We start from the raw sequence: 54,511 nt of genomic DNA, 5'->3' as shown, positions 1-54,511 counted from the left end.
ATGCCTTCGCGCTGAGGAGCCAGGAGAAGGCCGCCAAGGCCCAGGCGAATGGCCGCCTCGCAGCCGAAATCGTCCGCGTCGAGATTCCCCAGCGCAAGGGCGATCCCGTCGTCGTCGACAAGGATGAGCATCCCCGCGCGACGACGCTGGAGGCGCTTGGGAAACTCAAGCCGATCGTCCGCCCCGACGGCACCGTCACGGCCGGCAATGCCTCGGGCGTCAACGACGGCGCGGCGGCCATCATCATCGCCTCGGAGGAGGCAGCGAAACGCAATGGCCTGACGCCGCGCGCCCGGGTCCTCGGCGCCGCCGTTGCCGGCGTTCCGCCGCGGATCATGGGCATCGGCCCTGCGCCCGCGTCCAAGAAATTGATGAAGCGCCTCGGCCTCAAAATCACCGACTTCGATGTCGTCGAATTGAACGAGGCCTTCGCCGCCCAGGGGCTGGCCGTGCTCCGCCAGCTCGGACTTGCCGATGACGCACCTCACGTGAACCCGAACGGCGGCGCGATCGCGCTCGGCCACCCGCTCGGCATGTCGGGCGCGCGCCTGGCGCTGACCGCCACGGAGGAGCTTCAGCGCACCGGCGGTAAGCTCGCGCTTGCAACCATGTGCATCGGGGTCGGCCAGGGAATCGCACTGGCGCTCGAACGGGTGTAAGATGTTCGTCATGGGCGGGGTCGCGGAAAAGACGATCGACGAGGCGGCGATCATGGCCGTGCTCGAAGCCATTCCCGATCCCGAGATCCCGGTGCTGACCATCACCGATCTCGGTATCGTCCGCGGAATCCGCCACGACCCGCCGCGCGTGCTGGTCAGCCCGACCTACACCGGCTGCCCGGCGACCGTCGCGATCGAGAATATGATCCGCGAAGCGCTCGACAATGCCGGGTTCGAGGATGTGCACGTCGAGCGCGTGCTGTTCCCGCCATGGACCACCGACTGGATCAGCCCGCGCGGACGCGAGCGGCTCCATGCCTACGGCATCGCGCCGCCGAGTCCGTCCGCCACCGCCGAATGCCCGCTCTGTGGGTCAATTGAGACCGTCGAGATCAGCCGCTTCGGCGCGACGCCGTGCAAGGCGCAGTGGCGCTGCACTGCCTGCCTCGAGCCGTTCGAGCGCTTCAAGTGCCACTAGCTGCGGAGGATTGATGGCGCTCTCGCTCCGGCCCAATTGCGAATATTGCGACAAAGACCTCCCGCCCGACAGCACCGACGCCCGCATCTGCGCTTACGAGTGCACGTTCTGCGCGGATTGCGTCGACAACCATTTGAGCAACGTCTGCCCCAATTGCGGAGGCGGCTTCGTGCCTCGCCCGATCCGGCCGGCGAACGAATGGCGGCCGGGCGTCAGCGTGCGCTTGCAGCCGCCCTCCGACAAAAGGGTCAACCTCAGCTACTCGAAGGAAGAAGTGGCGGAATTCGCGGCGAAGCTGCGCGATACACCGCCCGAGCGCCGCTAGCCTACCATTCGGCGAAACTGCCGTCCGCGTTGCGGAAGATCGGGTTGCGCCAGCGGTGGCGGTCCTTGTCCGCCTCGCGCACCGCCGCCTCGTCGATGTCGACGCCGAGGCCCGGCCCGTCCGGCACCGGCAGATAGCCGTCGACCGGCGTCAGCGCTTCCTTGTTGGTGCAGAAGTTCAACAAATCGTGCCCGCCGGTGTTGTAGTGGATCCCCAGGCTGACCTCCTGGATCGCGTGGTTGGGCGTGCAGGCGGCGATCTGCAGGCAGGCGCCGAGCGCCAGTGGCCCCAGCGGACAGTGCGGCGCGACCGCAACGTCATAGGCCTCGGCCATCGCGGCGATCTTGCGCACCTCGAGGATTCCGCCGGCATGGCTCAAGTCGGGCTGGATGATGTCGACGCAGCCCTGCTCGAAGAACGGCTTGAACTCCCAGCGGCTGTAGAGCCGCTCGCCGAGCGCGATCGGGGTCGAGGTGTGCGCGGCGATCTCCGGCAGGCCGTCCATATTCTCCGACAGCAAAGGCTCCTCGATGAACATCAGGCCGAGTGGCTCCAGCACCTTGGCGAGCTGCTTTGCGAGCGGCCGGTGGACCCGGCCGTGGAAGTCGAGCCCGACGTCCATCCCCTGCGCCTGGGCCGCCTCGACCCGCTTCACCACCTCGTCGAACTGCTTGTTCGTGCCGATCCAGTTGAGTTCGGCGGTGGCATTCATCTTGACCGCGTTGAAGCCCTGCGCCTTGCGGCCCGCCGCGGCCTCGCCGATCTCGTGCGGCCGGTCGCCGCCGATCCACGCGTAGGAGCGGACCTTGTCGCGCACCTTGCCGCCGAGCATCTGCCACGCCGGGAGCCCGAGCGCGCGGCCCTTCAAATCCCACAGCGCCTGCTCGAGCCCGGCAAGCGCGGACATGATCACCGCTCCGCCGCGATAGAAGCCGCCGCGATAGCCGACTTGCCAGATGTCCTCGATGTTGAACGGGTCAGCGCCGATGAAGCGGTCGCGAAACGCTTCGAACACGCCCTCGACGGCCTCGGCCCAGCCTTCGAGGCTCGCCTCGCCCCACCCGACTGCGCCGTCGCCGTTCTCCACCCGCACGAACAGCCAGCGCGGCGGGACCAGGAATGTCTCGATGCGGGCGATTTTGCGCTGGTTCACGCTTGCTCCGCCTCGCTCGCCTGGGTGCCGCTGCCGCCCGGGGAGCGCCCGGCCGCGTCATCCTCCACCTCGGCCGGTTCGCCAATCTTCTTGATCGGCACCACGAGGCATACGCTTTGCGCCGGAAGGACGTTGCGCCAGTCGGCGATCAGCTGCTTGTAGGCCTTGCCGACGTTCCGGATCTTGCGGTCGAGGTCGAACAGCCCGAGCGGGTTGACGTTGCCGTTCTGCTCGCGAAGCGCGGTGTCCCAGTCGACCTGGTCGGTGAGGCTATACCAGGTGAAGCCGACGGTCGGGATTCCCACGTTGCGCAAGCGCAGGACGTTGGCCCATTCCTTCCACAGCCATTTGACGGCTTCATCGCCGTGCTGGCCTTCCCACAAATTGGTTTCGGTGTGCATCACCGGCAGGCGGTAGCGGTTGTAATATTGGCGCGTGATCTCGGCGTAGCCGAAGGTCTCGCCCGCGGCGACGGTGTGCCCATCGGCGAACACCCGGTGCTCGTTCAATTGGTAATAATCGTTGCCGAAGATGCAGTGCTGCTTGAGTCGATGGTTGAGGAACCACTCATATTCCTCGCGGTCCATGCCGTTATCGAGCAGATATTGGTACATCCCGCTGTCGACCCGCCGCCCGTAATTGAGGTCGAGCGAGAGAAAGCGCATCTGGTTCAGCACCTCGGCGCGGCCAATCGCGCCGGGCGAGTCGGCGTGGTAATATTCCGACGATTCCGACTGGATGAAGATCGCGTCGTGGCGCCGCTTGAGGATCTCGATCATCCCCATGACGTTGGCCTTCACGAGATGCTTGAGCGCGGTGACGAAGCTCGTGTCGTCCTTCTTCTGTTCGTTCCACCAGCCGTATTTGGCCGAGAAGACCGAGCAGATGAACATCTCGTTGATCGGCGTGTAAAGCTGCACCCACGGATAGCGTTCGGCGAAATCGCCGGCATAAGCGGCGAACAGCCGCGGGAAGTCCGGGTTCTGGAAATTGCCCAGCCAGTCGGGAACGCCGAAGTGGCACAGATCGACGATCGGCGTGATGTCGCGGCGCTTGAGGTCGGCGAAGGCGAGGTCGGTGAACTCCCAGTCATATTTGTTGGGGGCGAGGTACGTCTTGTGGATCGGCGGGCCGTAGCGGAGGTAGTTGATGCCGATTTCCTGGACGCAGTCGAAATCCTCGCGCCAGCGATCGTAATGGCCGCACACCGCCATCTGGTCGACGCGGGTCTTGCCATGGTTGATCGTGGGGTAGCTGTTCTCGATCCCCGTCGCGAACATGAAGTTGGCGATGGTTCAATCTCCTTGGGGCAAGCTGTCGCGCCCCACTAGCCTAGCGGGCTGAAAAGAAAACCTTGGAGCGAAGTCGCCTCGCCGCGGTTTTCGGCTATGGGCTGAAAAGCATGCGCTGGGCTGAAGGTTTCATCGCGGTCGACTGGGGTACGACCAATCGCCGCGCTTATCTGATTGACGGTTCGGGCAGCCGAGTCGACGAGTTCGAGGACGCGAAGGGCGTGCTCTCGGTTGCCGCGGGCGGCTTTCCCGCCGCCGTCGCCGAAATCCGCGCGAGGCTCGGCGACAAGCCGTTGCTCCTCGCCGGCATGATCGGCTCGAACCGCGGCTGGATGGAGGCGCCTTACGTGCCCTGTCCGGCCGGGCTCGACGATCTTGCCGGCAAGCTCGTCTGGGCCGGCGTGCGCGAGGCGATCGTCCCCGGGGTTTCCTTCCTCGGCCAGGGCCGCGCCGATGTGATGCGCGGCGAGGAAGTGCAGCTGCTCGGCGCCGTCGCGGCGGGCATCGTGGCCCGCGATGCCCTCGTCTGCCACCCGGGCACGCACAACAAGTGGGCGCTCCTCCGTGGCGGCGTCATCCATATTTTCGGTACGGTCATGACCGGCGAGCTGTTCAGCCTTCTAAAGGAGCACAGCATTCTCGCCGAGCTGCTCCAGAGACCGGTCGAGGTGAACGACGCGTTCAAGCGAGGCGTGCGCCGCGCGCTGGAGCGGGACATGCTTCCCGCCGACCTGTTCGAAGCTCGCGCCGAAGTGCTCCTCGGGCAGATGGAGAGAGACGACGCTCCCTCCTACGTCAGCGGGCTGCTCGTCGGGACCGACGTGCGGATCGGCCTGACCTGGCCGCTCGCCGCAAGAATCCCGGTCATGGGCCGAAAGGAGCTGACGCAGCTGTACGCCGCGGCGATCGGGGAGGCCGGCCGGGAGGCCATCGAGCTCGACGGGGAAGGCTGCTTCCTCGCCGGAATCAACGAAATCGCAAAGAGGATCTGACGTGAGCGCCACCGAACTGCTGCATCGCTATCTCGACCAATGCCCGCTGGTGGCAATCATCCGCGGCGTCACGCCGGATGAGGCCGAGGCCATCGGCGATGCCATCTTCGAGGGCGGCATCCGGATCATCGAAGTGCCGCTCAATTCGCCCGATCCGCTCACAAGTATCGAGAGGCTGGCCAAAAGGTTCGGCGAGCGCGTGCTGGTCGGCGCGGGCACGGTGCTCAGCGCCGACGACGTTGCCCGAGTCCGCGACCGTGGCGGACGGATCATCGTCTCACCCGACACCAATTCGGAGGTGATCTCGGCCGCGGCCGCCGCCGGGCTCGTCGCCAGCCCCGGCTATTTCACGCCGTCGGAAGCCTTCGCCGCGATCCGCGCCGGGGCGACGGCGCTCAAGCTGTTCCCCGCCGAGGGCGCCAGCCCCGCAATGCTCAAGGCGCAGCTCGCGGTCATCCCGCGCAATATCCCGATCCTCGCCGTCGGCGGGATCAAGCCGGACAATATGCGGCCGTGGCTGGATGCCGGGGCGTCCGGATGCGGCCTCGGCGGCGGCCTCTACCAGCCGGGCCAGTCGCCCGAGGAGACGCTCGCCAAGGCCCGCGCCTACGTGGACGGCCTCGGATGAAACCGATCCGCATTGCCATCCTTGGCTTCGGCAAGATCGCGGCGGATCAGCACGTTCCTGCAATCCAGGCCAATCCGCGTTTTGAGCTGGTCGCGACGTCGAGCCGGTCCGGCCACGGGGTGGCGCAGACGTTCATCGACTGGCGCGAGCTGATCCGCAGCGTCGACGGCCTCGAGGCCGTCGCCATCACCACCCCGCCGGAACCGCGCTTCGATATGGCTCGAGAGTGCATCCTCGCGGGCCTGCACTGCCTTCTGGAAAAGCCGCCGACGGCCGGCCTCGCGGCGATCGCGGAGCTCGACTGCCTCGCCCAGGCGCAGGGCGTCACTCTGTTCACCACCTGGCACGCGCAGCACAACGGCGGAGTCGACGGTGCCGCAAAGGCGCTCGCCGGCAAGCGCATCCGGTCGATGGGCATCCTGTGGCACGAGGATGTCCGCAAATGGCATCCGGGCCAGCAGTGGATCTGGGAGCCGGGCGGCTTCGGCGTGTTCGATCCGGGGATCAACGCACTGTCGATCGCGACAAAAATTTTCCCCGGCGGCCTGTTCGTCAAATCGGCGGACCTCGCCTTTCCGGAGAACGCGCAAACGCCGATCGCGGCCGAGATCGACTTCACCAGCCCCGAGGCCGACGGACCGCTCCACGCGAGCTTCGACTGGCGCCGCAGCGAGGGCGAGGAATGGACCATCGCCATCGAGACCGCCGACGGTCTTTCGGTCCGGCTCGAGGATGGCGGCGCGAAGCTGCTGATCGACGGTGCCGTCCAGCCGCGCGTGGGCCTCGCCGAATATCCGGACATCTACCGCGTCTTCGTCGATTTGCTCGACGAGCGCCGGAGCCTGGTCGACGTCGCGCCGTTCCGGCTGGTTGCCGACTGCCTGCTGATCGGCCGCCGTACGGCGGTCGAGCCGGTACGCGGCTGATGGAGCAACTTGCGCCCGCACGCATTTAGGTTCTGGGCCGCAGTCGAAACGACCACCCCGCGGCACGAGGAACCGACGTGGATGTGACAACGGACGAACTGACCAGGGCCGACGCGGCGTTCGCCGGAAATCGGCTGCTTTCCACTTTCGCGCAGGACGCACGGGCGCTGATCGAGCCCTTCGGCGAGCTGTTCGACCTCGACGTCGGCGAGACCGTCCTCAGGCGCGGTGAGCCGGTGCGCTGGAGCCTGTTCCCGGTCGGACCGACGATGGTAACGATGACCGCCGAGCTGGCCGGCGGGCGCTCGGCGGAGGTTGCATCGGTCGGCCGCGAGGGCGCGGTTGGCGGGATCGTCAGCTGCGGCCATGCCCCCGCATTCTCGCAGGCCCGGGTGCTCGTGCCCGGCCCCGCGTTTCGCGTGCCGATGACGGCGCTGGAAGATGCCAAGAGCCGCTCGCCCTTCATCTCCAACCTGTTCTGCCGCTTCTCGGACTATCTGCTCGCCCAAGTCATGCAATCGGCCGTGTGTAATTCATTCCACTCGATCCCGGAGCGGGCCGCGCGCTGGCTGCTTCACGCACAGGATCGCGCCGGCGACCGCATCGAGCTGACCCAGGAAGCCTTCGCCCGCCTGCTCGGCGTGCAACGGACGACGGTCAACGCGGTGGTCCGCGAGCTGTCCTCGGAGGGGCTGATCGCGACCGGCCGCGGGACCGTAAGCGTCGTCGACCGCGCCGGCCTCAAGCGCCGCGCGTGCGAATGCTACCAGCGGCTTCAGGACCATTTCGGAGCCGTGATCGGCGCCACCGGACGCGGCGGCTGAAACTCAATTATTGGTGATGTTCGACTTTGACTTGACCACGGCGGCAGCCGCAGCCTGCGTTGCGCCGCACAGGCCATCGGCGTTGGCCAGGGAGATCGCGGTCCAGCCGTCAGCCATTCGCTCGTTGCCCTTCATCGCCTTGACGTCATACTGAGGCTTGATTTTGCTCAGCTCCGGCGAGGCCGCGCCCCATTCCTTGACGATCTTGACCGGCGCATACTGCCGCTTGCCTGTCGCCATGCCGCTCGCCGAGTCGCGCGGCGAAATGACATAGGACGCATTCGTGACCTTGCCGACGGCGCAGACGAGCCTCAGCACGGCATCGTCGGCCGTCCCGTCGCCGTCGAGATCGCCCGCCTGAACCTTGAGGTAGAGCGGGCCGCTGGCCTCGCCCGCGACCCCGGTGATAGCCAGCGCGTGCCAATCGTCCATCGCCATGGTCTTGGCGTCGGGCGCGGCGGCCGCCGCAAGCAGCAGGAATGTCAGCATCGGATCTCCCCTTCCAAAGCAGGCGGGAGAATGCGCCTCTCCTGCCGTTCAGGCAAGCAAGCGCCAGCGCAGCGTCTCACCGGCGTGGAACGGGACGACGCCGTCGATCTCCTGCGGGACCTCGATCTCGGCGCGTTCGAGCGTGACCGTCTCTTCGTTGACCGGAAGATCGTAGAAATGCGCGCCGTTCATCGAGGCGAACGCCTCGAGCTTGTCGAGCGCGTCTTCCTCCTCGAACACCGTTGCGTAGCTTTCGAGCGCATACGGCGCGTTGAAGATGCCGGCGCAGCCGCACGCGCTCTCCTTGGCGGACCGCGCGTGGGGCGCGCTGTCGGTGCCGAGGAAGATGTTCGACCGGCCTGAAGTCGCTGCGCGGCGGACGGCGAGCCGGTGCTCCTCGCGCTTCGCCACCGGCAGGCAATAAGCGTGGGGGCGCAGACCGCCCGCGAACATCGCGTTTCGGTTGATCATCAGGTGCTGCGGCGTGACCGTCGCCGCGATCGCTCCCGTCGCGACGAAATCGACCGCGTCGGAAGTCGTGATGTGCTCGAGCACGATCTTGAGCTCCGGAAAGTCGTTCACGATGCGCACCAGCACGCGATCGATGAACACCGCCTCGCGGTCGAATACGTCGATGGCCGGGTCGGTCACCTCGCCATGGACGCACAGCACCATGCCGATCTTCTCCATCCGCGCGAGCGTCGGATAGATGTTGCGGATATCGGTGACGCCGTTCGCGCTGTTGGTCGTCGCTCCGGCAGGGTAGAGCTTGGCGGCCGTCCACACGCCCTCTGAATGCCCGCGGGCGACCTCATCGGGGTTGGTGTTGTCGGTCAGGTAACAGGTCATTAGCGGTATGAAGCGGGGGTCGGTCGCGACCAGAATGCGTTTGCGATAAGCGCGCGCAGCTTCGACTGACGTAATCGGGGGGTCGAGGTTGGGCATTACGATCGCCCGCGCGAATTGCCTGGCGGTATAGGGTGCCACGCGGATCAGCATCTCGCCGTCGCGCAAATGCACGTGCCAGTCGTCGGGCTTGCGGATGGTCAGCGTTTGCGATGCCACGCTCGGCTCCCTAGCTAAGGCGCATGGCTGGCACCACCCTGACCGACCGCGCCGTGGTCCGCGTCTCCGGCGAGGACGTGCGCGGCTTCCTCCAGGGCTTGATTACCAGCGACCTCAGTGATCCGCTGCCGGTCTGGGCCGGGCTGCTGACGGCCCAGGGGAAGTGCCAGTTCGACTTCTTCGTCTGGCCAAATGACCAAGGCTCGGGCGAAGACCTGCTGCTCGATTGCGAGGCCGAGGCCGTCGACGATCTGATCAAGCGCCTGACGATCTACCGGCTGCGCCGCCCTATCCGGATCGAACGCGATGCGTCACTTGCGGTGCACTGGTCGTCCGACGCAGAGGCTACGCGCGACCCACGCCTCGCCGCCCTTGGAAAGCGCTGGCTCGGTCCGGCCGACGACGCGGCATCCGGCTGGCTCGAACACCGCCTCCGCCTCGGCGTGTGCGAGGGCCGCGCCGAGCTCGGCGATGTCCTCTGGCTCGAATGCAACGCCGCCGAGCTGAACGGCGTCAGCTTCACCAAGGGCTGCTTCGTCGGCCAGGAGAATACCGCCCGCATGAACTGGCGGCAGAAGGTCAACCGCCGCCTGGTGGTGGTCGAGACCGACGTACCCGGCCCGCGCACCCGCATCCACTATCCCGCGCTCGGCCTCGCGGTCGAACACCGCCGCATCGACGACCTCGAGGGCGCGATCATCCCGGACTGGCTGAAAGAAGCGCTCGCTCAGCCGAGCACGGCGTAGGCGCGCACCGGGAAGGTCCCCATGCCCTTCACTTTCGGTGGCACCGCCGAGAAGTGGAACCCCTCATCCGGCACGCCGCCGAGCCCGGTCATGTGCTCGCAGATCGGAATGTTCGTGGCGAGCAGCTTGCTGTGAACCGGCCGCGCCCGCACCCGCGTGTCGTCGATATTGTTGCTGTCGATCCCGACCAGCGCAGCACCGTTCGCGACCAGCCAGTCGGCGGCATCGGCGGTGAGGAAGCTATGGTCGACCCCGTAGCGGTCGGTACGCCAGTGGCGGTCCCAGCCGGTGTGCACCAGCACGGCCTTCCCCCGCACGTCGAGGCCCGCGAACTGTGCCGCCTCCGTTCCCAGCTCCTTGTCCCACGGCCGGCGGACGACGATCGCGGGCAGGTTCGCGAGGGACTCCAGCGGCAGGTCCGCAAGGTCGATCCCGTCGGCATAGCGGTGGAACGGCGCATCGACATAGGTGCCGGTATTGGCGACCATGTCGATCCGCCCGATCTGGAAGCTCGACCCGTCGTCGTAGTTCGCGGCCGAGCTCTCGCGCGTCCAGAAATCGCAAATGTGCGGCCCGGGCAGGCCGGGATAGGTCGTCATGCCATGCTCGATCACATGGCTGAGGTCGACGATGCTCTTTTCCTGATGATCCGCCATGATGCGATCGCTCCGATCAGCAGCCATACGACATTCAACGCGGCCGAAGGCAAGGCCCGGTGCCACCAGCCGTTGAGCGCGAAACCTGCGGCGCCGAGCACGTTGATCGCCTGATAGAGCAACGATTTGCCGGTCAGCTTGCCCGTCGTGATGAGCAAATAGCCGAGCAGGATCAGCAACGCGCCGGCCCAGCCCGCGGCCTCTACGGCAATGTCGACCGGCGTCACGCCGCGGCCAGCTTCCTGAGCACGTACTGGAGGATGCCGCCCGCCTTGAAATATTCGAGCTCGTTGAAGGTATCGATCCGGCAGCGCGCGGTGAAGCTGAACTCCTCGCCGCTGTCGCGAGTCACCTTGACCTCGACATCCTGCCGCGGCTTGATCTCGGCGACGCCCTCGATCGTATATTTCTCCTCGCCGGTGAGGCGGAAACTCGCGGCATTCTCGCCGTCGCGGAACTGCAGCGGCAGCACGCCCATGCCGACCAGGTTGGAGCGGTGGATTCGCTCGAAGCTTTCGGCGATCACCGCGCGTACGTCGAGCAGCACGGTCCCCTTGGCCGCCCAGTCGCGCGAGCTTCCGGTGCCATATTCCTTGCCGGCGATGACCACGAGCGGCCGCCCGTCCTGCTTGTAGAGCATCGCCGCGTCATAGATCGGCATCACTTCGCCGGTCGGCGCGTAGCGGGTGAACCCGCCCTCGACATTGTCGAGCATGCGGTTGCGGATGCGGATGTTGGCGAAGGTGCCGCGCATCATCACTTCATGGTTGCCGCGGCGCGACCCGTAGCTGTTGAACTCGCCCCGGCTGACCTGATGCTCGAGCAAATAGCGCCCGGCCGGGCTGTCGGGCTTGATCGCGCCGGCCGGCGAAATGTGATCGGTGGTGATCGAATCGCCGAAGATCGCCAGCGGCCGCGCGCGCTCGATGTCGGTCGGCGCCGCCGCCTGCATGGTCATGCCGGTGAAGTAAGGCGGGTTCTGGATATAGGTCGATCCGGCAGGCCAGCCGTACGTCTCGCCGCCCTTGACCTCGATCTTCCGCCAGCGCTCGTCGCCGCGGTAGACGTCGGCATAGCGGCGGCGGAACATCTCCGAGTGGACATGGGCGTCGATCAGCACGCGGATCTCCTCGTTGGTCGGCCAGATGTCCCTGAGGAACACCGGCTCGCCGTTCGACCCGGTCCCGATCGGCTCGTTGATCATGTCCGACCGCACCGTGCCCTTCAGCGCGTAGGCGACCACCAGCGGCGGCGACGCCAGGTAATTGGCGCGGCAGTCGGGCGACACGCGGCCCTCGAAATTGCGGTTGCCGGATAGCACGCTGACGGCGACCAGATCGTTGTCGGCGATCGCCTTGCTGATCGGCTCGGCCAGCGGGCCTGAGTTGCCGATACAGGTCGTGCAGCCGTAGCCGACGAGGTCGAAGCCGAGCGCGTTGAGATCCTCGCTGAGCCCGCTCTCATTCAGATAATCGGTGACGACCTGGCTTCCCGGGGCGAGGCTGGTCTTGACCCACGGCTTGGCGGTCAGGCCCTTCTCGCGCGCCTTGCGGGCGACCAGGCCGGCGGCGATCAGCACCGACGGGTTGGAAGTGTTGGTGCAGCTGGTGATCGCCGCGATCGCGACATCGCCATTGCCGAAATCGAACGTCTCGCCCTCGACCGCGACGCGCGGCGCGTCGCCCTTCTGATAAGTGTCGTCGAGCTCCTGGGTGAACTGGTCGTCGACCTCGCTCAGCAGCACGCGGTCCTGCGGCCGCTTGGGGCCGGCGAGCGACGGCTCGATCGTCGCCATGTCGAGCTGCAGCGTGTCGGTGAACAACGGCTCGGGCGCCGCGGCGTCGCGCCACAGCCCCTGCGCCTGCGCATAGGCGCGGACGAGCGCAATCTCGGCCTCCTCGCGCCCGGTCAGCTGCAAATAGTCGATGGTCCGCTCGTCGATCGGGAAGAAGCCGCAGGTCGCGCCATATTCGGGCGCCATGTTGGCGATCGTCGCGCGGTCGGCGAGCGGCAGATTGTCCAGGCCCGGCCCGTAGAATTCGACGAAGCGGCCGACGACACCCTTCTGGCGAAGCATCTGGGTCACGGTCAGCACCAGGTCGGTCGCGGTGATCCCTTCCTTGAGCCGGCCGTCGAGCCGGAAGCCGACCACCTCGGGGATCAGCATGCTGACCGGCTGGCCGAGCATCGCCGCCTCGGCCTCGATCCCGCCGACGCCCCAGCCGAGCACGCCCAAACCGTTGACCATCGTCGTATGGCTGTCGGTGCCGACCAATGTGTCGGGATAGGCGACCATCTCGCCCGTCTGATCTTCGCCGCTCCACACGCAGCGCGCGATATGCTCGAGGTTGACCTGGTGGCAGATGCCGGTGCCCGGCGGCACGACCTGGAAATTGTCGAACGCCTGGCTGCCCCACTTGAGGAACTCGTAGCGCTCGCCATTGCGTTCATATTCGAACTCGACGTTCTTCTCGAACGCGCGGGGGTTGCCGAACTCGTCGACCATCACGCTGTGGTCGATCACGAGGTGAACCGGCACCAGCGGATTGATCTTCTGCGGGTCGCCGCCGAGCTGGACCATCGCGTCGCGCATCGCGGCGAGGTCGACGACGGCGGGCACGCCGGTGAAGTCCTGCATCAGCACCCGCGCCGGCCGGTACTGGATCTCGCGGTTGATCCGCCGTTCCTTCAACCAGTCGACCATCGCCTGGAGGTCGTCGCGGGTGACCGTTTCGCCGTCCTCGAAGCGCAGCAGATTCTCGAGCAGCACCTTCATCGAGAACGGCAGCCGCGACACGTCTCCGAGCGCGCCCGCAGCCTTGCCCAGCGAATAATAAGCATATCGCTTAGTCCCAACTTCCAGCGTCGAGCGGGTTTGAAGGCTGTCCTGGCCGGTCGGGTTCATCGCTGTCTTTCCGGGGCTGCGTATGAGATGGGAGCCGAGGCGCGCTTAGCAACAGGCTCGAGTGCCCGCAAACTATCGGCAAGGGCGACTTTTCTTGCGCCAGGATGAACGGGCACCGCGCCGGGCCGCGCGCCACGCCCTCGTAATCGTCTCGCGCCTGCAATAAGTTTGGTGAACGTCATGGCAGGGAACAGCGACGCGTGACCCACGATAGCGATTATTTCCGCCGCCGGGCCGCCGAAGCGCGCGCGGTCGCCTGCTCGAAGGGTGAGCCCGAGCGCGCCGAGATCGCCGGAGAGCTCGCGCTTGCCTATGCCGCTCTGGCCCGCCGCCGCGCGGCCGCGGCTGCTGAAGAGCTTCCGGCAATCCCGCTCGAGCCGGCCTGACCCTTAAATCCAGCCGCGCCTCTTGAAATAGAGATACGGCCCGACCGCGCTCGCGAACATCAGGCCGAGCGAAATCGCATAGCCGTAGTGCCAGTCGAGCTCCGGGAAGTAATGAAAGTTCATGCCATAGATTCCGGCGATCAGAGTCGGCGGAAGAAACACCACCGCGGCCCAGCTGAACAGCTTCATCGCTGCGTTCTGCTCGATGCTGATCAGCCCGAGCGAAGCGTCGAGCAGGAATTGGAGATTGTCCGACAGGTAGCTGGCGTGCTCGCCGAGCGACGTCGAGTCGGTGCTCAGGCTGGTAAGATGATGCCGCAGTTCGGCGTTTGTCACCTCGTGGACGCGCGTTGATCCTGAAAGGAAGCTCAGCATCCGCACCGTGCTGACGCTCGAATAGCGGATCTTCGCCAGCAGCGTCTGCGTCCGCCCGATGCGGGTCAACAGCGCCGTCAGCCGCGCGACCGGGATACGCCGCTGGTTCATGTCCTTGTGAAAAATCAGCGCCGATATGTCCTCGATCTCTCGGCTGACATTCTCAAGCTCGTCGGCCAGCCGGTCGATGATCGCGTCGAGCATCCTCACCAGCGCCGTGGGCGCGTCCTTGACCAGGCTGGGATCACGCCGCGCATGGTCGGCAAAGGCGTGGACCGGCTTCGGCGTCGCGTAGCGCACCGTCACCAGCCGGTTGTCGGTCAGGACGAAGCTGATCGGCGTCGTTCGCGGTTCACCGTCCTGCACGCCGTAGAGGACGCTGACGGTCATGTAGAGCGCCCCGTCGCGCTCGTAGAGCCGGCTCGACGGCTCGATCTCGGCCATTTCGCTCTCGGTCGGGACGTCCATCCGGATGCACCGCTCGACCAGCGCCTCTTCCTCGACCGTCGGCTCCTCCAGGTCGACCCATGTCGCGGTATCCGGAATCTTCTCGGCCTTCGCCTCGATGACGCTTCCGTCGCAGGCAGGACCGTAGGTTCTGAGCATGGGGGTGGTAGTTCGTCCCAACGGCCGATCTTTTCAAGGCGGACGGCTCTGCTAGCGTCGCATTCGATGTCGCGCCGTTCCTGGCTCCTCGCCTTCGCCGTCCTCGCCGCGGCGGCCGCGATCCTGCTCGCCATGGGCCGCAACCCGATCTGCACCTGCGGCACGGTCGAGCTGTGGGTCGGCACGCGTGACAGCCCGAAGACCAGCCAGATGCTCGCCGACTGGTACAGCCTCAGCCACATCGTCCACGGCCTCCTTTTCTATGCCGGGCTGTGGCTGGTCGCGCGCCGCTGGCCGGTCGGGCGGCGCTTCCTCCTCGCTTTGCTGATCGAGGCCGGGTGGGAAGTCATCGAGAACACGCCGATGGTCATCGACCGCTACCGCGCGACCACCGCGGCGATCGGCTACACCGGCGACAGCGTCGTCAACTCGCTGTCCGACATCCTGATGATGGCGCTCGGCTTTCTTCTTGCGCGCAAGCTGCCGCTGTGGGCGGCGATTGTGCTGCTGCTCGTGCTCGAGATCGTGCCGCTGTTCGTAATCCGCGACAATTTGACGCTCAATGTGATCGCGCTGATTGCTCCAAGCCACGCGATCCAGGCGTGGCAGGCCGGCTGAGGATCAGCCGACCGTCACGTTCTGGCTAGCCGACGCAATGCCGTTGGCGACCACGACGAGCGTCGAGGCCCCGGTCTCGGTCCCGGCGGGCACATCGAACATCGTCGTCACCGGCGCCGCCCCGGTCGCCACAGCCAGCGTATGTCCGTGGGTCCGCGCATAGATGACGTGACCGGTCGCGACGTTGGTGATCCGCACCAGCGGATAGTTGGTCGGAGAGCTGAACTCGTCGCCATAGGCCGCCGCCTCGCTAAGGCCGTTGAGCTGGGTTCCGGTCAGCGAATAGGTCTGGCCGCGCGTCAGCGCGGTCGGGACGCTGGTGATCGTCGGCGCCCAGCCCGCCTGCGGCCCACCGGTCGGCGTGTAGAGCCGCGCGCGGCTGGTCAGTCCCGGAGTCAGCACCAGCACCTGCCCGCTCGGCAGCGGCAGCAGGAACGTTCCCACCGCCGAGGAAGGCGGCGCCACCGTGCGGGTGAGGCTCGTTCCGTTGAATTCGTACAAGGCGTCGCTGGTCCCAGCGAGCAGGACGTTGCCGTTGACGAGCAACGCGGCGCTGGAATCGTCGGCATTGTCGCCGTTCGGGATGTCGGGTCCGGCCGTCCAGCTGCCAGCGACAGTGGCCGATGCGCCCGGATGGTAGATCGCGGTGTGCGCGGTCTGTCCGCTCGGCGCTGCCCCGGTCCAGAATACGGTGCCGTCGGGGCGCAGGATCGACGGGCCGATCTCGCCCGGCGCGATATAGGTGCCGGCCGGGCCCGGCCCGTACGTCACACCACCGACGGTCTGCGTCGGCGCCGGTCCGTAAGTGATCGGCGTGCCGGTCAGTTCGGTGAGGTTTACCGGCGTTGCGCCGTCCGACACCCAGATGCCGGTCGCGGGGATGAAGTGATAGCTTTGCGGGCTGTTGCGGACATCGGCGGTCAGCACCGCGCCGCTCGGCAGCAGGGTAAAGCCCATTTCCGCGAAATCGTTCGATGGATAGCCGGCGAAACTGACCGTCGACCACTGGTTGGTCGACGGGTCGAACCTCCACATCCGCTTCGACAATTTGTCCCCGATCAGCACGCGGCCGTCGGGCAGGGTCACGGTCGAGACGTCGCCGATATAATCGAGACCGGGCGGGGCCGGGATCATCGTCCAATGATCGGTCCGCGGGTCATAGGTCGCCGACATGTTGGTCAGCGCCGACGGCCGGAACGGGATCTGATACTCGTCGTGGTTATATTCGCCGCCGATCAACAGCAGGCGCCCGTCCGACAGGACCGATTCGGTCGTCGCCCAAGGCGAATAGCCGGCCGGCGGCGACGTGATCTTGTGCCAGGTGCCGCGGGCATAATCGCCGTTCTGGTCCGGGGTCAGGAGGTAGAAATCGCCCGCGCTAATTCCCGCGGCCGGATTGGGGTTGGCCTGGGCAAGGACGGTGCCGTCGGTCAGCAGCATGGCGAAATAGACGGGCACTGGCGGCTGGTTGACGAGCGCCTGGAGCGGCGACGGCGTCGGTGTCGGCGTGGGGGTCGGCGTAGGCGTTGGCGTCGGTGTCGGCGTGCCTCCGCCACCCCCGCCGCCCGGGTCGCATGCGCCAAGCAGCAATGCGCCCGCGGCCGCAGCCGCGGTCAGTCCAGCGTGACGGAATTTCATCGGACCCACCCTCCCCAGGTACTACGCGGCCATCGCGCGGAGGCTGCAATGGGAAATCGATAAAAGCAATGGCCGCTCGCCAGAATCTCACCGATATTTGAATGTGTTAGCTAATCGTTAGCCATTCGCGATAACCGCATGATTAATGCCTTGAAGTTAATCGCCGGTTGTTGAAGCATGGCAATGAGACTGCCAGGGCACATTGATCTGTTCGATGAGTTCTGCTTGCGACATCCGACGGCTGGGAGAAACTCATTGAAATTGATCCGGATCATCTGCGCCGCGCTGCTGACGGCGTCTGTTCCGGGCCCGGCAATGGCGGGCGAGCTGTTCGGCGGCCTCCACGTTCACGACGTCAAGACCCCGCTCGACAAATCCGGTCTCGAAAGCGGCGTCGACCTGTCGATCGGCTATCGCGGCGGCCGACTTTTCCACACTTTCCTGCAGCCCTATCTGTTCGGCGCGCTGAATACGGCCGGCAACACCGATTATGCGGCTGCCGGCCTGTCCGCGCGGTTCGGCCTCGGCGGCGGCTGGTACATTCGCCCCGGCCTGGGTCTGGCGATCCACAACGGCTCCGCCGGCAAATTTTTCCGCACCGACAAGATCGCGTTCGGCAGCCGGGTCCTGTTCGAGCCGGAGGTCGGCATCGGCACGCGCATCAACGACCGGCTGAGCATCGAAGCGAGCTGGGTCCACATGAGCCACGCGCAGCTCGAGGGTAAGGAAAACCCGGGGATCGACAATCTCGGCGCGCGCCTCAACCTGAAGCTTTAGCGGCCGAGCATTCCCTCCGGCTTGACGACGCGGTCGAAGGTCGCTTCGTCGATCAGGCCGAGCTCGATCCCCGCGTCCTTCAGCGTCTGGCCGGTCTTGTGCGCATGCTTGGCGATCGCCGCCGCATTATCGTAGCCGATCTCGGGCGCGAGCGCGGTGACCAGCATCAGCGATCGGTTCATCAGCTCGGCAATCCGTTTCTCGTCCGGCTCGGCGCCGTCGAGCATGCGTGCCGTGAAGCTTTCCATCCCGGTCGACAGCAGGTTGATCGATCGGATCACGTTGGCTGCGATGAGCGGCTTGAACACGTTCAGTTCCAAATGCCCCTGAAGCCCGCCGATGGTGACCGCGACGTGATTGCCCATCACCTGCGCCGCGACCATGGTCAGCATCTCGGCCTGGGTTGGGTTGACCTTGCCCGGCATGATCGAGCTTCCCGGTTCGTTCTCGGGCAGCTTGAGTTCGCGCAGCCCGCAGCGCGGGCCCGATCCGAGCAGGCGGATGTCATTGGCGATCTTGCTCAGCGAGACGGCGATGACGTTGAGCACGCCCGACAGCTCGACCATCGTGTCGTGCGCGGCCAGTTCGGCGAACTTGTTCGGCGCCGAGGTGAAGGGCAGCTGGGTGAGGTTCGAGACTTCCTTCGCGAATGCCTCGGCGAAGCCCTTGGGCGCGTTGAGCCCGGTACCGACCGCCGTCCCGCCCTGCGCCAGCCGCATCACCCGCGGCAGCAAGCCTTCCACCCGCGCGATGCAGTCCTCGACCTGCGCCGCATAGCCCGAGAATTCCTGGCCGAGAGTTAGCGGAGTCGCATCCTGCAAATGCGTGCGGCCGATCTTGACGATCGAGTCCCAGCGCTTGGCCTGATCGGCAAGCCGGGCATGCATCGTCTTCAGCGCGGGCAGCAGCCGCTTGTGGACCGCGCGCGCGGCGGCGATGTGCATCGCCGTCGGAAAGCTGTCGTTCGACGACTGACTCTTGTTGACATGGTCGTTGGGGTGGACCGGCGCCTTGCCGCCGCGCTTGCCGGTGACGATCTCGTTGGCGCGGCCCGCGATCACCTCGTTGGCGTTCATGTTGGATTGGGTGCCCGACCCGGTCTGCCAGATGACCAGGGGAAACTGGCTGTCGAGGTCGCCGCGCGCGACTTCGGCCGCGGCCTGCTGAATGACCTCGGCGAGCTTGGGGTCGAGCCCGCCGATGCGGGCGTTCACCCGCGCCGCGGCCTGCTTGATGAAGCCGAGCGCATGGACGATCTCCAGCGGCATCTGCTCCTTCGGCCCGAACGGGAAATTTTCGATCGACCGCTCGGTCTGCGCCCCCCAATAGGCGTCGGCGGGGACGTCTATCGGCCCAAAGCTGTCACTCTCGGTTCGGGTGCTGCTCGACATGCTGTCCTTCGTCATTGCGAGGAGCGGCAGCGACGCGGCAATCCAGTGCGACTGGATCGCTTCGCTGTGCTCGCGATGACGGCTTCCTGTTATTTTTTCCGCGTAAAGTCCACGCTGACGACGTTCGATCCGTCGTCCTTCGCCGCTGGTTCCGCAGTGGGTTCGGGCGCGTCGTTCTCGGCGACCTCATGGTCGCCGCTCGGCGCTTCATCGGCATTGGCGTGGAAGGTCAGCGCGAACTCGACCGCCGGATCGTGGAATTGGGTCACCGCCGCGAACGGCACGTGAAGCGTCGCCGGAACCCCGCCGAACGACAGCCCGACGGTGAAATCGTCGTCCTCGACCTTGAGGTCCCAGAAGCGATGCTGGATGACGATCGTCATCTCGTCGGGGAAGCGCTCGAGCAGATGCTTGGGGATCGCAACGCCCGGCGCGCGGGTCTTGAAGGTGATGTAGAAATGATGGTCGCCGGGCAGGCCGCCCGTCTGCTCGACCTCGCCAAGCACCCGCCCGACCACGGCCCGAAGCGCGTCCTGCACGATCTCGTCGTACGGAATCAGGCTTTCCGGAGGAGTCTCGTCGCTCACGCTTGCAGGTGGTAGCGGGCGGAGGGGCACGGTCAAGAAGAGTCCGCCCGCGAGCCTCGCCGGCGAATATTCCGTAAGTCACATGTCGATGGTCAGATAGCCCAGCGCATAACGTCCGGACATGCGCCAATAATTTCCGGCGCCGTTCAGCCCATATCCGAGTGTGTCGAAGAGATTGCTGACCTGGAGGCGCAGGGTCGCGCTTCGGCTGGCCAGCCGGAACCGGTAATGGGTCCCGACGTCGACTTGGGTCCGCGGTGGGACAAAGACCAGATTGTCGGTCGTCGCGGGGATCTTTCCACGGACGTGGATCGCGGCGTCGAATGCGACGCCGTTCAATCTCGCCGGGCGCCAGTCCGCGTTGATGCTGAAATCGTGATCTGGAAGCCCGACCGGCTTCGACCCGATCACGCCCACCACCGAATCGTCCTTCACCACCTGGGGGCGAAGGACGACTCCGCCGGCAACCAGATCGAGGCCGGGCAGCAGCGAGCCCGAGACCGAGAATTCAACGCCCCGGCTACGCGTCGTCCCGACCATGGTGAAGACGTTCCCGGCTTCATATCCGAAATAGGGCCGCGAGAGGTCGAATGCGCCGACCACCACCTTCAGGCCGCTCCCCAGGCTGAAGCGAAGACCCGCATCCTTCTGCCGTGTCAGGATGACCGGCAAGGGTTGGTTGCGGTTGGCGGCATTCCCAGGGGCGACCCCGCTTTCCTCCAGCCCCCGGGCGTAGCCCGCATAGGCAATCAGCGACGAGCTGAGGTTGACCGCGGCATTGGCGTTGTAAAGCCAGGGGCTGGAACTGAGCTCCGCTGTCGGGACTTCCGGGATCGCGGTCGTCTTGCGAAAGATCGCACGCGACAGCCCGATGCCGACCTGGCCGCGGCCTTTCCACGACGCCGAATATGCGACGCCATAAGTCAGCTGGCGCACACGATCATGGCTGAGCTCGCCGAATTGGAAGTCCGGCTTCGGGGTGATGACCTTTTCGCCGATCCGGCCCGGTCCGGTGTCGATGACATCGCCCCCGCCAAACTCGCGATGCGCATCGCGTCCGCGGATGCTGAGATGGATGACGTGTTGCCGCGGCCCTTCCGAGATCGCGTGCGTCAGCCTGAACTCGCCGCTCAGTGACCGGCGCTCGGTCGGCGGATCGGCAATCGTGATGCGTTCACCGGTGCCATCCGCCTGCTCGGCGAAGATATTGGTGAATCCCCGCTTGCGGTTCGCACCCGAACGGAACAGCCCCAGCCGTAGCCGCCAGTCCTGGCCGAGGTCCAGTGACGACAGCAGCCCGGTGTTGGTCCCCGTGTAGCGGATCCTGGACCAGTCGGGTCCCTCGTAGCGGCGGGCTGCGGCAAACCTCGGCAGGAACGGACCGGTCGGGACATAATTGATGCTCGCAAGGTCACCATAATCGTTGAACACCGACACGAACGGGACGACCTCGACGCTGCCCGCCCGCCAATCCGCGATCAGGCTCTGGCCGGTGGTCCAGGCATGGGTGCCGTCGCCATATTGAACGCGGTTGCCGGTCAGTCCGTAGCCGAGGCTCAGGTTCGGGGTCAGCGGAACGGAGCCGTCCAGCTCGACGCCGCCGCCGCCAAGCTCGTCGAAATTGGCGATCAGTGATCCGCCGGGCTTTGCGATGGGCTTGCGCAACAGCTGATCGACGATCCCGCTCGGCGCGGCGAAGGGATAGCCTTGGGCCGACAGGCCGACCCGGATGCTGGTCGAAGAGACGAGGGCGTCGGGCAGGCCCTCCGCCGGATCGAAATACAGCCCGTCGATCCGCACGTTGCCGGCGTCGGTGGGTGAAAAACCGCGTGCGTTGCCGGCGCTGTAGATCCCGATCGACTCGCGGCCCGTGCTGAAGCCGAATCCGTCCTCGGCTTGGGTGACGACATTGTCGCCCGACCGGCCTTGTGCATGCGCGCCCGTCGGAAAGCAGGACGCGGCCACCAGCAGTCCTGCGGCGCCGGCGCGCACGGATCGTCCCATCGAAAGCCTCGCTCGGTTTGCTTGCGCCGGCTCCTCGGAAGGGTTCGGCGGTTCACTGCCGCGATCGGCAGCAACCTCCGATCCGGGCCAGGCTCAACGAATTTGGGACGAAGTGGCGAAAGCCTTAGAGTCGAACCCTAGGGTCGAAGGTCCGTTGCGTAACGGCTGCCGACCGGCAGGTCTTTCCCGGCGACGCGGACCCGTCGGTCGCCGTTGGATCCCATGACCGCCTGCACGCGCCTTCGGTTGACGAGGAAGCGGCGGTGAATGCGAAGGAACCCGCGCGCGCCCAGTTCGCGCTCGGCGGCGCGCATGGTCATTCGCAGCAGCAGAACCCGGCCGCCGAGGTGAACCTCGACATAATTATCGGCAGCTTCAATCCAGTCGATCGATTCGGCCATTCCACCAAGCGCGACCGGGACAGCCGCGGGTGGCCGCCGAAGCACCGCTTTCCGGGTCAACGCCAGCAGCAAGACCGTGACGCCAATCGCCGGAAGGCGCCGCATGATCAGCAGCCCGAGACGCCCGCTCGTATCGCCGACGCAGAAATTCACCGCATATTCGAGCGCGACGGAAAATGCGGCGATGCCAAGCACCAGGCCAAAAAGGACACGGGGCCGGTGAAGTGTCGCAATGCCTCGCGGCTGCTTTGACCATTCGAACAGGGCGAACCACGGCACCACGGCGATCGCCGACCAGGTCAGGCTGCCCGACCAGCTGCCCGTGATGCCCGAGCGCAGCAGCTGGTAACCGTGGCAATAAGCGGCGCCGAGGAACCATACGGCCAATCCGCTGCTGAGCAGCGCGGTGCCGCGAACGGGCTCGAAGAAAAATCGTCCCAGGTTCAAGCGCGGCGCGATGCTGGCCATGGCGCGAGATTATCCGGCGTCGGAGCGCGGCACAATCGCTTGACGGAGCGCACGCACGCGCCACACTTCGGTCCCATGCCCATCGACGCCACTCAGCCCTATGACGACAGCAACATCTTCGCGCGCATTCTCCGCGGCGAAATCCCGTCCACGAAGATCTACGAGGACGATTACGCGCTCGCATTTCCCGACATCAATCCCGCGGCCCCGACCCACATCCTGGTGATCCCCAGGGGCCCCTACGTTTCGTGGGACGATTTCTCGGCCAGGGCGTCGGACGCGGAGATCGCCGGGTTCGTCCGCGCGGTCGGCAATGTCGCGCGCGCCGCGGGCGTGGTGACCAGCGGCTACCGCCTGCTCGCGAACGCTGGTCCCGACTCGCACCAGGAGGTGCCGCACCTCCACGTCCACATCTTCGGCGGACGGCCGCTCGGACCCATGCTGGCGCGTTAGGCGTTCATGTTCGAGCCAAGATTGCGCGTGGAAAGAGGGATTGCCCTTGGCCCTCCAGCCGTTAGGGTCGCGCGGCGAACCGATGGATAGGGGAGAATGATGGCAACTGCAGCAGAGCGCGGGGGCCTTCTCGGCCGGGTCAAATCGCTGGATGCAATCCTTGCAACCGCGGAGAAGAAGGGCCTGCATCGCTCGCTCGGCGCATTCCAGCTGACGCTGCTGGGCATCGGCGCGGTCATCGGCACCGGGATTTTCGTGCTCACCGCCGAGGCCGCCCAAAAGGCTGGGCCGGCGATGATGATCAGCTTCGTCATCGCGGGCACCGTCTGCGCGGTTGCGGCTTTGTGCTATTCGGAGCTCGCCTCGATGGTCCCGGTCGCCGGCTCCGCCTACACCTACACTTATGCCGTCATGGGCGAGCTGTTCGCGTGGATGGTCGGCTGGGCGCTGATCCTCGAATATGCGATCGGCGCAAGCGCGGTCGCGGTCGGCTGGTCGGGCTATTTCGTCGGGCTGATGAAAAGCTGGGGGATCATCGTTCCCGCTTCGCTCGCCGCGGGCCCGTTCGGCGGCGGCGTGTTCAACCTGCCCGCCGCGGTGATTTCGGGCCTCGTGACCGTCCTGCTCATCATCGGCACCAAGGAGAGCGCGCGGTTCAACGCGATCCTCGTCCTGGTCAAGATCACCGCGCTCACCATCTTCTGCATCCTCACTTTGCCGATCCTCAAGGGCAGTCACTTCACGCCGTTCATCCCCAACGGGTGGGGCACCTATGGCGTGGTCGGCGCCGCGGCCTCGATCTTCTTCGCTTATGTCGGCTTCGACGCGGTCTCGACCGCGGCCGAGGAGACCAGGAACCCGCAGCGCAACGTTCCGATCGGCCTCATCGGCTCGCTTGGCATCTGCACGATCTTCTACCTGCTGGTCGCGGCCGGGGCGATCGGCGCCATGGGCGCCCAGCCGGTTCGCGACGCGCTCGGCCATCCGTTCCCGCCGGGCAGCATCGAATTGACCAACCAGTGTAAGGCCATCGTCGCACAGGGCGTGACGCAGCCCCTGGTCTGCTCGCGTGAGGCGCTCGCCCATGTGCTGCGCACCGTCGGCTATCAGCGGATCGGCGACCTCATGGGCATCGCCGCGTTCATCGCGCTGCCGTCAGTCGTGCTGATGATGATGTTCGGCCAGACCCGCATCTTCTTCGTCATGGCCCGCGACGGCCTCCTTCCGGACAAGCTCGCTTCGGTGCACCCGAAGTTCCACACCCCGCACGTCGTAACCGCGGTGACCGGCGTCGGCGTGATGCTCGCCGCCGCCTTCCTCCCGGTCGGGAAGCTCGCCGATTATTCCAACTCGGGCACCCTGTTCGCGTTCATGATGGTGGCGATCTCGGTGATGGTGCTGCGCCGCACCGACCCCGGCCGGAAGCGCCCGTTCAGGACTCCCGCCGTCGGGATTATCGCGCCTGTCGCCATCCTCGGCTGCATCGCGCTCTACGTGATGCTCCCGCCGGTTGCGATCCTCGTTCTCCCGGTGTGGGGCGCGGTGGGGTTGCTGCTCTACTTCGGCTATTCGCGCAGCCGAAGCCATGTCGGCCGCGGCATCTTCGACGTGCCCGAACTGGCGGCCGACGCACCTGGCTCAGTCGGCGTTGCGCCGCTGCCAGGGGCTCCTGCGCCAGGCAATCCTGAAGAGCGCGGCTAAGCCGCTAATTCTCCAGCAAGCGCCCTGAGGTCCGCCTCGGGGCGCGCGCCATAATGCTGGATCACCTCGGCGGCGCAGATCGCCCCCAATCGCAGTGACTGGACAAGGGTCTTGCCGGTCGCTTCGCCGTACAGGAATCCGGCCGCGAACAGGTCGCCGGCGCCGGTCGTGTCGACGACCTTGTCGACCGGCTCGGCGGGAACGTCGGCGCGCTCGCCTCCGCGGACCGCCAGCGCCCCGGCCGCGCCGCGAGTCACGACCAGCGTCTCGACCTTGGGCGCAATCGCGGCCACCGCCGTCTCGAGGTGCGGGACGCCGGCCATCGCGAGGATCTCGGCTTCATTCGCGAACAATATGTCGATCCGCGCCTCGTCGATCAGCGCGGTGAAGCCTTCGCGGTGCCGGTCGACGCAGAACAAATCGGACAGGCTGAACGCGACCTTCCGCCGGGCCTCGCGGGCGACTTCAATTGCCCGGACCATCGCGTTGCGCGCCGTCTCCGGGTCCCACAAATAGCCCTCGAGATAGAGGATGCCCGACGAGCGGATTTGCTCCTCGTCCAGCACGTCGACCGCAAGCTCCTGCGCGGCACCGAGGAAGGTGTTCATCGTCCGGTGCCCGTCGGGTGTGACGAGGATCATCGATCGCGCCGTGGGCACGCCGACGTCCACGGGCGGCGTCGAGAATTCGACCCCCGCGGCGGTGAGGTCGTGGCGGTAGAAGCCGCCGAGCTGGTCGGGCGCGACCTGGCCGATGAAGCCCGCGCGGCCGCCCAGCGCGGCGATTCCCGCGGCGGTGTTGCCGGCGCATCCGCCGCTGACCTCTCGCGCCGGCCGCATATGGTCGTAAAGTCGTTCGGCCTCCTCGGCGTCGACCAGGCGCATCGAATCCTTGGTCAGCCCTTCCTGCGCCAGGAACTCGTCGGTGGCATTGGCGATCACGTCGACGATGGCATTGCCGATGCACAGGACATCGAGGCGCGGTTCGGGCATCGGAAACTCCGGATGGAATGGGAAAGGGCGCGCCTAGCGGGCGGTTCGGCGCGCGGCAACATTGCCTCGGCGCGCGACACCATGCATCGTTCGCTCATGCGCCGCTTCCTTGCCCTTTGCCTGATCCTGTTCGCCGCCGCCTGCGCGCCGCGGCCCCAGCAGCCGGCGCCCGCGCCCGCCGCGCCCGTCCAGCCCCAGCAGCGGCAGAGCAGCCTCTACGGCCTCACCGCGCAGGAGCTGGTCGGTCATTTCGGCAAGCCCGCGCTGCAGATCCGCGAAGGCACCAGCGTCAAGCTCCAGTTCCGCGGCCCCCGCTGCGTGCTCGACGCCTATCTCTATCCGTCCCGCGACGCCCAGATGCGCGTGACTTATGTCGATACGCGCAGCCCGTCCGGCGCCGACATGAATCAGGCGGCCTGCATCCTCGAGCTCGAAACGCCGGGCTGAGCGAGCGCCCACTCGGCCGCTTCGGCGATCACCGGATCTGGGTCGGCGAGGTGCGGCTCGATCGCCGCGCTCAGTGCAGAATCGCCGCTGTTGCCCGCCGCGATCAGGCAGTTGCGGATCATCCGGGCACGCCCGATCCGCTTGATTGGAGACCCGGCGAACATCTCGCGGAACGCAGCATCGTCGAGCGCGAGCAGGTCGGCGAGCTTCGGCGCAGCCAGTTCCGCGCGCGGCAGGAACGCGCGGTTCGCCGCGGCCGCGTCGGCGAAGCGGTTCCACGGGCATACCGCCAGGCAATCGTCGCAGCCATAGATCCGGTTGCCCATCGCGGTCCGGAACTCGACCGGGATCGCGCCGTCATGCTCGATCGTCAGGTACGAGATGCAGCGCCGCGCGTCGATCCGGTGCGGCCCGATGAACGCCTGCGTCGGACAGGCGTCGAGGCAGCGCGTGCACGATCCGCAATGCTGGCCGTGGTCCGCCGGCGCGTCGGGTGTCAGCTCGAGACTTGTCAGGATCACGCCGAGAAACAGCCAGCTGCCATGTTCGCGGCTGACGAGGTTGGTGTGCTTGCCCTGCCAGCCGATCCCCGCCGCCTGTGCGAGCGGCTTTTCCATCACCGGCGCCGTATCGACGAACACCTTGAGCTCGCTCGGGACCTGCTCGACGATGAACCGGGCGAGCGCCTTCAGCGCCTTCTTGACCGTCTTGTGATAGTCGCCGCCCTGCGCATAGACCGAGATCCGGCCGACCTCCGGCTGTCCGGCCAGCGCCAGCGGATCGGAAGCCGGCGCATAGCTCATGCCGAGCGGGATCGCCGACTTGGCCTCCGGCCACAGCGCGAGCGGCGACACCCGATGATCCGCGCGCGCCTCCATCCAGCCCATCGTCCCGTGGTGCCCGGCCTCGAGCCACCGCCGGAGGTCGAGTCCGGCGCGGTCGGCCGCGTCGGCGCGCGTGAAGCCGCACGCGGCAAAGCCCAGCCGCTCCGCTTGCGCCCTTATTGCTTCCTCAAGGCTTTGGCCTTTATGCACGGCGCGCCTGTACACCGGCCGCGACCGTTTTCGTAGGAATTTCAGTGCTTCGACAGGTCCCATCCGCAGCATCCGAAGCGCTCGCCGTCGAGGCTGTCGACCTCGTCAAGGACTTCAACGAAACCCGCGCCGTCGACGGCGTCAGCCTGTCCGTCCCGGCGGGCTCGATCTACGGCCTGCTCGGCCCCAACGGCGCCGGCAAGACGACGATCCTGCGCATGCTCCTGGGCATCATCGACCCGTCGAGCGGCCGCCGCGTCGTGCTCGGCCGCGAGCGCCCGCTCGAGGCGGCGCGCGAGATCGGCTACCTTCCCGAGGAGCGCGGGCTCTATCCTTCGATGCACGCGCGCGAGGCGATCGCCTTCATGGGCGCGCTGCGCGGCCTGCCGCTGGCCGAAGGCCGCCGCCGCGCCGATGCGCTGCTCGCCGAGCACAATCTCTCCGACTGGGCGAAGAAGCCGATCCGCACCCTGTCGAAGGGCATGGCGCAGACCGTCCAGTTGCTCGGAACGATCATCCACAAGCCGCGGCTGATCATCCTCGACGAGCCTTTCGCGGGTCTCGATGCGATCAACCAGGCGCGGCTGGAGGAAATGATCCGCCGCGAGGCGCGCGCCGGCGCGACCATCATCTTCTCGACCCATGTCATCGCCCATGCCGAGCGCCTGTGCGAGGAGATCGCGATCATCGCTAAGGGCAGGCTCGCGTTCGACGGCCGAGTCGACGAGGCGCGCGCGCGGCTCCGTCCGATCGTCCGCCTGCGCACCCGCGCGAGCGACGGCGCCTGGCGTTCCGCCATCCCGGCGGACGCGCGCCGCGAGGGCGACGAATTTGTGTTCGAGCTTCCGCCCGGCGGTCCCGAGCCGCTGCTCAAGGCGCTGATCGACGGCGCCGCTGGGATCGAGACGCTCGCCATCGAGCGCCCCGGGCTCCATGACGCGTTCGTCGCCATCGCCGGCGCGGGCGCCGCGGCGGCAATGGGGCAGGAGAAGCCGCAATGATGCGCTTCCTCCGCTCGGCCTTCGTCATCGCCAGGCGCGACTTCACCGCGACCGTGCTGTCGAAGACCTTCATCTTCTTCCTGCTCGGCCCGCTGTTCCCGCTGCTGTTCGGCGGGGTCTTCGCCGGGATTGGGAACAACATCGCCAACCAGGCCGAGCGGCCGGTGGTCGCGGTCGTCGCGCCAAGGGCCGAGTTCGACCGGCTCGCCGCGGCGCGCGGGCAGCTTGCCGACGCGCTCGGCGACCAGGCGCTGGTTCAGCTGGTCAACTATCCGCCCGGGCCCGACTTGAGGGCGCAGGAGAAAAAGCTGCTGGCGACGCGGCTCCCGCCGGTGCGCGCGGTGTTGAGCGGCAGCCTCGACCATCCGCATTTGACCGGCGCGCTGGCCCAGGACCCGGGCACGCTCGGGCAGCTCAAGCTGATGCTCGCCACCGCCCGGTCGCGTGGCGCGGGGCCCGTGCCCGACGTTTCCGTGACCAACGTTAGCGCCTCGACGGGCACCGACGTCCGCGACCGCGCGCTCACCGCCCAGGTCGCGCAGGTCGCCTTGTTCCTGCTGACCCTGATGCTCTCGACCATGGTGCTGTCGCAGCTGATCGAGGAGAAATCGAACAAGATCATCGAGGTGATCGCCGCCGCGATCCCGATCGACGCGATGTTCGTCGGCAAGCTGTTCGCGATGCTCTCGGCATCGGTCCTCGGCCTCGTCGTATGGATCGGCGCCGGCGCGCTCTTGGTCCAGCTGGTCAAGCACGGCGGGGTCGCGACCCTGCCGGTGCCGGCAGTCGGCTGGCCGGTCTTCCTCGCGCTCGGCATCATCTATTTCGCGATGAACTATCTGCTGTTCGGCGCGGCGTTCCTGATGATCGGCGCGCAGGCGTCGACCGCGCGCGAAGTCCAGACCATGTCGATGCCGGTGACCTTCGCCCAGGTGCTGATCTTCGGCTTCGCTTCGACCGCGATCGGCGCGCCCGATTCGGTCAAGGGCCTCGCCGCGTCGATTTTCCCGCTGTCCTCCCCGATGGCGATGCTCGCCCGTGCCGCGCAGGAGCCGGCAATCTGGCCGCACGTCGCGGCGATCGCCTGGCAGGCGGTGTGGGTCGCGCTCATCCTGCGCGTCGGCGCGCAACTGTTCCGCAAGACGGTGCTGAAGTCGGGCCCGCGCGTGCCGTGGTGGAAGTTCGGCCGCGCCTAGCCGATCGCCGCGCGCGCCGCGCCGGTCAACCACTCCTGCATCGCCATGTACGGGAACGGGCCGTGGCTGACGCGCGCGATTCCGGCCCGCACCCATTCGGCGCGGCTCGGTCCGTTCGGCAAGTGCATGGCGTTGATCGGGATCTCCACCGCCTTGCTAATGCGTTCGACCAGCGAAAGGTCGGCGAGGCCCGGAATGAAGAACCCATTGGCGCCGGCGGCCGCATAAGCCTTGCCGCGTTCGATCGCCGCGTCGGCCAGCGCCGAGTCATGCTCGGCGGCGGGCGCTTTCAGGAACAAATCGGTGCGCAGATTGAGGAAGAATCCGTCGCCGACTCCGGCGCGCAACGCGAAAATCCGCTCGGCCTGGTCGACGATGCCGTACAAGTGATCGGTCCCGACCACCTGGTCCTCGAAATTGCAGCCGATTGCCCCGGTCTCGGCGAGGCGCCGGCCGTTCGCCGTCAGCCCGCCCGGGTCGGTTGCATAGCCGCCTTCGAAATCGATCGTGACCGGAAGCTCGACCGCGCTGACGATCCGGCTGGCGTTGCCGAGCACCCAGTCGAGCGGCACCTCCTCGCCGTCACCGAAGCCGTTGGCCATGGAGACCGAGGCACTGCCGGTCGCGATGGCGCTTGCGCCGGATTTCGCGACTGCTGCCGCACTGCCCGCGTCCCAGGCGTTGAACAGCACCAGCGGGTCGCCGGGCACGTGAAGTTTCGCGAAATCCTCGAACTTGCTCATGACGGCCACGGCCTCCTTTTCGAGCAAGTCCTTTGGCGCGGCGCGCGGATTTGGGCTTCTAAAATCTTGCGCTCAACACCCAAGCTCAGCTTATCGCTTCGTGCGCCATCTCGGTCAGCGTCTTCATCAGCGCGCGGTGCGGGAACGGGCCGTGGCTGATCCGCGCGACGCCGGCATCGGCCCACAGCTTCTTGTCGGGCGCGCCGGGGAAGGCGATGACGTTCAAGGGCAGCGGCACCTCGCGCACCACGCGCTCGATCTGCGCCGGATCGGCGAGGCGCGGCACGAAGAAGCCGCTCGCCCCGGCGTCGGCGAAGGCTTTCCCGCGCTCGACCACCTGGCCGACCAGCGCATCGTCATAGGTCTGGGTCTTGAGGAACAAATCGGTGCGCGCGTTGAGATAGAATTGATCGCCCACCGCCCGCCGGATCGCGGCGATGCGCTTCACCTGCACCTCCAGCGGATGGAGTCCTTCTCCGCCGATCACCTGATCCTCGAAATTGCACCCGACCGCGCCGGTCGCCTTGAGCTCGCCGACATTGGCCGCGCCGATTTCGGGGTCGTCCGAATACGCGCCTTCGAAGTCGACCGTCACCGGCAGCTCGACCGCTTCGACGATCCGCCTGGCGTTGGCCAGCGCGAAGTCGATCGGCACTTTCTGCCCGTCCGGCCAGCCGTTGGCGTCCGCCACCGGGTGGCTTCCCGTCGCCAGCGCCTTGGCGCCCGCCGCCACCACCGCGAGCGCGCTGCCGACGTCCCAGATATTGTACAGGATCACCGGGTTGCCGGGCACGTGGAGCGCGGCGAACGTCTCGAACTTGCTGGCCATGGCCGTCCCCTAGTTGCTGGCCTTTGACCGCACAACTGATCTAATCCCTGCGCGATGTCCGACATGACACTCAACTCACCGGCACTTCTCGAAGGGCTCAGCGAGGCCGCGATCATCCTCGACGGCGGCCAGGTGGTGGCCGCCAATGCGGCCGCGCGCGAGTTGCTCGGCGAGTCGATCGACGGCGCCGCGCTTCATGAGGTGGTCAGCCATCCGGCCGCGCTCGCCGCTCTTGAAAGCGCTTCCGAAGCCGCGGAAGACGTTGAGCTGACCGGGCTCGGTGGCTCGCGGCGCCATTGGCTGATGCGCAGTGCGGTGCTGCCGGGCGGGGCGTGGCTGATCCGCTTCGTCGACCGGAGCGAGGCGCGCGCCGCCGAGCAGATGCGCGTGGATTTCGTCGCCAACGCGAGCCATGAGCTGAGGACGCCGCTGTCGACCCTGATCGGCTACACGGAAACGCTGCGCGAGCAGGCCGATGAGATCGAGCCGGCGACTCGCGAGCGCTTCCTCTCGGTCGTGCACGACGAAGCGCGGCGCATGCAGCGCGTCGTCGAAGACCTGATCTCGCTGTCGCGCATCGAGGCGGAGAAGTTCACCGCACCGACCGAAGCGATCGACCTCGAGCCTTTGATCGAGCAAGCCGCTGGCAGCGCGGGGCGCATGGCGGAGGAACGCAGCTCGGCCATCGTCCGAAGGGTCGAAGCCAACCTCCCGCCGATCGCCGCCGACCGCGGGCAGATCCTTCAGCTGCTCGACAACCTCATCGCCAACGCGCTGCGCTACGGGGAGGCGGGGACCCCGGTCACGGTCGCGGCGCAAGCGGCAGGGCCGATGGTCCATCTTTCCGTTGCCGACGAGGGCGAAGGCATCGCTCCGGAGCATATCGCGCGCGTCACCGAGCGCTTCTATCGGGTGGATACCAGCCGCAGCCGGTCGCTTGGCGGCACCGGCCTTGGCCTCTCGATCGTCAAGCATATTGTCGAACGCCATCGCGGCCGGCTCAGCATCGACAGCGAGGTGGGCGTCGGCACAACCATTCACGTGCTTGTGCCCGTGGCGGTTTCATAAAAGTGTCACCGTGCCGTCGTAGCAGGTTGGAGTGACCAAGCCCGCCCTTCTGTTGGTCGAGGATGATCGCGCGCTCGCGGACCTGTTGATGTGGCACTTCGATCGGGAGGGCTACGACATCGTCCGTACCGCGGACGGCGACGAAGCGCTGCTTCTGGCCGAAGAACGCACTCCGGATCTGGTGATCCTCGACTGGATGATCGAGGGCGTCAGCGGGATCGAGGTGTGCCGGCGGCTGCGCCGCCGTCCGAACACCGCGCATGTGCCGATCATCATGCTGACCGCGCGGGGCGAGGAGAGCGACCGCATTCGCGGGCTCCAGACCGGCGCCGACGATTATGTGACCAAGCCGTTCAGCCCGCGCGAGCTGCTCGCCCGCGTCGGCGCGGTGCTGCGCCGCGTGCGGCCGGCGCTCGCCGGTGAGGTGCTGGCCTACGGCGACATCGAAATGGACGTCGACGCGCATCGCGTGCGCCGGGCCGGCCGGTCGGTGCAGCTCGGCCCGACCGAGTTTCGCCTCCTCAGGCACCTCATACAAAGTCCGGGCCGGGTGTTCTCGCGCGCCCAGCTGCTCGACGCCGTCTGGCCGCGCGACCGCGACATCGACGCCCGGACCGTCGACGTTCACGTCCGGCGCTTGCGCAAGGCGCTCAACGAAGGCGGCCAGGAGGATGTCGTTCGCACGGTCCGCTCGGCCGGCTATTCGCTCGATGCGGAAGATTGAGCCGAGTCTTATTTCTGTAACGGGAACGTCCGCCGGGCGTAACCGAAGCGTCGCAATAGCTGATGGAGAATGGCGTTTGCCCGCGATCGTTGCCGATGCGAGCGGCGTCGGCTAACCGCGCGGCGGCAATTTGTGGGGGTCATCGATGTTTGGTTGGTTTCAACGTCTGCTGCCCCGCAAGGGCGACTTCTTCGGCATGTTCGAGGCCCATGCCGCGACGCTGGTGCAAGCATCGGACGCGCTCAAACGGCTTGCTCACGACGGCGCTTCGACGTCCGAGATCCTGCAGGTCATCCGCGATCGTGAGCACGACGCCGACGAGGTGATCCGGCAGGTGCTGAGGGAAGTCAGGAAGACATTCCTCGCGCCGTTTGACCGCGGCGCCATTACCTCGCTGATCGTGGCGATGGACGACACTATCGACGAGATGCTCGCGACCGCGCGCGCGATCGACCTGTACGAGTTGCACGAGCTGCGGCCGGAAATGAAGCAGATCGTCGACTTGATTGCCGCGGCGGCGGCGCTCACCGAGCAAGCTCTGCCCTTGCTGCGCAACGTCGGCGCGAATGGCGCGATGTTGCACGAGCTCACGGGCAGGGTCGTCGACCTCGAAGGCCAGGCCGACGAGATTCATGCCCAGGGGCTGAAGCGCGCCTTCCAGACCGCTCGCCAGGACCCGCTTCAGTTCGCAGTCGCCCGCGAGGTGTTCAAGAATCTCGAGAAGGTGATGGACGCCTTTGAGGACGTGGCCAATGAGATCGACGGCCTCGTGATCGATCACTCCTGATGCATGAAATTGCGCTGCCGCTTCTGGTTGGGCTCATCGTCGTCGCGCTCGCGTTCGATTTTCTCAACGGCCTTCACGACGCGGCGAATTCCATCGCGACGGTGGTCGCCACCCGGCTGTTGAGCCCGGCTACGGCAGTCGCATTCGCCGCTTTCTTCAATTTCGCCGCTTACTTCCTGGCTCTCCAGTGGCCGCAACTGCACAAGGTCGCGGATACGATTGGCAAGGGGCTGATCGACAAGGACCTCGTGACTCCCGCCGTGGTCTTCGCGGCGCTGGTCGGCGCGATGTTCTGGAATGTCGTGACTTGGCTGAAGGGGATTCCGTCATCGTCGAGCCATGCGTTGGTCGGCGGAATCGTCGGCGCCGGCGTCGCCCACGCCGGCCTGCCCGCCATTCAGTGGGCTGGCCTCAACAAGACCCTGATCGCGATCGTCTTGTCGCCCACGCTTGGAATGATCCTCACCATGCTCATCATGCTGGCGACGAGCTGGCTTGGCGTTCGCGCGACCGCGAGCGGTTCGGAGCGGACGTTTCGCGGCCTGCACCTCGTTTCGGCAGGCGCTTACTCGCTCGGCCACGGCCTCAACGATGCCCAGAAGACGATGGGCATCATCACCGTCCTGCTTTATTCGACGGGCTTTCTCCACGGCGGCTTTCATGTGCCGAACTGGGTGGCGCTCAGCTGCTATGCGGCCATGGGCGTCGGTACGCTGACCGGAGGCTGGCGCATCATCGAGACGATGGGAACGCGCATCACCAGGCTGTCGCAGCACCAGGCCTTTTCGGCGTCGGCGGGTGGATCGGCGATGCTGTTCGCGGCGTCATATTACGGCATCCCGGTTTCGACGACGCATACGATTACCGGCTGCGTGATCGGCGCCGGCGCCGCGCGACGGGCATCGGCGGTCCGCTGGGGGGTCGCGGGAAATGTGATGATCGCCTGGCTCATCACTATCCCGGCATCGGCCACGGTCGGAGCCTTGTTCTACGGGCTGACGACATTCTTCTAGGCGCAGGCTGCCCGCTGTCGCGGCGCCTCATTTGGTGAAAATAAGGGATTGGGGTTACACTCTCCTGTTTTGTCACTGATGGTGCCCATGAAGGCCATGATTTTACCGGCCGTCGCGGCTGCAGCGCTCATTGCTTCTGCTCCCGCGATCGCCCAGCCCGCGCCGTCCAACGATCCCGCGCCGGGCTACACCTCGCTTCTAAATTCCAATTATTCGACCGCGGAGCGCGAGATCCGCTCGGCCAACGTGTCGCCGTACGATCCGGCGCGATCGATCAACCTCGGGATTGCCCTCGCCAAGCAGGGTCGCCGCGCCGACGCCGCCACTCAATTCAACAGCGTCCTTCTCGAAGAGGATGTCGAGATGGTCATGGCCAATCGCCAGACCGCCATGTCGCACGATGTCGCGAGGCGGGCCCTGGCGGCGCTCGATGGCGGAGTGCTCAGCCGCTGATCACGGCAGGCTAGACGAGCCGGGGCGCGCTGCGCGTCGGCGTATCCGATGAGATTGTGAGCTCCGCTCCGCGGCGCTCGATCACGGTCTCGCGCGCGTCGGTGACCAGCTGCACGCGCACGACGCTGAACACGCCTGCGGCGCTTCGCTCGACGGAAACCCTCGCCTGGCAGCCGCCGCTGCCGGCGCCGAGGTGCCCTGCGGCGACGCGCGCCGCTTCCGCCGCATCGCCCTCACTGACGCCCGCATCGAGCAACAGGCGCGCGAGGCCTCGGCCCTCGGGCAATCGCAGCTTGAGCTGGAACTGAACCGCGAGCTTCGGGACCATTGAGCCCGCGGCCGCGGGCGCGTTCAGGAAGATCGCATGTTCGGCCGCGCTTGCCGCGCCCGGCAGCGCGAGCGACAAACCTGCCGCAACGGCGGTCCATACAACGGTGGCGCGAAGCATCATGACGTGAAGGCTAGTGGCCGATTGATTCGGTTCCGCGCCGCTTTTGTTGCGCTTTTGTGACAGTCGCCTAACAGGGGGCCGGTGAGGCGGGTGGCACTTTCATTGGCGGCGATCGGGACTTTAGGGGCGAGCACCGCCGCCCGGGCAAGTACCGACGCGCAGCTCTGGGCCGGGGTATCGGCGACGGTGAAACTCTCGGCCAAGTGGCGCTTGTCGCAAGATGCGTTCGTGCGGTTCAGCGATAACCGAAACGGGCTCTATGAGTTCGAGTCCAACACGTTGGTCGGCTTTCGCCTCAGCAAGGTGACGACGCTGTGGGCTGGCTACACGCACGACCCGCAATATGCCGCCGGCCACTTCACGACGATGGAGCGGCGTGCGCGCGAGCAGGTCACGTTCGACAATTTCGCGGCGCTTGGTCCGGGCAAGCTCAGCGGCCGGATCCGGTTCGAAGAGCGCTGGCGGGAGGGTGTCGGCGGCACCGGATGGCGCATTCGGCCCTATCTTAAATACTCGCTTCCGCTGCGCGGCAAAGTCGCGCTCAACCTCAGCACCGAGCCGTTCTTTGATTTGAACACGACCGGCTTCCAGCGCACCCCCGGACTCGACCGGGTCCGCAACCTCGCGACCGTTTCAGTGCCCCTGTCGAAGCGCCTCACTGGTGAGGCGGGCTACATGAACCAGCACGGCTTCGTTCGCGGCGCGCCCGACACCAGCGACAATATCGCTTACTTCGCACTGAACTTCAGCGGGTAAGACGAGCGCCGCGCGGTGATCCGCGCGGACGCCCGTCGCCGACTGAACCGCGCGCTTAGTGGCTATAGGTGTCGATCACCTTGGTCACGGCATAGGTCGTCGGGTCGACCTCGTAGAGATAGCCGTTATTGTAGACGTAGCGCATGTCAGATCCGAGCTTGTAATAGGTGACGACCGGTTGCGGGACGTCGCTCACCGCCGTGTAGCTGTACTTCGGGCCGAACACATAGCCGACTGCATAGGGCGCGGGCTGCTCGCCCTTGACCCGATGCATCGACACGCAAACGCCATTGTCCCATTTGACGCAGACGTAGGTCTTGGCCGGTGCCGGCGCCGCGGACAGCGCGGCCGCCGCGATCGACAGCGTGAATAGAGCCTTCCACATGCGATTTTCTCCCTTCGATGGATTAGCCGACTCCGGCCGGTCAACGATTGGTGCGGCGAGGGGTTTCACCAAAGGCGGGGCCGCACCTTGGGGCATGGGCTCAGATTTAATGAACGAACCTCGCGACCACGTCGCGGTATGACCGCGAGACCTTCACCTGGGCGCCCGAATCGAGCACCAGGAAGCATTCGCCGTTGGTGTGCGGCTTGACCTGCCGGACGAGGTCGAGGTTGACGATCGTCGAGCGGTGGACCCGCTGGAAGCGGCGCGGGTCGAGCCGCTTTTCGAGATCCTTCATCGTCTCGCGCAGGATCAGCGTGTTGTCGCCCGTCTGGATGCACATGTAATCGCCGGCGGCGTCGATCCGCTCGATCGTGTCGACGTCGACGCGGAAGATCTGCCCCTGGTCCTTGATGTTGATCATCTTCTCGTAACGATTCGCGGCGTGACCCTCGGGCGAGGCGTCGGCGAGCTCTTCCGCTGCTTCGGGCGCATGTTGCTCGAGCGCCTCCTTGAGCCGCTCGGCCTCCTCGGCGCTGCGCTTCTCGCCCAGCCGCTGGCGCACGCGGTCCATCGTTTCGGCAAGCCTGTCCTCGTCGACCGGCTTCATCAGATAATCGACCGCCTGTGCGTCGAACGCGCGCAGCGCATGCTCGTCAAAAGCGGTGACGAACACGAACAACGGCGGCTCGACGTCCATCAGCCCCTGGATCACGGAAAAGCCGTCGAAGCCCGGCATCTGGATGTCGAGGAAGACGAGGTCGGGCTTGTGGGTCTTGATCTGGCGGATCGCCTCGCGCCCGTTGGCCGCGGTGCCGACGATCTCGACGTCGTCGAACGCCTGAAGCCGCAACTGCAGGCCCTGGGTAGCTAAAGGTTCGTCGTCGACCAGAACGGTCCGGATGCTCATTAGGCGTGGTCTCCGCTTTCAAAGGGAATTTCGACGATAACGCTAAAGCCGCCCCGGTCGTTCTGTCTGGTCTCGAAACGATGCGTCCCGCCATAGGCCTGCGACAGCCGGTCGCGAATGTTCGCCAGGCCGACGCCGGTCGACGGCGTGGCAACCATTTCCGCCCCCTCGCCATTGCCGTTGTCGGCGACTTCGATCCGCACCGCTTGGCCTTCGCGCTTGGCGGTGATCCAGATGTCGGCGCCGTTCTCGGCTGGCGTCACCGCATATTTGATCGCATTTTCGATCAGCGGCTGGAGCAGCAGCGACGGCAGCCGCGCCCCGATCGTTTCGGATTCGATCTTGAAGTGCGGCCTCAGCCGGTCCTCGAACCGCATCTTCTCGATCTCGAGGTACAGCTTCAGCGTCTCCACCTCCTGCGCCAGAGTCACCTTCGCGGTCGGCTCGTTCGCCAGCGTGTAACGCAGGAAGGACGACAGCCGCGCAAGCATCGCATTGGCGCGCTCGGTCTGCTTCAGCAGCACCAGGGTCGAGATCGAATTCAGCGTATTGAACAGGAAGTGCGGGTTCAGCTGGTAGCGCAGCATCGCCAGCTGCGCGGTCGAGGCTTGGCCCTCGAGCATCTCGCGCTGGCGGATTTCGTCCTCCAGCAGCAGGAAATAATTGATCCCGTAGTAAAGTGCGGTCCACGCCGCGAGCAGCGAGAAATTGAGCAGGATCGCGCCGAAATACTCGATCCCCACGGGCCTTGCCCCGGGATGGACGAAGGTCGCATTGCTCCACGTCTCGATCACCGAGAAGGCCGAGGACGCGAAGGCGACCGCCAGCAGCGACAGGACCAGCGTCCAGATCGGCTGCATCCGGATCAACCGCCGGAACAGCGACGCCATCAGCAGCGTCAGCGAATAGCCGGTGGCGGTCAGCAGCAAAGTGTGGACCAGCCACATCCACCCGCGCGCGTTGGCGAAGCCGGACACGCTGCGGAGGAAGAAATAGCCGCTCCAGCCGATCGACTGGAGGATCCAGAAGGCGCGGTTCTTGTCGTCGAAGAACGGCCGGTCGAGCCCCATGCCGCGCGCGATCGGCTCGGCGGGTGACAGGATCTTGGGCATTTCGGACGCGCGCCGAGGCGTTCCGGCTCGCCGCTCGAGGGTCGCGCTCTTGGTCGCCATCGGCGAGGGATATAGAGCCGCCCCGCCGCTTATGCGAGCGCCGCCCCGATCCCGGCCGTTTTTTAACGCCCGTTATTAACCCGCTGGTGATCTCCGCGCTCACACCCTCGATCTCTTAACTCTGCTTCAACTCTCTTTGCTTAAGCGTGCTGCAGGACGTGGAACGGCGGGCGGATGTACGAGGCTCCAGATCGTTACAAAAGACTGATCTCTGCGCGCCTTCCCGGCGGGGAATCGGCTGGCGTCGCCGCGCATGAAGCGGAGGACGAAAGCTCCCCGCTGCGCGACGTGCAGCTCATTTCGCGCGCCCAGCTCGCGCCTTTCTTTGCCGCCGCCAACGTCGTCGCCGCGCTGATCCTCGTCGCGACCATGTGGGGCGATGTCCCGCCGATCTGGATTCTGGCCTGGGCCGGCGCCGTCGGGATCGTCAATTTTGGCCTGATGCAGCTCGCCCGGACCCAGTCGATCACCTGTGTCGGCCGCTCCGGCCACCGCGTCCCGGCCTGGCAGCTGGTCGGCGACGCTGCCCTGCGCGCCGTCACCTTTCTTGGCGTCCCGCTTTACTTCTTTCCTCAGCTCGATCCCGCGACCCAGGTCGTCACCGCATCGGTCATGGCCGGCCTCGCGGTTGGCGGCCTCGGACTGGTGGTGGTGCCGCAATGCGCGATGACCTGGATGGTGGCGTTCACCGCCGCGGTCGGCGGCGCCCTCGTGTTCAGCCGCCACACCGTGCCCTTCCAGCACATGCTGTCGATCCTGTTCACGCTCGGAGTTTCGATCACCGGCGTTATGACCGTCGCGCGCTGGGCGTTCCACCAGCTCAAGATGAATGCCGACGTCGGCAGCCAGAGCGAAAGCGCGGCGCTGCTGCTCCAGGAATATGAGCAGCGCGGCGTCGGCTGGCTGTGGGCGGTCGATGGCGACAACCGGGTCACCTACATCAGCTCGCGCATGACCGCGCTGCTCGGCCGTCCGGCAAACCAGCTGCTCGGCCATTCGTTTCCGGCCTTGCTCGGGGGCCATGCCGAGCTTGGCAAGGTGCTGCTCGAAAAGCAGCCGTTCATCGCGCTCGAGATGGAGCTTGGGACGCCGCGCGGCGCGCGCTGGATCTCGATGGCCGGAGATCCGATCATCGATATGGCCGGCCGTTTCGAAGGTTTCCGCGGCGTCGGCTCGGACATCACCGAGATCCGCCAGACGCAGGAGCGGCTGACCCACCTCGCCAATGTCGACGTCCTGTCCGGCCTGCCCAACCGCGGCCGAGTCCGCCAGCTGCTCGGCGAGGCGCTTCGCGGCGCCACCTCGGGCAATGTGCCGTGCGCCATCATGTTCCTCGACCTCGACGGCTTCAAGCCGGTCAACGACACCTTTGGCCACCCCAAGGGCGACGCCGTGCTCCGGGCCGTCGCCAAGCGGCTGGTCGACGAGGTCGCGGCCAACGGCACCGTCGGGCGCATGGGCGGCGACGAGTTCGCGATCGTCGTCAACGACGCGCAGAGCCGCAAGAAGGTCGAGCAGCTCGCCGACCGCATCATCGCGTCGATCAGGGAACCCTATATGATCGACCAGACCGAGATCCGCATCGGCGTCTCGATCGGTTGCGCGTTCGGCCCGATCGACGGCGCGACGGTCGACGACCTCATCCTCAAGGCCGACCTCGCCCTCTATCAAGCCAAGGACGCCGGCCGCGGCTGCGCGCGCTATTTCTCGTCCGAGCTGCAGTCGGTCCAGGAGGACCGCGTGCGCCTCGAAGGCGACCTGCGCAACGCGATCGCGGCCAAGCAATTCCACCTCGCCTTCCAGCCGCTGATCAACGCCAAGAGCCAGAAGCTGATCGGGTTCGAGGCGCTGATCCGCTGGAACCACCCGCAGCGCGGCCTGGTGCCGCCGAACGCGTTCATCCCCGTCGCCGAGGAGGCCGGGTTGATGCCCGCGCTCGGCGAATGGGTGATCGACGAAGCGTGCCGCGCCGCCGGGACCTGGCCCGAGCCGATCACCGTCGCCCTCAACATCAGCCCCAAGCAGATCCAGCCCGGCCTGCCCAATCTCGTCAGCGAGGCGCTCTCCCGCTACAAGCTGCCCGGCAACCGCATCGAGCTCGAGGTGACCGAGGGCGTGTTCCTCGGCGACAACGGTTCGACCCTCGATGTGCTGAAACGTCTGCGCACGCTCGGCGTCGGCATCGCGCTTGACGATTTCGGAACCGGCTATTCGTCGATCGGCTATTTGAACAAGGCGATCTTCCACAAATTGAAGATCGACGGCAGCTTCGTCCGCGAGGCCGGCTCGCGGCCGGAGAATGTCGCGATCATCCAGTCGATCGTTCAGCTCGCCAAGAGCTTCCGCATGTCGATCACCGCGGAAGGGGTCGAGACCGCCGAGGACTTCGAGCGGATGCGCGATCTCGGCTGCGACACCATCCAGGGCTATCTGTTCGGCAAGCCGCTGACCTACGAGCGCGCCAATCAGATGGTGATGGGCCTCGGCGCCAAGCGCATGGCGGGTTGATCGCCCGGCGCTGTTCGGGATTTACGTTCGGCTGCGTTCGGTTAGACTGATCCCGCGGCGACGCTGGGGGGATTTTCTTGGAGCAGCTGACGGCCCTTCGGAGCCTGTTCAAATTCCATAGCGGGCGGGTGATCGCGCTCGGCCGGGTGATGCTCGCCATCACCCTTTTCCTGGTCGTCATGGTCGGGCGCAGCCAGGCGGAGCTGACCCAGACCTATCCCTTCCTCGTCCTTTATGCCGCGGGCGCCGGCATCATCGCTGTGGCGACGTGGAAGAATTGGTGGCTCGACGCGCGCCTCGCGATCCTGACCCACGCCATCGACATGGCAGTGTTCACCGGGCTGGCCTTTTCATCGACCGGTGCCAGCAGTCCGTTCGTCCTGTTCTTCATCCTGCCTTTGCTCTCGGCCGCCGTGCGCTGGAGCTGGCGTGAGACCGCGCTGACGGCGGCCGTGTTGATCGCTTTGTTCACAATTGGCGCTTTCCTGCTTTCCGCCACGGAGGGTTTCGAACTTCAGCGCTTCGTCCTTCGCGGAGCGAACCTCGTCATCGTCACCCTGCTGTTGATCTGGTTCGGCGTTCACCAGCGCTTCGCCCGCACCTTCTTCCGCGTCGAGGATTTCGAAGTCGCCGTCCGCGAAGGCGAGAATCCGCTTGCCCGCTCGCTCGCCTTCGCGATGCGTGCGAGCCAGGCCGCGAGCGGCGCGCTGATCGTCGGGCCGGTCGGCGAGGAAGCGTCCGACGGCTTCGTCGCCGCTTCCGGCCACGGTCGCAACTTCACAGCCGAGCGCCCGCTCGTGCGCCAATTTCGGCAAGGCGGGGACATCGCTTTGCTGTTCGACGTCGGAGCCGGCCGGGCGTTGACCCGGCCGCCCGAGGGCCACTTCCTGTTCCTCAATGCTTCCGCCGCGATCGACATGGACGAGGCGCGGGACCTCGGGCTGACCACCGGCGTCATCGCCGAGATCAGCACCGGCGCCCATCACGGCTGGCTGGTGCTGTGGGACGTCCCCGAACTGTCGACCGACTTTCTCGACTTCGGGCGGGAGCTTGCGCGCACGGTCGGCGGGACCCTCGACCGCTATGCGCTGCTCGAGGCGATCGAGGTCGGCGCCGCGGTCCGCACCCGGCTGTCGCTGGCGCGCGACGTCCACGACAGCATCGTCCAGTTTCTTGCCGGCGCGGCGTTCAGGATCGAGGCGATCAAGCGCTCGGCCCTTTCCGGCGCCGCGGTCGATGGCGATCTCGACGAGCTCAAGCGCCTGTTCGTCGAGGAGCAGAGCGAGATCCGCGGCTTCGTCATGGCGCTTCGCCAGCATCGCGATCTCGAGCTCGCGGAAGCCGTCGCCGAGCTGCGCGCGCTCGCCGACCGGCTCGGCCAGCAATGGTCGGTCGACTGCACGGTCGCCGCCGAGGGCGACGAGGCGCCAATCCCGATCCGGCTCCAGCTCGATCTCCAGCAATTGCTGCGCGAGGCGGTGGCCAATGCCGTGCGCCACGGCGGCGCCGACCGCATCGATGTCGGCCTCTCGGTCGCCGACGGCAACGTCCGGCTGAGCGTCGCCGACAACGGCTCGGGCTTCGCGCCCGCCAACGGCGCCGCTGCGGAGCCCTGGTCGCTCAAGGAACGGGTCGAACGCGCGCACGGCTCGATCCGGCTGGATTCCGCTCCGGGCGCGACCAGCATTCTCATCAGCCTTCCGCTCAGGGGAGCCGCCGCTTGACCCGCGTCCTTCTTGTCGATGACCACCCGATGATCGGCGCGGCGCTCGAAATGCTGCTCCGCGGCACCGATTATGAGCTGCTTGGCCGCGCCCGCAGCGTCGCCGAGGCGAACCGCGAGATCGGCCGGCTCAAGCCCGACCTGCTGTTGGTCGACGTCAACCTGCCCGACGGCTCGGGCCTCGACGTTCTGCGCCGCGTGACTCGCGCACGGTCGCGCGCGCGCCCCGCCGTGATCCTGCTGACGGCGGGCATGGACGAAGCCCAGCTGCTGACCGCGGCGGACCTTGACCCCGAAGGCATGGTCCTCAAGACGTCGGACCCCGGCCTGCTGACCCAATGCATGGATGCGGTCGTCGCGGGCAACAAGTGGATCGACCCGGAAATCGCCGATCGCACGCGCCGTGCCCAGGAGCGGGCGGATTCGGCGCCCCCGTTGACCCGCCGCGAGCGCGAATTGATCGAGCTCGTCCGCCAGGGCTTGAGGAACCGCGACATCGCCGCCGAGCTCGGTGTCACCGAAGGCACCGTGAAGGTCTACCTCCACGCGATCTTCGACAAGCTCGAGGTCGAGAACCGCACCGAGCTTGCGCTGCGTGCCGCCCAGCTGATCAGCCGCTGACACTGGGATTGTGGACCGGCGTGTGAAGATGCCGGCTTTCTGCCGGCGCGTGGCAACTGGCGTCCCGTCCGAAGCTCGAAGCGCGCAGAGCTGGGCGTTAACCGGCCCGATCTGCGTCAAAACGGAACATCCTTAGCCGGGTTATGAAAATTTCATTTTATATTCAATGCGCTTCGGCTTCGTGGCGGGAATCCGCAGGGAAAAAAACCGCTCGCAAAATATAACAAAAGGGAGTTAAGCAAGATTTAACGAATCCTTCGATTCGGAGCGGGCAACAGGAGTGTGACATGCGTAAATTGGTTCTAGCGACGGCCGCCGCCGCGGCGATGGCATCGGCATCGGGCGCCAATGCGGCCATCACCCTCGGTTCGACCGGTCAGCTCTCCGGGTCTTCGACATCTGTGACGTCTGCCATCACCGACAACGTCAATAATCCAAATGCGATGACGTTCACCACGAACAACGCCGCAGCCGGGGTGGGTACGAGCTTTTTCGATTTCCTCGAGAGTTACGCCAGCACGGGAGTCTTCTCGGTCACGACGTCAACGTTTCCATCGTCAAGTGTGACGCTGTTCAACGTGCTGACGGGCCAGCCGGTATACGCGAGCACGGTCGCGACCCAAGCGGGCTCGGGCTACTCCCTCAATCTCACCACCAGTCTCGCTGCTAACACCTGGTACCGGTTCACCTATACCGCGAACATGGCGACTCCTGGCAATCTTGCCGGCACCGCCAACTTCTACGTGGCGACCGTTCCGGAGCCTGCGACGTGGGCCCTGATGCTGCTCGGCTTCGGCGGCATGGGCTTCGCGCTGCGCCGCCGCCGCCGTCCGGTTCTCGCGCAACTCGCATAACGAGATCCGTCGTCGACAATCAGGGCGGCCCCTAACCGGGGGCCGCCCTTTTCGTATCAATCGCGCCTCCGCCCTGTGCCGCCGCGGCGCACTTGCCGCGGTCGCAACCAGGACAGTCACGATGCGCGCCTTCTTGCGCAAGCGGCATAGCCGCTGCGACCCCGCTTCCCCCCGAATCACGCCGCTAGACCGCTGAAGTCTAACCCAGATAAGTCTGCCGTGGGTATTTCCCGCACGTAAGAATCATCTTCCTACGGCTGTTGGAACCGGATCGTTTATTCGTGGTTAACCGGGGCGCCATCTCTGCTTCGGGAGAACAGCGAATGCGTAAGTTCATGATTGCGCTCGCGGGCGCGACAGCCCTCACTGCCGCTTCGGCGGCCAATGCGGCCATCACCCTCGGGTCGACCGGTCAGCTCTCCGGGTCTTCGACATCTGTGACATCGGTCATCACCGACAACGTCAATAATCCAAACAAGGTGACGTTCACGACGAACAACGCCGCAGCCGGGGTGGGTACGAGCTTCTTCGATTTCCTCGAGAGTTACGCTAGCTTGGGAGTCTTCTCGGTCACGACGGCAACCAATCCCGCCTCGACTGTGACGCTGTTCAACGTGCTGACGGGCCAGCCGGTATACGCGACCACGGTCGCGACCCAAACGGGCTCGAGCTACTCCCTCAATCTCAGCACGAACCTCGCGGCTAACACCTGGTACCGGTTCACCTATACCGCGAACATGGCGACTGCTGGCGATCTTGCCGGCACCGCCAACTTCTACGTGGCGACCGTTCCGGAGCCTGCGACGTGGGCCCTGATGCTGCTCGGCTTCGGCGGCATGGGCTTCGCGCTGCGCCGCCGCCGCCGTCCGGTCCTTACGCAGGTCGCTTGAGGCAAGCCTGGCCCGCTAAGGGGGCGGGCAGAGCATAATGGGTTCTCCCGGTGGTGCCGCTTGCCCGCGGCCACCGCCATGTGAAGCGAGACGGAGGCGGCGCCTTCCCCCCGAAGCGCCGCCTCTTTCGCGTCGCCGTCTCTTTCACGTCAGGGAACCGAAGTCCTCACTTCGGCTTGCGCCGTCACTTCGGCTTGCGCCGTCGGGGCACGGGCTGAATTGGCGAAGGCCCGATCAGGGCCACGCGGCGATGGTTGGACCAGATCTCGACCCTCAGGTCGGATGACCTGCCGGCGGATTTCTCGACCGCCTCGAGCACGTCGCGCGCTTCCAATTCATCGGCGTGTTCGAGGACGCTTTCGCGGAAGTAGAGAATCTGGAAAATCGGCATGGCCTCGCAACGAACAACGCTGGATACCCGCGCCTGAAGCTCAACGCCTGAAGCTCAATGCTCACCACGGCCGCTGGCCGTTGCACAAGGGAAAGGGGCGGCCCACTCGGCTAAAGGGACCGCCCGCCTCTGCTCGTGCCGCACTTGGGGGCAATCGGCACGAAGGCCGAAACCGTTTCAGCCGGGTCCGGTTCCCTTGGATTCGTTCGCACGGCCATGATCGCCCTCGCAGTGGCTGGTCCGCAAAAGCACCAAACGTCCTCGTTTCGCGCGGCGGATCCACGGCGACAATGTCCAATTTCCTGCGCCCCGCGCAGGAATGCGCTTAGGTATGCCTATCGTTTACGATGTTCGACGCGTCCTGCGGTGCGCGCGGCCGCGGCGCCGAGTAGGGGCAGGCCCCTATCCGCCGCCTATTGTTGGACATTGCGGAGGGTTGCGATCAGCTGTTTCGGGCGGTGTTCACCATCCCCGTTTACTCCAAATTGACCCGATCGATGGTAATTCGGCCCGTGGGAAACGGCAGCGTAAATTATTGGTCGACCTTGAAGGCCGCGCGCGAGCTCGCCAGCAGCAACTGGATTACGAGTTGTGCGGCACTCGCTGCATTGTTCCTGTTCATTCCTACCGGACAAAATATCGTCGCGGCGGCATTTGCGGGATCGCTCGATTCCGGAATTGACCGCCGCTCTGCGGTCGCCTTTCTCCTGAACGTCGCGGTCATCTTGTTCGCGTGGCGGCGGTCGAAGGACTTGCAGCGTGCGCTCGCAACCAACGAATTGTCGCAACAGGCAGCTCACGCCAACGCGTTCGTCGACCATGTTACGGGACTTGCGAACCGGCGGGAGCTGATGCGGATCCTGACCGAACCCGGTTCCAACTGCGGCGGCAGCCGGCTCCTGCTGTTCGATCTCGACTTCTTCAAGAAGGTCAACGACCTGTACGGCCACATCGTCGGCGACGAAGTCCTCAAGCGGGCCGCGGCCACCATTCGCGATCTGGTCCCCAAGGGCTCGCTTTGCGCGCGGCTTGGAGGCGATGAGTTCGCGGTCGTCGTACCAAAACAGTCGGATCAATCCGTCGCGCGATCGGTCGCGCGCATCCTTGAGGCGATTGCGCAGCCGATCGTGCTGGGTACCGCGACAGTTCACGTGTCCGCGTCGATTGGCATCTCGAAGATCGAAACCGGAATGACCGCCGAGGAGTGTCTGCGAAGATCGGACATTGCGATGTACGCGGCCAAGCGTGCCGGGCGTAATCGCCAGGTCTGGTTCGACGATCAGATGGAGAAAGAGCTGCTTGAGCGCACCCGGCTCGAAGATGAGATCCGCGACGCGATTGCAAAGGGCGAATTCGTTCCCTTCTATCAACCCCAGATCGACCTCGTCACCGGCCAGCTCACCGGTTTCGAAGTCCTCGCCAGGTGGCATTCACCGTCGAGAGGATTGATCGAGCCGGCCGACTTCATCAACGTCGCCGAGGGATCGGGACTGATCGCCGAGCTCTCCTTGAGCGTCATGAAGCAGGCGCTTCGCGAAGCCCGCGACTGGCCGAGCCATCTGAAGATCGCCGTCAACATTTCGCCGGTGCAGTTCAGGGACTCGCAATTGGCGGAGCGCATTTTGAAGCTGCTCGCCGAAACCAACTTCCCCGGCACGCGCCTGGAAGTCGAGATCACGGAATCCTCCTTCCTCGAGGATAGGGAGACCGCGCTGACCATCGTCGAGAGCCTGAAGAACATCGGCGCGACGATCTCGCTCGACGACTTCGGCACCGGCTACGCCTCGCTGTCGCAGCTTCAGTCGCTACCCTTCGATCGCATCAAGATCGACAAGAGCTTCGTCTCCTCGCTGCTCGCCGATGTGCAGAGCGACGCGATCGTCAGCACGATCCTGTCCCTCGGGCGGGCCCTGCAGCTGCCGATCACCGCCGAGGGAATCGAGGATGACGGCACCAGGCACCGCCTGCAGCAGCTCGGCTGTTCGGATGGGCAAGGATGGCTGTTCGGCAAGGCGGTTCCCGGCGACGTCGTGCGTGCCAGCCTCGGAATCCCAAGCGCCGCGGACGGAAAAGCTCTTCCGGCCACGCCTCCAGCTCCATTGCCCGACCGGCGCAATCAGCATCGCCGGGCCGCCGGCGCGAAGCGAGCCCGCTAAGCGAAGCTCCGCCTGTCCGCTTCCCACCCAAGCCGAAGTTGGCCAGCTACATCCCACGAGCGAAATTGTAGGATCCGGTGAGCTGGCAAACGCCTTCAAACGGCTTCGGTGCCGCCTGCCAGCATCAACTTGGGCTCCGCCGCGCGGTTGCTGAAATTGCCTTCGACCTGAGCTCCCTCCTCGATCGACAACGTACCATAGGTAACATCACCTTCGATTCGAGCCGTCTTCAGGATCACCAGCGTATCGGCGCTGATCGAACCCTTGATCTTGCCGGCCACGTGCGCGTTTTCGGCCACGACCGCGCCGGTGATCTCGCTGGTCTCACCCTGGACCAGGGCGGCGCATTTGATGTCGCCGTCGACCCTTCCGTCCAAATGCAGATCCGCCGTCGCCGCCAGATCGCCCTCAATGCCGATGTCCGCACCCAATATCGTAAAGCTCGATTTGCGCTTCGTTGAGAACATTGCTCGGTACCTCCAGGAGGGGATCCGGATTCACTGGCCGGGAGGGCATGAATGGGTTGGTGGACTCTGCGCGCGAACCCAGCGCCTGCCATCCGGCTTTGTAAGGATCCCCCGTGCTCCTGAACTTTGATTAGCCGGGCGGGTCGAGCGAAACCTTAAGCCCATCCACATTAAAGACAGGCCGGGGGCCCGGCGCGGCCAAACGAGTTCACCGTCCCGTAGAGGGTCAAATCTCGCAAATTCGACCGTCCTCGTGGGGCCCGGCGGAATGTCCGCAATGGGTCGAAGGCAGACATTGCGTACGCTGCATTAGTCCCACTCTCTGCGTCCCACGCGACGCAAAGCGACGCGCGAGCATCTTCCCAAGCGAGCCGCTCAGTGGTGCGAGCGCACCGGCACCGCCCCTACCGCCGCGGCGCCGCCACCGGGACCGGCGAGTAGCCGCCGAGCTGGGTCACCAGTTTCTTGTAGGCGTCGAGGTAAGCGAGCACGATGATCTGGCCGATCGCGGTGTCCTGGTATCCGCTCGCGCCCGCGGCCGCGAAGCCGCCCCACCAGCCGGCGCCGCCGCCGGCGCCCCAGCTGACGTCGGTCTTGCGCGCATAGCCTTCGGTCAGCGCTTCCTCTTCCGTCGTGCGGGCGTTGACCAGGCTCAGGGTGACGTTGGCCTCGCCCTTCTTGACGTTGATTCCGCCGGCGAGCGCCCCGACCGCGCCGAAGCCGCCGCCGAAGTGGCCGAGCAGGCCGCCGATCGCCGCCCCGGCGCCGCCGCCGCCGCTATTCTTGTTGGTGCTGACGATGTCGGGCTGGAGGAAATAATCCGCCGCCTTGACCTGACCCTTGCCCATATTCGATCCGCGCTGGAGCTCGCCCTGCTCGGCCATCGCTCGCTCCATCGCCCGGCTGTTCATCGCGCGGTCGCGGTTGACCATTCCGAAGCAGCCCGACTGCGCGACGAAGATCTTGATGATCGCCTCGGGGCTGCCGAGGTTCAGTTCGCGCCACCACTCCTTGTCGGGCGGGACGATCGCCAGCGTGCCGATCCTGTGGGTGCAAATGGGGATTTCCTGCTCGCCCCGCGCCTGGTCCTTATGCCCCGAGCTTGCGTCGGCCAGCACTGGCGATGCGGTGAACGCGAGCGCTGCGCCCGCGAGATACGCGAATTTGGTCATCATCACGCCCCTCCATGAAGAGTCGCTTGGATAACAGGAATTTAAGTGAGTCGATAGTGAGACACCGAGCAAAAGGGAGCGATTGCAAACAGCGATCGCGAGCTATTGCGTAGAGCTGTCGAAACTCGGCCGGCGCGCGAACGAGCGGCTAGACCGCGAGCAAGACGCGACCGACGTCACGTCGGGTTTACCCCGCGTGACGGGCTTTCAGCTTAGGAGCAGCGAATGCATCGGAAAACCAGGGAGGCCATCGACCTCGTAGCCGCGCTGCGACCGCGAGCGCACAGTGGCGGCGATCAAAGCGACCGAGGGCAAACGGCTAACTTATCGGCCACTCAAAGCGACCAGCGACGGCACGATCGCTCAGATGTTCCCGGCCAAGGCGTGAGTGGGATGCTGATGGTCCCGGCCCATATGGATCAGGTCCCACGCAAACTCCTTTAGCTCAAAGCCGTGCGTCGCCGGCTTCACCCGTTTGGGCGCGGCGCTCTGCTCTTTGTCCTTGCGGGCGCGTAGGCCGAACGCTTCCTCAAAATTGCGCGCCTTCTCGAATTTCTTCACGAGCCCTTCATAGGCGGGGAACGCGCCGCCGAACCCGATCACGCGCCGAGCAACGGCGACCATTTCGAGTTCTTCCGCCGTCCAATTCGGGCCGACATAGCTGTCCTTATTGAGGGCATAGTCGCCGGTGAGCGGCTGATAGCGCATCGGGTAAGCTGCAACGCCCCAAGCGAGGAGATCGCGCACTCTGGTAAAGAGGTCGTCTGGCGTGTCCCGGTGGTTGTAAAGGACGTAACAGACAACGTGGCCCATGCGGTGGCCCTTCAAGCCAACGTGGCGCAGGTTGAGGATTGCCCGCTCCATGCTGTTCCGCATTTGGATGAAATCGTAGGAGAAGCGGATCGTTGGAATCCGCACTCGCTTAAGCTCGTGCGCCACTTCTTCAGTCACGAGGCGGGCGTCTAGGCCCTGATTAAAGTCCGCTTCGAGGTCGAGTTCGCGCAGTTCCTCGAAAACATCCGGCCAATGTTTTTCGCCGAGGATGTTATTGTCCCAAAAGATAACCCGCTTGTGGTCGGGATGGATTAGGTGGCCGATCCGGCCGGTGTTACGAATCTGGAACGGCTTGCCCTCAAGCATTGGCACCGCGCAAAAGTCGCATTTGCGGATGCACCCGCGCGTCGTGAATACGATCGACGCGGCGCGGTCCCGATGCCACGCCGGGACCATCTCATAATCCGGCATCAAGTCTTCGGCGTCCTTGATTAGGCCCGTCACCACCTCGTGCGCGCCGCTTTCGCGCGCATGGTCCGGCATCAGCGTTGCGTAGATGCCGCCGAGCGATACCTTCGCCTTCGGGAACAGCGCGCGGTAAAATGCGACCGCTTCCCAGACCGGCTTCCACGCCCATGTGAACAGGCTCGTCACCTGTATTTCATCCGGCACGAACCGCGTCACGAGTTCAAGCCCGCGGACGAAGCGCACCTCGTGCCCCTGCATCTTATAGAGCGTGGAGAGCTTGAGCAGCCCGAGCGGCGGATATTGCGTATAATAGCCGGGTTCGACGAGCAAAATCTTCACGCGGCGGCAGCCTCGGCAGGATCGACGATTGCATCCTTCCATTCGAGGATGCGCTGAATGTCCTCATCGGAATAGACGCGCTCGTTTTTGCGGGCATAGCGTTTGGCGGGCGGAATCTTTTTCTCGCGCTCCCACCGATATAGGGTCAGCTTGTGCACGCCGATCTTCTTGGCGGCTTCCCCCATGCTGTAGCGACCACTCACGGTATCGTTCCCTCTCTGTGTACCGATCTGTGCCGATCTATTTATCAGCGCCCGCAGCGGATTGCAACGGCCTGTATTGCCCCGCTTAGGCAATGCTAGTATCTGCTGTACCGCCGACACCGTGCGTCGCGGTGCGGGCTCTGGGAGAACGAACATGACCGAACAGACCTTTGAAGAGGTGGTGGTTAAGGGCGAGACCATCCGCCTTGAGCACAGCAACGTCGCCATCGACGACATCCTGCTCGATGAGGACAACCCCCGCCTGCGCTATATGCGGGAGAGTGCGCCCGATAAGCCGCTCGACGAGCTGATCCGCAACCTCGCGGACGCACCGAAGCTGCGTAGAGACATCGAGGACAACGGCGGTTTGCGCGAGCGCGTGATCCTTCGCCCCACGGCGGACGGCAAGTATCTTGCCGCCGAGGGGAATCGCCGCAGGGTTGCCGTTGGCGACCTCCACGCCAAGAACCCGAAGGACGAGCGGTGGAAGTGGATGCCCGCCCGCGTGTTGCCCGCCGATATGGCACCTCGCAACTTGGCGATCATGCTGGCCGACTGGCACGTCACCAACAAGGTGAAGTGGGACGCGCACGAGAAGGCCGGGCACATTTACCAGATGAGCAAGGTCCACAAAATTCCGCAGGACGACATCGCGATCGTGCTTCACGCGAGCAAGACGACCGTGAAGCGGCTGCTCGACGCCTATACGTTCATGATGGAGCGGTTCACCAAAGTGGACGAGGGCGCATACAAAGATTTGGCGGGCGGTACCTGGTCCTACTTCGACGAGCTGTTCCGCTCCAAGGAATTGCGGCAGCACCTCACTGACGATCCCGAGTTCGGCGACAAGTTTTGCCGCTGGGTCGGTGAGAAGCGGCTCGGCCAGCCGGTGCAGGTCCGCAAGCTGGCGAAGATTCTGGCCCATGCGGAAGCCAGCAAAGTGTTCGAGACCACCGCCGCAAACTCGGCTTTCGCCAGCGCCCAGCGCATCGTCGAGACGCAGGAGCCGGAAGAGGGCAGCGACTTCTTCAAGCTGCTCGCCAAGATGCGCGAGAGTCTCACCAGCGCTGCACAGGTGAAGGAAATCCTTCGCATCAGGACCGACAAGGTGGCGCGCAAGCGGGTGCTGGAAACTTATGAGGCGATGGTGGACTTCATGCACCTTGCCGACGTTGATCTCCCCGCCGGAGCCAGCGCAAACGATCAGGAAGCAGCATGAAGAATGTGCGGGACCGGCGAGGGCGCGAAGCCCGTAGCCGGTCCCTTGTGGGCGGCGGAGGTTCCCGCGCCGGGCTCTGGAAACCGTGAGCGAGGGGTTCGATTCCCCTGCCGTCCACCGATAGCTATATAGGCTTTTGGGGTTTGAATAGGAAGTTAAGTCCGATGAAGAACCGTTCACGTAAGACGGAAGCGCTGCCGACGCGGCCAGCGCCAGTATCACTCAAGCCGCTATCGACCGACGAGGCGAGCCAAGCCCTGTTTCAGACCACGCCAGCGAAGCCCACCACGGACGAACCGGACGACCGGGCGTTCAAGTGACTGATCCGGTCAATCATCCTTCCCATTATGGCGGTGGCGATAACCCCTATGAATCGATCCGGGTGGTCGAAGCGTGGGGGTTGAACTTCAACCTTGGAAACGTCGTCAAATACATTTCTCGGGCGGGCAAGAAGTGCAACAACGCGTTGGAGGACTTGGAAAAGGCCCGCTGGTACCTGGACCGAGAGATCGGCAATCTTGAATCTGCCGCCACCGAACAGGGCAATCAATGACTGCGGCGAACGCATCGTTCCTCACCGCTATAGCCGCATTCATCGCCGCTGCGGTGGCGCTCTATGTTGGTTTCCGCAACTCGGAAGCGGCCATTAAGGCCGCTCGGGCCGCGCTCATGAATGCCGAGAACGCGGGAAGGCATAGGATCGCGGCTTTTCGACAGGACTGGATCAATAACGTCATCGAGACTGTCTCCACTCATCACTCAATCGAGATGACGAAGAACTTTGCATCGCCCGACGCCATGGAGGATCAGCGGAAGCTAGCTTTTCTCCGAACCAAGTTGGAGATTCTGCTCAACCCGAATGAGACTGACACCGTCGAGCTGCTCAATGAAATGGATCAGCTTCGGAACAGCACCGGCCCCAAAGAGCGCACGGCGCATGATGCCGAGATCGTCAGAGTTGCGCGGCAGCTTCTGAAAAGAGAGTGGGCTCGGATCAAGACGGAACTCGCCTAATTCCCGCGCCGGGGACTAGTGCCGGCCCTTGCTCCGCGATCATCTGCGATTTCCGCATCTCTCGGCCAACCCGAAGCGCCAGCGCTTGGGTGGCGCGTCCCATCCAAGCCAACCGCACGAGCCCGCCGTTCCCCTTGGCCTCGGTGCTTCGGCCCTGCTAGCGCGCTGACCCACATGACCGACCTTTCCCGCATCCGCAATTTCTCGATCATCGCCCACATCGACCACGGCAAGTCGACGCTCGCCGACCGTCTGATCCAGGCGACCGGCGGCATGACCGACCGCGAGATGAGCGGCAACGCCCAGGTGCTCGACAATATGGACATCGAGCGCGAGCGCGGGATTACCATCAAGGCCCAGACCGTGCGGCTCGAGTGGAACGGGTACGAGCTCAACCTGATGGACACGCCCGGCCACGTCGACTTCGCCTATGAGGTGAGCCGCAGCCTCGCCGCGTGCGAGGGCGCGCTGCTGGTGGTCGACGCCGCGCAGGGCGTCGAGGCGCAGACGCTCGCCAACGTCTACCAGTCGATCGAGCACGACCATGAGATCGTGCCGGTGATCAACAAGATCGACCTCCCCGCGGCCGACCCCGAGGGCGTCCGCCAGGAGATCGAGGAGATCATCGGCCTCGACGCCTCCGGAGCCGTCCTCGCCAGCGCCAAGACCGGCGTCGGCATCACCGAAGTGCTCCAGGCGATCGTCGACAAGATCCCCCCGCCCAAGGGCGACGCGGCGGCTCCGCTCAAGGCCATGCTCGTCGACTCATGGTACGACCCTTATCTCGGCGTCGTCATCCTCGTCCGCGTCATCGACGGCACGCTCCGCAAGGGCGCGCAGGTCAAGTTCATGGCCGCCGGCACCACCCACCTCGTCGACCGCGTCGGCTGCTTCCGCCCCAAGATCGAGCAATTGAGCGAGCTCGGCCCCGGCGAAATCGGCTTCATCACCGCGCAGATCAAGGAAGTCGCCGAGACCCGCGTCGGCGACACCATCACCGATGCCAAGCACCCCACTGCGACCGCGCTCCCCGGCTTCAAGCTGGTCCAGCCGGTGGTCTTCTGCGGCCTGTTCCCGGTCGACGCCGCCGAGTTCGAGAAGCTCCGCGACAGCCTCTACAAATTGCGCCTCAACGACGCGAGTTTCAGCTTCGAGATGGAGACCAGCGCCGCCTTGGGCTTCGGCTTCCGCTGCGGCTTCCTCGGCCT

The 54,511-nt window shown here is 65.6% G+C and carries 59 protein-coding genes (1 of these 59 cut by a window edge); 33 read left to right on the top strand and 26 right to left on the bottom strand.

Annotated elements, in window-relative coordinates; translation table 11 throughout:
- The 3 genes in view from pcaF to ACJ8FR_RS09325 are tightly spaced (at most 13 nt apart) and all read left to right on the top strand, a layout consistent with a single transcriptional unit that may run on beyond the window.
- Nucleotides 1-659 carry the 3' portion of a 3-oxoadipyl-CoA thiolase gene (pcaF, locus tag ACJ8FR_RS09335; RefSeq protein WP_407828384.1) on the top strand. 544 nt of this gene lie to the left of the window's left edge, so the window shows 659 of its 1,203 coding nt (coding positions 545-1,203); the start codon falls outside the window, past its left edge; its stop codon occupies nt 657-659.
- 10 nt (nt 660-669) lie between these two features.
- Complete coding sequence (paaD, locus tag ACJ8FR_RS09330) at nt 670-1,137, top strand: 1,2-phenylacetyl-CoA epoxidase subunit PaaD (RefSeq protein WP_407828361.1); 468 nt, start codon at nt 670-672, stop codon at nt 1,135-1,137.
- A gap of 13 nt (nt 1,138-1,150) precedes the next feature.
- Entirely contained in the window at nt 1,151-1,462 is a 312-nt protein-coding gene (locus ACJ8FR_RS09325) for a DUF1272 domain-containing protein (protein ID WP_407828360.1), read from the top strand.
- A 1-nt stretch (nt 1,463) separates the two neighbouring features.
- Here ACJ8FR_RS09325 and dgoD read toward each other — a convergent pair whose 3' ends face one another.
- Entirely contained in the window at nt 1,464-2,615 is a 1,152-nt protein-coding gene (gene dgoD / locus ACJ8FR_RS09320; protein WP_407828359.1) for a galactonate dehydratase, read from the bottom strand.
- Entirely contained in the window at nt 2,612-3,895 is a 1,284-nt protein-coding gene (locus ACJ8FR_RS09315; protein WP_407828358.1) for a family 1 glycosylhydrolase, read from the bottom strand. The genes dgoD and ACJ8FR_RS09315 overlap by 4 nt, the downstream gene beginning before the upstream one ends.
- Before the next feature lie 122 nt (nt 3,896-4,017).
- Between ACJ8FR_RS09315 and ACJ8FR_RS09310 the strand changes: the two genes are divergently transcribed.
- The 4 genes from ACJ8FR_RS09310 to ACJ8FR_RS09295 all read left to right on the top strand — a co-directional run bounded on the left by ACJ8FR_RS09310 (nt 4,018) and on the right by ACJ8FR_RS09295 (nt 7,277).
- The gene (locus ACJ8FR_RS09310; RefSeq protein WP_407828357.1) at nt 4,018-4,899 is read left to right on the top strand and encodes a 2-dehydro-3-deoxygalactonokinase; all 882 of its coding nucleotides are present in this window, start codon (nt 4,018-4,020) and stop codon (nt 4,897-4,899) included.
- A gap of 1 nt (nt 4,900) precedes the next feature.
- Nucleotides 4,901-5,527, top strand: coding sequence for a 2-dehydro-3-deoxy-6-phosphogalactonate aldolase (locus tag ACJ8FR_RS09305; protein ID WP_407828356.1), 627 nt, complete (start codon nt 4,901-4,903; stop codon nt 5,525-5,527).
- Entirely contained in the window at nt 5,524-6,453 is a 930-nt protein-coding gene (locus ACJ8FR_RS09300) for a Gfo/Idh/MocA family protein (protein ID WP_407828355.1), read from the top strand. The genes ACJ8FR_RS09305 and ACJ8FR_RS09300 overlap by 4 nt, the downstream gene beginning before the upstream one ends.
- Before the next feature lie 77 nt (nt 6,454-6,530).
- On the top strand, nt 6,531-7,277 hold the full coding sequence (locus tag ACJ8FR_RS09295; protein ID WP_407828354.1) for a Crp/Fnr family transcriptional regulator: 747 nt from the start codon (nt 6,531-6,533) through the stop codon (nt 7,275-7,277).
- 3 nt (nt 7,278-7,280) lie between these two features.
- Here the strand turns inward: ACJ8FR_RS09295 and ACJ8FR_RS09290 are convergent, their stop codons facing one another.
- Both ACJ8FR_RS09290 and pyrC read right to left on the bottom strand, forming a co-directional pair.
- On the bottom strand, nt 7,281-7,766 hold the full coding sequence (locus ACJ8FR_RS09290) for a hypothetical protein (RefSeq protein ID WP_407828353.1): 486 nt from the start codon (nt 7,764-7,766) through the stop codon (nt 7,281-7,283).
- Nucleotides 7,767-7,814: 48 nt separating this feature from the next.
- Nucleotides 7,815-8,831, bottom strand: coding sequence for a dihydroorotase (pyrC, locus tag ACJ8FR_RS09285; protein WP_407828352.1), 1,017 nt, complete (start codon nt 8,829-8,831; stop codon nt 7,815-7,817).
- A 23-nt stretch (nt 8,832-8,854) separates the two neighbouring features.
- Between pyrC and ACJ8FR_RS09280 the strand changes: the two genes are divergently transcribed.
- Nucleotides 8,855-9,577, top strand: coding sequence for a YgfZ/GcvT domain-containing protein (locus ACJ8FR_RS09280; RefSeq protein WP_407828351.1), 723 nt, complete (start codon nt 8,855-8,857; stop codon nt 9,575-9,577).
- Here the strand turns inward: ACJ8FR_RS09280 and ACJ8FR_RS09275 are convergent.
- Genes ACJ8FR_RS09275 through acnA form a run of 3 tightly spaced genes read right to left on the bottom strand, consistent with a single transcriptional unit; the run spans nt 9,559 to nt 13,138 of the window.
- Nucleotides 9,559-10,233: a cyclase family protein gene (locus tag ACJ8FR_RS09275; RefSeq protein ID WP_407828350.1), complete on the bottom strand. Its 675-nt coding sequence runs from the start codon at nt 10,231-10,233 to the stop codon at nt 9,559-9,561. The two genes, ACJ8FR_RS09280 and ACJ8FR_RS09275, sit on opposite strands and share 19 nt — an antisense overlap.
- A complete protein-coding gene (locus tag ACJ8FR_RS09270; RefSeq protein ID WP_407828349.1) occupies nt 10,188-10,460 on the bottom strand; it encodes a hypothetical protein in 273 nt (90 codons plus the stop codon). The genes ACJ8FR_RS09275 and ACJ8FR_RS09270 overlap by 46 nt, the downstream gene beginning before the upstream one ends.
- Nucleotides 10,457-13,138 carry an aconitate hydratase AcnA gene (acnA, locus tag ACJ8FR_RS09265; RefSeq protein WP_407828348.1) on the bottom strand — a complete coding sequence of 894 codons (2,682 nt, stop codon included), beginning with the start codon at nt 13,136-13,138 and terminating at the stop codon, nt 10,457-10,459. The genes ACJ8FR_RS09270 and acnA overlap by 4 nt, the downstream gene beginning before the upstream one ends.
- Nucleotides 13,139-13,338: 200 nt before the next feature.
- Here acnA and ACJ8FR_RS09260 point away from each other — a divergent pair, with 200 nt between their 5' ends.
- The gene (locus ACJ8FR_RS09260) at nt 13,339-13,524 is read left to right on the top strand and encodes a hypothetical protein (RefSeq protein ID WP_407828347.1); all 186 of its coding nucleotides are present in this window, start codon (nt 13,339-13,341) and stop codon (nt 13,522-13,524) included.
- Nucleotides 13,525-13,527: 3 nt separating this feature from the next.
- Here ACJ8FR_RS09260 and ACJ8FR_RS09255 read toward each other — a convergent pair whose 3' ends face one another.
- Nucleotides 13,528-14,505, bottom strand: coding sequence for a magnesium transporter CorA family protein (locus ACJ8FR_RS09255; RefSeq protein ID WP_407828346.1), 978 nt, complete (start codon nt 14,503-14,505; stop codon nt 13,528-13,530).
- 66 nt (nt 14,506-14,571) lie between these two features.
- On the opposite strand from ACJ8FR_RS09255, the gene ACJ8FR_RS09250 reads away from it, so the two are divergent.
- Nucleotides 14,572-15,123: a DUF2585 family protein gene (locus ACJ8FR_RS09250; protein ID WP_407828345.1), complete on the top strand. Its 552-nt coding sequence runs from the start codon at nt 14,572-14,574 to the stop codon at nt 15,121-15,123.
- A gap of 3 nt (nt 15,124-15,126) precedes the next feature.
- Here the strand turns inward: ACJ8FR_RS09250 and ACJ8FR_RS09245 are convergent, their stop codons facing one another.
- The gene (locus tag ACJ8FR_RS09245; protein ID WP_407828344.1) at nt 15,127-16,761 is read right to left on the bottom strand and encodes a hypothetical protein; all 1,635 of its coding nucleotides are present in this window, start codon (nt 16,759-16,761) and stop codon (nt 15,127-15,129) included.
- Nucleotides 16,762-17,022: 261 nt separating this feature from the next.
- Here ACJ8FR_RS09245 and ACJ8FR_RS09240 point away from each other — a divergent pair, with 261 nt between their 5' ends.
- Nucleotides 17,023-17,538 (top strand): acyloxyacyl hydrolase, encoded by a 516-nt coding sequence (locus ACJ8FR_RS09240; RefSeq protein WP_407828343.1) that lies wholly within the window; start codon nt 17,023-17,025, stop codon nt 17,536-17,538.
- On the opposite strand, the gene fumC is transcribed toward ACJ8FR_RS09240, so the two are convergent.
- The 4 genes from fumC to ACJ8FR_RS09220 form a co-directional block, all read right to left on the bottom strand.
- Nucleotides 17,535-18,944, bottom strand: a complete 1,410-nt coding sequence (fumC, locus tag ACJ8FR_RS09235) for a class II fumarate hydratase (RefSeq protein ID WP_407828342.1) — start codon at nt 18,942-18,944, stop codon at nt 17,535-17,537. The genes ACJ8FR_RS09240 and fumC overlap by 4 nt on opposite strands.
- 74 nt (nt 18,945-19,018) lie before the next feature.
- Nucleotides 19,019-19,516 carry an SspB family protein gene (locus tag ACJ8FR_RS09230; RefSeq protein ID WP_407828341.1) on the bottom strand — a complete coding sequence of 166 codons (498 nt, stop codon included), beginning with the start codon at nt 19,514-19,516 and terminating at the stop codon, nt 19,019-19,021.
- Between the two features lie 78 nt (nt 19,517-19,594).
- Complete coding sequence (locus ACJ8FR_RS09225) at nt 19,595-21,520, bottom strand: TonB-dependent siderophore receptor (protein WP_407828340.1); 1,926 nt, start codon at nt 21,518-21,520, stop codon at nt 19,595-19,597.
- 137 nt (nt 21,521-21,657) lie between these two features.
- Entirely contained in the window at nt 21,658-22,389 is a 732-nt protein-coding gene (locus ACJ8FR_RS09220; RefSeq protein WP_407828339.1) for a LytTR family DNA-binding domain-containing protein, read from the bottom strand.
- 75 nt (nt 22,390-22,464) lie between these two features.
- Here ACJ8FR_RS09220 and ACJ8FR_RS09215 point away from each other — a divergent pair, with 75 nt between their 5' ends.
- Both ACJ8FR_RS09215 and ACJ8FR_RS09210 read left to right on the top strand, forming a co-directional pair.
- On the top strand, nt 22,465-22,842 hold the full coding sequence (locus tag ACJ8FR_RS09215) for a histidine triad nucleotide-binding protein (RefSeq protein ID WP_407828338.1): 378 nt from the start codon (nt 22,465-22,467) through the stop codon (nt 22,840-22,842).
- A gap of 99 nt (nt 22,843-22,941) precedes the next feature.
- Nucleotides 22,942-24,543 carry an amino acid permease gene (locus ACJ8FR_RS09210; RefSeq protein ID WP_407828337.1) on the top strand — a complete coding sequence of 534 codons (1,602 nt, stop codon included), beginning with the start codon at nt 22,942-22,944 and terminating at the stop codon, nt 24,541-24,543.
- Here ACJ8FR_RS09210 and ACJ8FR_RS09205 read toward each other — a convergent pair.
- The gene (locus ACJ8FR_RS09205; protein WP_407828336.1) at nt 24,540-25,535 is read right to left on the bottom strand and encodes an adenosine kinase; all 996 of its coding nucleotides are present in this window, start codon (nt 25,533-25,535) and stop codon (nt 24,540-24,542) included. The two genes, ACJ8FR_RS09210 and ACJ8FR_RS09205, sit on opposite strands and share 4 nt — an antisense overlap.
- 96 nt (nt 25,536-25,631) lie before the next feature.
- Here ACJ8FR_RS09205 and ACJ8FR_RS09200 point away from each other — a divergent pair, with 96 nt between their 5' ends.
- Nucleotides 25,632-25,982 carry a hypothetical protein gene (locus tag ACJ8FR_RS09200; protein ID WP_407828335.1) on the top strand — a complete coding sequence of 117 codons (351 nt, stop codon included), beginning with the start codon at nt 25,632-25,634 and terminating at the stop codon, nt 25,980-25,982.
- Here ACJ8FR_RS09200 and queG read toward each other — a convergent pair.
- Entirely contained in the window at nt 25,943-27,031 is a 1,089-nt protein-coding gene (gene queG / locus ACJ8FR_RS09195; RefSeq protein WP_407828334.1) for a tRNA epoxyqueuosine(34) reductase QueG, read from the bottom strand. The two genes, ACJ8FR_RS09200 and queG, sit on opposite strands and share 40 nt — an antisense overlap.
- A gap of 29 nt (nt 27,032-27,060) precedes the next feature.
- Here queG and ACJ8FR_RS09190 point away from each other — a divergent pair, with 29 nt between their 5' ends.
- Together ACJ8FR_RS09190 and ACJ8FR_RS09185 are read left to right on the top strand one after the other, a co-directional pair.
- Nucleotides 27,061-28,017, top strand: a complete 957-nt coding sequence (locus ACJ8FR_RS09190; RefSeq protein ID WP_407828333.1) for an ABC transporter ATP-binding protein — start codon at nt 27,061-27,063, stop codon at nt 28,015-28,017.
- The gene (locus tag ACJ8FR_RS09185) at nt 28,014-29,213 is read left to right on the top strand and encodes an ABC transporter permease (protein ID WP_407828332.1); all 1,200 of its coding nucleotides are present in this window, start codon (nt 28,014-28,016) and stop codon (nt 29,211-29,213) included. Before ACJ8FR_RS09190 ends, ACJ8FR_RS09185 begins: the two co-directional genes overlap by 4 nt.
- On the opposite strand, the gene ACJ8FR_RS09180 is transcribed toward ACJ8FR_RS09185, so the two are convergent.
- Together ACJ8FR_RS09180 and ACJ8FR_RS09175 are read right to left on the bottom strand one after the other, a co-directional pair.
- Entirely contained in the window at nt 29,210-29,956 is a 747-nt protein-coding gene (locus ACJ8FR_RS09180; protein ID WP_407828331.1) for an isocitrate lyase/phosphoenolpyruvate mutase family protein, read from the bottom strand. The genes ACJ8FR_RS09185 and ACJ8FR_RS09180 overlap by 4 nt on opposite strands.
- An 85-nt stretch (nt 29,957-30,041) precedes the next feature.
- Complete coding sequence (locus ACJ8FR_RS09175) at nt 30,042-30,785, bottom strand: isocitrate lyase/phosphoenolpyruvate mutase family protein (protein ID WP_407828330.1); 744 nt, start codon at nt 30,783-30,785, stop codon at nt 30,042-30,044.
- Between the two features lie 54 nt (nt 30,786-30,839).
- Here ACJ8FR_RS09175 and ACJ8FR_RS09170 point away from each other — a divergent pair, with 54 nt between their 5' ends.
- The 5 genes from ACJ8FR_RS09170 (at nt 30,840) to ACJ8FR_RS09150 (ending at nt 34,830) form a co-directional block, all read left to right on the top strand.
- Entirely contained in the window at nt 30,840-31,853 is a 1,014-nt protein-coding gene (locus tag ACJ8FR_RS09170) for a sensor histidine kinase (protein WP_407828329.1), read from the top strand.
- Between the two features lie 31 nt (nt 31,854-31,884).
- Complete coding sequence (phoB, locus tag ACJ8FR_RS09165; RefSeq protein WP_407828328.1) at nt 31,885-32,577, top strand: phosphate regulon transcriptional regulator PhoB; 693 nt, start codon at nt 31,885-31,887, stop codon at nt 32,575-32,577.
- 145 nt (nt 32,578-32,722) lie between these two features.
- The gene (locus ACJ8FR_RS09160) at nt 32,723-33,364 is read left to right on the top strand and encodes a DUF47 domain-containing protein (RefSeq protein WP_407828327.1); all 642 of its coding nucleotides are present in this window, start codon (nt 32,723-32,725) and stop codon (nt 33,362-33,364) included.
- Nucleotides 33,364-34,377 (top strand): anion permease, encoded by a 1,014-nt coding sequence (locus ACJ8FR_RS09155; protein ID WP_407828326.1) that lies wholly within the window; start codon nt 33,364-33,366, stop codon nt 34,375-34,377. Before ACJ8FR_RS09160 ends, ACJ8FR_RS09155 begins: the two co-directional genes overlap by 1 nt.
- A gap of 96 nt (nt 34,378-34,473) precedes the next feature.
- Complete coding sequence (locus tag ACJ8FR_RS09150) at nt 34,474-34,830, top strand: hypothetical protein (protein WP_407828325.1); 357 nt, start codon at nt 34,474-34,476, stop codon at nt 34,828-34,830.
- 10 nt (nt 34,831-34,840) lie between these two features.
- Here ACJ8FR_RS09150 and ACJ8FR_RS09145 read toward each other — a convergent pair whose 3' ends face one another.
- On the bottom strand, nt 34,841-35,281 hold the full coding sequence (locus tag ACJ8FR_RS09145; protein WP_407828324.1) for a hypothetical protein: 441 nt from the start codon (nt 35,279-35,281) through the stop codon (nt 34,841-34,843).
- Nucleotides 35,282-35,371: 90 nt separating this feature from the next.
- Between ACJ8FR_RS09145 and ACJ8FR_RS09140 the strand changes: the two genes are divergently transcribed.
- Nucleotides 35,372-36,037, top strand: a complete 666-nt coding sequence (locus tag ACJ8FR_RS09140; protein WP_407828323.1) for a DUF2490 domain-containing protein — start codon at nt 35,372-35,374, stop codon at nt 36,035-36,037.
- A 55-nt stretch (nt 36,038-36,092) separates the two neighbouring features.
- On the opposite strand, the gene ACJ8FR_RS09135 is transcribed toward ACJ8FR_RS09140, so the two are convergent.
- From ACJ8FR_RS09135 to ACJ8FR_RS09125, 3 genes are all read right to left on the bottom strand, one after another.
- The gene (locus ACJ8FR_RS09135) at nt 36,093-36,422 is read right to left on the bottom strand and encodes a hypothetical protein (protein ID WP_407828322.1); all 330 of its coding nucleotides are present in this window, start codon (nt 36,420-36,422) and stop codon (nt 36,093-36,095) included.
- A gap of 106 nt (nt 36,423-36,528) precedes the next feature.
- Nucleotides 36,529-37,332 carry a LytR/AlgR family response regulator transcription factor gene (locus tag ACJ8FR_RS09130; protein WP_407828321.1) on the bottom strand — a complete coding sequence of 268 codons (804 nt, stop codon included), beginning with the start codon at nt 37,330-37,332 and terminating at the stop codon, nt 36,529-36,531.
- Nucleotides 37,332-38,402, bottom strand: a complete 1,071-nt coding sequence (locus ACJ8FR_RS09125; protein ID WP_407828383.1) for a sensor histidine kinase — start codon at nt 38,400-38,402, stop codon at nt 37,332-37,334. The genes ACJ8FR_RS09130 and ACJ8FR_RS09125 overlap by 1 nt, the downstream gene beginning before the upstream one ends.
- Nucleotides 38,403-38,678: 276 nt before the next feature.
- Between ACJ8FR_RS09125 and ACJ8FR_RS09120 the strand changes: the two genes are divergently transcribed.
- From ACJ8FR_RS09120 to ACJ8FR_RS09100, 5 genes are all read left to right on the top strand, one after another.
- Nucleotides 38,679-41,012: a putative bifunctional diguanylate cyclase/phosphodiesterase gene (locus ACJ8FR_RS09120; RefSeq protein WP_407828320.1), complete on the top strand. Its 2,334-nt coding sequence runs from the start codon at nt 38,679-38,681 to the stop codon at nt 41,010-41,012.
- Between the two features lie 77 nt (nt 41,013-41,089).
- Nucleotides 41,090-42,736, top strand: a complete 1,647-nt coding sequence (locus ACJ8FR_RS09115) for a sensor histidine kinase (protein WP_407828319.1) — start codon at nt 41,090-41,092, stop codon at nt 42,734-42,736.
- Entirely contained in the window at nt 42,733-43,356 is a 624-nt protein-coding gene (locus ACJ8FR_RS09110; protein ID WP_407828318.1) for a response regulator, read from the top strand. Before ACJ8FR_RS09115 ends, ACJ8FR_RS09110 begins: the two co-directional genes overlap by 4 nt.
- A 287-nt stretch (nt 43,357-43,643) precedes the next feature.
- Nucleotides 43,644-44,210, top strand: a complete 567-nt coding sequence (locus tag ACJ8FR_RS09105) for a PEPxxWA-CTERM sorting domain-containing protein (RefSeq protein ID WP_407828317.1) — start codon at nt 43,644-43,646, stop codon at nt 44,208-44,210.
- Nucleotides 44,211-44,533: 323 nt separating this feature from the next.
- Nucleotides 44,534-45,100: a PEPxxWA-CTERM sorting domain-containing protein gene (locus ACJ8FR_RS09100; RefSeq protein ID WP_407828316.1), complete on the top strand. Its 567-nt coding sequence runs from the start codon at nt 44,534-44,536 to the stop codon at nt 45,098-45,100.
- 184 nt (nt 45,101-45,284) lie between these two features.
- Here ACJ8FR_RS09100 and ACJ8FR_RS09095 read toward each other — a convergent pair whose 3' ends face one another.
- Entirely contained in the window at nt 45,285-45,491 is a 207-nt protein-coding gene (locus tag ACJ8FR_RS09095) for a hypothetical protein (RefSeq protein ID WP_407828315.1), read from the bottom strand.
- 497 nt (nt 45,492-45,988) lie between these two features.
- Here ACJ8FR_RS09095 and ACJ8FR_RS09090 point away from each other — a divergent pair, with 497 nt between their 5' ends.
- Nucleotides 45,989-47,647, top strand: a complete 1,659-nt coding sequence (locus ACJ8FR_RS09090; RefSeq protein ID WP_407828314.1) for a putative bifunctional diguanylate cyclase/phosphodiesterase — start codon at nt 45,989-45,991, stop codon at nt 47,645-47,647.
- 95 nt (nt 47,648-47,742) lie between these two features.
- Here the strand turns inward: ACJ8FR_RS09090 and ACJ8FR_RS09085 are convergent, their stop codons facing one another.
- The 4 genes from ACJ8FR_RS09085 to ACJ8FR_RS09070 form a co-directional block, all read right to left on the bottom strand.
- Nucleotides 47,743-48,078, bottom strand: a complete 336-nt coding sequence (locus tag ACJ8FR_RS09085; RefSeq protein WP_407828313.1) for a polymer-forming cytoskeletal protein — start codon at nt 48,076-48,078, stop codon at nt 47,743-47,745.
- Between the two features lie 440 nt (nt 48,079-48,518).
- Complete coding sequence (locus ACJ8FR_RS09080) at nt 48,519-49,286, bottom strand: CsgG/HfaB family protein (RefSeq protein ID WP_407828312.1); 768 nt, start codon at nt 49,284-49,286, stop codon at nt 48,519-48,521.
- A 363-nt stretch (nt 49,287-49,649) separates the two neighbouring features.
- Nucleotides 49,650-50,867 carry a B12-binding domain-containing radical SAM protein gene (locus ACJ8FR_RS09075; protein ID WP_407828311.1) on the bottom strand — a complete coding sequence of 406 codons (1,218 nt, stop codon included), beginning with the start codon at nt 50,865-50,867 and terminating at the stop codon, nt 49,650-49,652.
- Nucleotides 50,864-51,070 (bottom strand): MerR family transcriptional regulator, encoded by a 207-nt coding sequence (locus ACJ8FR_RS09070; RefSeq protein WP_407828310.1) that lies wholly within the window; start codon nt 51,068-51,070, stop codon nt 50,864-50,866. The genes ACJ8FR_RS09075 and ACJ8FR_RS09070 overlap by 4 nt, the downstream gene beginning before the upstream one ends.
- A 76-nt stretch (nt 51,071-51,146) precedes the next feature.
- On the opposite strand from ACJ8FR_RS09070, the gene ACJ8FR_RS09065 reads away from it, so the two are divergent.
- From ACJ8FR_RS09065 to lepA, 5 genes are all read left to right on the top strand, one after another.
- Entirely contained in the window at nt 51,147-52,289 is a 1,143-nt protein-coding gene (locus tag ACJ8FR_RS09065; RefSeq protein ID WP_407828309.1) for a hypothetical protein, read from the top strand.
- Between the two features lie 164 nt (nt 52,290-52,453).
- The gene (locus tag ACJ8FR_RS09060) at nt 52,454-52,609 is read left to right on the top strand and encodes a hypothetical protein (protein ID WP_407828308.1); all 156 of its coding nucleotides are present in this window, start codon (nt 52,454-52,456) and stop codon (nt 52,607-52,609) included.
- Nucleotides 52,606-52,842, top strand: coding sequence for a DUF3310 domain-containing protein (locus ACJ8FR_RS09055; RefSeq protein ID WP_407828307.1), 237 nt, complete (start codon nt 52,606-52,608; stop codon nt 52,840-52,842). Before ACJ8FR_RS09060 ends, ACJ8FR_RS09055 begins: the two co-directional genes overlap by 4 nt.
- Nucleotides 52,839-53,303: a hypothetical protein gene (locus tag ACJ8FR_RS09050; RefSeq protein ID WP_407828306.1), complete on the top strand. Its 465-nt coding sequence runs from the start codon at nt 52,839-52,841 to the stop codon at nt 53,301-53,303. Before ACJ8FR_RS09055 ends, ACJ8FR_RS09050 begins: the two co-directional genes overlap by 4 nt.
- A gap of 174 nt (nt 53,304-53,477) precedes the next feature.
- Nucleotides 53,478-54,511: translation elongation factor 4 (lepA, locus tag ACJ8FR_RS09045; protein WP_407828305.1), on the top strand; the 1,034-nt coding region annotated here is incomplete at its 3' end.

Source organism: Sphingomonas sp. (assembly GCF_045810705.1).
GTDB lineage: Bacteria > Pseudomonadota > Alphaproteobacteria > Sphingomonadales > Sphingomonadaceae > Sphingomicrobium.
Note: the sequence above shows the minus strand (reverse complement) of the source record. Positions and strands in the feature narration are given on the sequence as shown.

Excerpts from the sequence above, each read along its gene's own strand:
- paaD (WP_407828361.1), top strand. The coding sequence starts at position 670 with ATGGGCGGGGTCGCGGAAAAGACGATCGACGAGGCGGCGATCATGGCC.
- ACJ8FR_RS09325 (WP_407828360.1), top strand. The coding sequence starts at position 1,151 with ATGGCGCTCTCGCTCCGGCCCAATTGCGAATATTGCGACAAAGACCTC.
- ACJ8FR_RS09315 (WP_407828358.1), bottom strand. The coding sequence starts at position 3,895 with ATGTTCGCGACGGGGATCGAGAACAGCTACCCCACGATCAACCATGGC.
- ACJ8FR_RS09310 (WP_407828357.1), top strand. The coding sequence starts at position 4,018 with ATGCGCTGGGCTGAAGGTTTCATCGCGGTCGACTGGGGTACGACCAAT.
- ACJ8FR_RS09300 (WP_407828355.1), top strand. The coding sequence starts at position 5,524 with ATGAAACCGATCCGCATTGCCATCCTTGGCTTCGGCAAGATCGCGGCG.
- ACJ8FR_RS09290 (WP_407828353.1), bottom strand. The coding sequence starts at position 7,766 with ATGCTGACATTCCTGCTGCTTGCGGCGGCCGCCGCGCCCGACGCCAAG.
- ACJ8FR_RS09280 (WP_407828351.1), top strand. The coding sequence starts at position 8,855 with ATGGCTGGCACCACCCTGACCGACCGCGCCGTGGTCCGCGTCTCCGGC.
- ACJ8FR_RS09275 (WP_407828350.1), bottom strand. The coding sequence starts at position 10,233 with ATGGCGGATCATCAGGAAAAGAGCATCGTCGACCTCAGCCATGTGATC.
- acnA (WP_407828348.1), bottom strand. The coding sequence starts at position 13,138 with ATGAACCCGACCGGCCAGGACAGCCTTCAAACCCGCTCGACGCTGGAA.
- ACJ8FR_RS09255 (WP_407828346.1), bottom strand. The coding sequence starts at position 14,505 with ATGCTCAGAACCTACGGTCCTGCCTGCGACGGAAGCGTCATCGAGGCG.
- ACJ8FR_RS09250 (WP_407828345.1), top strand. The coding sequence starts at position 14,572 with ATGTCGCGCCGTTCCTGGCTCCTCGCCTTCGCCGTCCTCGCCGCGGCG.
- ACJ8FR_RS09245 (WP_407828344.1), bottom strand. The coding sequence starts at position 16,761 with ATGAAATTCCGTCACGCTGGACTGACCGCGGCTGCGGCCGCGGGCGCA.
- fumC (WP_407828342.1), bottom strand. The coding sequence starts at position 18,944 with ATGACGAAGGACAGCATGTCGAGCAGCACCCGAACCGAGAGTGACAGC.
- ACJ8FR_RS09225 (WP_407828340.1), bottom strand. The coding sequence starts at position 21,520 with ATGGGACGATCCGTGCGCGCCGGCGCCGCAGGACTGCTGGTGGCCGCG.
- ACJ8FR_RS09220 (WP_407828339.1), bottom strand. The coding sequence starts at position 22,389 with ATGGCCAGCATCGCGCCGCGCTTGAACCTGGGACGATTTTTCTTCGAG.
- ACJ8FR_RS09215 (WP_407828338.1), top strand. The coding sequence starts at position 22,465 with ATGCCCATCGACGCCACTCAGCCCTATGACGACAGCAACATCTTCGCG.
- ACJ8FR_RS09210 (WP_407828337.1), top strand. The coding sequence starts at position 22,942 with ATGGCAACTGCAGCAGAGCGCGGGGGCCTTCTCGGCCGGGTCAAATCG.
- ACJ8FR_RS09205 (WP_407828336.1), bottom strand. The coding sequence starts at position 25,535 with ATGCCCGAACCGCGCCTCGATGTCCTGTGCATCGGCAATGCCATCGTC.
- ACJ8FR_RS09200 (WP_407828335.1), top strand. The coding sequence starts at position 25,632 with ATGCGCCGCTTCCTTGCCCTTTGCCTGATCCTGTTCGCCGCCGCCTGC.
- ACJ8FR_RS09185 (WP_407828332.1), top strand. The coding sequence starts at position 28,014 with ATGATGCGCTTCCTCCGCTCGGCCTTCGTCATCGCCAGGCGCGACTTC.
- ACJ8FR_RS09180 (WP_407828331.1), bottom strand. The coding sequence starts at position 29,956 with ATGAGCAAGTTCGAGGATTTCGCGAAACTTCACGTGCCCGGCGACCCG.
- ACJ8FR_RS09175 (WP_407828330.1), bottom strand. The coding sequence starts at position 30,785 with ATGGCCAGCAAGTTCGAGACGTTCGCCGCGCTCCACGTGCCCGGCAAC.
- ACJ8FR_RS09170 (WP_407828329.1), top strand. The coding sequence starts at position 30,840 with ATGTCCGACATGACACTCAACTCACCGGCACTTCTCGAAGGGCTCAGC.
- ACJ8FR_RS09160 (WP_407828327.1), top strand. The coding sequence starts at position 32,723 with ATGTTTGGTTGGTTTCAACGTCTGCTGCCCCGCAAGGGCGACTTCTTC.
- ACJ8FR_RS09155 (WP_407828326.1), top strand. The coding sequence starts at position 33,364 with ATGCATGAAATTGCGCTGCCGCTTCTGGTTGGGCTCATCGTCGTCGCG.
- ACJ8FR_RS09150 (WP_407828325.1), top strand. The coding sequence starts at position 34,474 with ATGATTTTACCGGCCGTCGCGGCTGCAGCGCTCATTGCTTCTGCTCCC.
- ACJ8FR_RS09145 (WP_407828324.1), bottom strand. The coding sequence starts at position 35,281 with ATGATGCTTCGCGCCACCGTTGTATGGACCGCCGTTGCGGCAGGTTTG.
- ACJ8FR_RS09135 (WP_407828322.1), bottom strand. The coding sequence starts at position 36,422 with ATGTGGAAGGCTCTATTCACGCTGTCGATCGCGGCGGCCGCGCTGTCC.
- ACJ8FR_RS09130 (WP_407828321.1), bottom strand. The coding sequence starts at position 37,332 with ATGAGCATCCGGACCGTTCTGGTCGACGACGAACCTTTAGCTACCCAG.
- ACJ8FR_RS09125 (WP_407828383.1), bottom strand. The coding sequence starts at position 38,402 with ATGGGGCTCGACCGGCCGTTCTTCGACGACAAGAACCGCGCCTTCTGG.
- ACJ8FR_RS09120 (WP_407828320.1), top strand. The coding sequence starts at position 38,679 with ATGTACGAGGCTCCAGATCGTTACAAAAGACTGATCTCTGCGCGCCTT.
- ACJ8FR_RS09105 (WP_407828317.1), top strand. The coding sequence starts at position 43,644 with ATGCGTAAATTGGTTCTAGCGACGGCCGCCGCCGCGGCGATGGCATCG.
- ACJ8FR_RS09100 (WP_407828316.1), top strand. The coding sequence starts at position 44,534 with ATGCGTAAGTTCATGATTGCGCTCGCGGGCGCGACAGCCCTCACTGCC.
- ACJ8FR_RS09095 (WP_407828315.1), bottom strand. The coding sequence starts at position 45,491 with ATGCCGATTTTCCAGATTCTCTACTTCCGCGAAAGCGTCCTCGAACAC.
- ACJ8FR_RS09090 (WP_407828314.1), top strand. The coding sequence starts at position 45,989 with ATGGTAATTCGGCCCGTGGGAAACGGCAGCGTAAATTATTGGTCGACC.
- ACJ8FR_RS09080 (WP_407828312.1), bottom strand. The coding sequence starts at position 49,286 with ATGACCAAATTCGCGTATCTCGCGGGCGCAGCGCTCGCGTTCACCGCA.
- ACJ8FR_RS09060 (WP_407828308.1), top strand. The coding sequence starts at position 52,454 with ATGAAGAACCGTTCACGTAAGACGGAAGCGCTGCCGACGCGGCCAGCG.
- ACJ8FR_RS09050 (WP_407828306.1), top strand. The coding sequence starts at position 52,839 with ATGACTGCGGCGAACGCATCGTTCCTCACCGCTATAGCCGCATTCATC.